General features: G+C 73.2%; 48 protein-coding genes (2 of these 48 cut by a window edge). 22 read left to right on the top strand and 26 right to left on the bottom strand.

Going from position 1 to position 57,375, the window contains the following annotated elements:
• A protein-coding gene (locus AB0H64_RS15930; protein WP_357624407.1) for an ADP-ribosylglycohydrolase family protein crosses the window boundary here: on the bottom strand, positions 1-256 show its start. Its footprint begins 653 nt before the window's first position; the window shows 256 of its 909 coding nt (coding positions 1-256); its start codon is at positions 254-256; its stop codon lies off the left edge, out of view.
• Between the two features lie 287 nt (positions 257-543).
• On the opposite strand from AB0H64_RS15930, the gene AB0H64_RS15925 reads away from it, so the two are divergent.
• Entirely contained in the window at positions 544-2,181 is a 1,638-nt protein-coding gene (locus tag AB0H64_RS15925) for an ABC-F family ATP-binding cassette domain-containing protein (protein WP_357624406.1), read from the top strand.
• A gap of 18 nt (positions 2,182-2,199) precedes the next feature.
• On the opposite strand, the gene AB0H64_RS15920 is transcribed toward AB0H64_RS15925, so the two are convergent.
• From AB0H64_RS15920 to AB0H64_RS15875, 10 genes are all read right to left on the bottom strand, one after another.
• Positions 2,200-2,973: a SigB/SigF/SigG family RNA polymerase sigma factor gene (locus AB0H64_RS15920; RefSeq protein WP_357624403.1), complete on the bottom strand. Its 774-nt coding sequence runs from the start codon at positions 2,971-2,973 to the stop codon at positions 2,200-2,202.
• 170 nt (positions 2,974-3,143) lie between these two features.
• Positions 3,144-3,698, bottom strand: coding sequence for a hypothetical protein (locus AB0H64_RS15915; RefSeq protein ID WP_357624401.1), 555 nt, complete (start codon positions 3,696-3,698; stop codon positions 3,144-3,146).
• Positions 3,691-4,215, bottom strand: a complete 525-nt coding sequence (locus tag AB0H64_RS15910; protein WP_357624399.1) for a hypothetical protein — start codon at positions 4,213-4,215, stop codon at positions 3,691-3,693. Before AB0H64_RS15910 ends, AB0H64_RS15915 begins: the two co-directional genes overlap by 8 nt.
• A 49-nt stretch (positions 4,216-4,264) precedes the next feature.
• Entirely contained in the window at positions 4,265-14,839 is a 10,575-nt protein-coding gene (locus AB0H64_RS15905; protein ID WP_357624396.1) for a hypothetical protein, read from the bottom strand.
• A 10-nt stretch (positions 14,840-14,849) separates the two neighbouring features.
• Positions 14,850-15,176, bottom strand: coding sequence for a hypothetical protein (locus AB0H64_RS15900; RefSeq protein ID WP_357624394.1), 327 nt, complete (start codon positions 15,174-15,176; stop codon positions 14,850-14,852).
• Between the two features lie 14 nt (positions 15,177-15,190).
• Complete coding sequence (locus AB0H64_RS15895) at positions 15,191-15,595, bottom strand: YbaB/EbfC family nucleoid-associated protein (protein WP_357624392.1); 405 nt, start codon at positions 15,593-15,595, stop codon at positions 15,191-15,193.
• Positions 15,596-15,695: 100 nt separating this feature from the next.
• Complete coding sequence (locus AB0H64_RS15890; protein ID WP_357624389.1) at positions 15,696-16,100, bottom strand: hypothetical protein; 405 nt, start codon at positions 16,098-16,100, stop codon at positions 15,696-15,698.
• Entirely contained in the window at positions 16,097-16,987 is an 891-nt protein-coding gene (locus AB0H64_RS15885; protein WP_357624386.1) for an SseB family protein, read from the bottom strand. The genes AB0H64_RS15890 and AB0H64_RS15885 overlap by 4 nt, the downstream gene beginning before the upstream one ends.
• Positions 16,988-17,041: 54 nt before the next feature.
• Positions 17,042-17,539, bottom strand: coding sequence for a hypothetical protein (locus AB0H64_RS15880; RefSeq protein ID WP_357624383.1), 498 nt, complete (start codon positions 17,537-17,539; stop codon positions 17,042-17,044).
• A gap of 59 nt (positions 17,540-17,598) precedes the next feature.
• Complete coding sequence (locus tag AB0H64_RS15875) at positions 17,599-18,489, bottom strand: diacylglycerol kinase family protein (RefSeq protein WP_357624380.1); 891 nt, start codon at positions 18,487-18,489, stop codon at positions 17,599-17,601.
• A 100-nt stretch (positions 18,490-18,589) separates the two neighbouring features.
• On the opposite strand from AB0H64_RS15875, the gene AB0H64_RS15870 reads away from it, so the two are divergent.
• Positions 18,590-19,339 carry a phosphatase PAP2 family protein gene (locus AB0H64_RS15870; protein WP_357624377.1) on the top strand — a complete coding sequence of 250 codons (750 nt, stop codon included), beginning with the start codon at positions 18,590-18,592 and terminating at the stop codon, positions 19,337-19,339.
• The gene (locus tag AB0H64_RS15865; protein ID WP_357624374.1) at positions 19,323-20,027 is read left to right on the top strand and encodes a phosphatase PAP2 family protein; all 705 of its coding nucleotides are present in this window, start codon (positions 19,323-19,325) and stop codon (positions 20,025-20,027) included. The genes AB0H64_RS15870 and AB0H64_RS15865 overlap by 17 nt, the downstream gene beginning before the upstream one ends.
• On the opposite strand, the gene AB0H64_RS15860 is transcribed toward AB0H64_RS15865, so the two are convergent.
• From AB0H64_RS15860 to AB0H64_RS15845, 4 genes are all read right to left on the bottom strand, one after another.
• Positions 20,006-20,887, bottom strand: a complete 882-nt coding sequence (locus tag AB0H64_RS15860; protein ID WP_357624371.1) for a hypothetical protein — start codon at positions 20,885-20,887, stop codon at positions 20,006-20,008. The genes AB0H64_RS15865 and AB0H64_RS15860 overlap by 22 nt on opposite strands.
• A gap of 66 nt (positions 20,888-20,953) precedes the next feature.
• Positions 20,954-21,388, bottom strand: coding sequence for an SRPBCC family protein (locus AB0H64_RS15855; RefSeq protein ID WP_357624368.1), 435 nt, complete (start codon positions 21,386-21,388; stop codon positions 20,954-20,956).
• A 46-nt stretch (positions 21,389-21,434) separates the two neighbouring features.
• Positions 21,435-22,322 (bottom strand): diacylglycerol kinase family protein, encoded by an 888-nt coding sequence (locus AB0H64_RS15850; RefSeq protein WP_357624365.1) that lies wholly within the window; start codon positions 22,320-22,322, stop codon positions 21,435-21,437.
• A 73-nt stretch (positions 22,323-22,395) separates the two neighbouring features.
• Complete coding sequence (locus AB0H64_RS15845) at positions 22,396-24,585, bottom strand: helicase-associated domain-containing protein (RefSeq protein WP_357624362.1); 2,190 nt, start codon at positions 24,583-24,585, stop codon at positions 22,396-22,398.
• A gap of 81 nt (positions 24,586-24,666) precedes the next feature.
• Between AB0H64_RS15845 and AB0H64_RS15840 the strand changes: the two genes are divergently transcribed.
• Both AB0H64_RS15840 and AB0H64_RS15835 read left to right on the top strand, forming a co-directional pair.
• Complete coding sequence (locus AB0H64_RS15840) at positions 24,667-24,930, top strand: CopG family transcriptional regulator (RefSeq protein WP_357624359.1); 264 nt, start codon at positions 24,667-24,669, stop codon at positions 24,928-24,930.
• Positions 24,927-25,340, top strand: coding sequence for a DNA-binding protein (locus tag AB0H64_RS15835; protein ID WP_357624357.1), 414 nt, complete (start codon positions 24,927-24,929; stop codon positions 25,338-25,340). The genes AB0H64_RS15840 and AB0H64_RS15835 overlap by 4 nt, the downstream gene beginning before the upstream one ends.
• Positions 25,341-25,358: 18 nt before the next feature.
• Here AB0H64_RS15835 and AB0H64_RS15830 read toward each other — a convergent pair whose 3' ends face one another.
• A complete protein-coding gene (locus AB0H64_RS15830; RefSeq protein ID WP_357624354.1) occupies positions 25,359-27,392 on the bottom strand; it encodes a serine/threonine-protein kinase in 2,034 nt (677 codons plus the stop codon).
• A gap of 146 nt (positions 27,393-27,538) precedes the next feature.
• On the opposite strand from AB0H64_RS15830, the gene AB0H64_RS15825 reads away from it, so the two are divergent.
• Complete coding sequence (locus AB0H64_RS15825) at positions 27,539-29,065, top strand: cobyric acid synthase (RefSeq protein WP_357624550.1); 1,527 nt, start codon at positions 27,539-27,541, stop codon at positions 29,063-29,065.
• A 52-nt stretch (positions 29,066-29,117) separates the two neighbouring features.
• On the opposite strand, the gene AB0H64_RS15820 is transcribed toward AB0H64_RS15825, so the two are convergent.
• Positions 29,118-29,741 carry a LysE family translocator gene (locus AB0H64_RS15820; RefSeq protein ID WP_357624352.1) on the bottom strand — a complete coding sequence of 208 codons (624 nt, stop codon included), beginning with the start codon at positions 29,739-29,741 and terminating at the stop codon, positions 29,118-29,120.
• 91 nt (positions 29,742-29,832) lie between these two features.
• Here AB0H64_RS15820 and AB0H64_RS15815 point away from each other — a divergent pair, with 91 nt between their 5' ends.
• The gene (locus AB0H64_RS15815) at positions 29,833-31,053 is read left to right on the top strand and encodes a low temperature requirement protein A (RefSeq protein ID WP_357624349.1); all 1,221 of its coding nucleotides are present in this window, start codon (positions 29,833-29,835) and stop codon (positions 31,051-31,053) included.
• Positions 31,054-31,056: 3 nt separating this feature from the next.
• On the opposite strand, the gene AB0H64_RS15810 is transcribed toward AB0H64_RS15815, so the two are convergent.
• Positions 31,057-32,004, bottom strand: a complete 948-nt coding sequence (locus AB0H64_RS15810; protein ID WP_357624346.1) for a quinone oxidoreductase — start codon at positions 32,002-32,004, stop codon at positions 31,057-31,059.
• A gap of 331 nt (positions 32,005-32,335) precedes the next feature.
• On the opposite strand from AB0H64_RS15810, the gene AB0H64_RS15805 reads away from it, so the two are divergent.
• The 6 genes from AB0H64_RS15805 to AB0H64_RS15780 are packed head-to-tail and all read left to right on the top strand — an operon-like array spanning position 32,336 to position 37,830.
• The gene (locus AB0H64_RS15805) at positions 32,336-33,994 is read left to right on the top strand and encodes a hypothetical protein (RefSeq protein ID WP_357624344.1); all 1,659 of its coding nucleotides are present in this window, start codon (positions 32,336-32,338) and stop codon (positions 33,992-33,994) included.
• A gap of 7 nt (positions 33,995-34,001) precedes the next feature.
• Positions 34,002-34,457 (top strand): roadblock/LC7 domain-containing protein, encoded by a 456-nt coding sequence (locus tag AB0H64_RS15800; RefSeq protein ID WP_357624341.1) that lies wholly within the window; start codon positions 34,002-34,004, stop codon positions 34,455-34,457.
• The gene (locus tag AB0H64_RS15795; RefSeq protein ID WP_357624338.1) at positions 34,454-34,804 is read left to right on the top strand and encodes a DUF742 domain-containing protein; all 351 of its coding nucleotides are present in this window, start codon (positions 34,454-34,456) and stop codon (positions 34,802-34,804) included. Before AB0H64_RS15800 ends, AB0H64_RS15795 begins: the two co-directional genes overlap by 4 nt.
• Complete coding sequence (locus AB0H64_RS15790) at positions 34,785-35,363, top strand: ATP/GTP-binding protein (RefSeq protein ID WP_357624336.1); 579 nt, start codon at positions 34,785-34,787, stop codon at positions 35,361-35,363. Before AB0H64_RS15795 ends, AB0H64_RS15790 begins: the two co-directional genes overlap by 20 nt.
• The gene (locus tag AB0H64_RS15785; protein WP_357624333.1) at positions 35,360-36,685 is read left to right on the top strand and encodes a cytochrome P450; all 1,326 of its coding nucleotides are present in this window, start codon (positions 35,360-35,362) and stop codon (positions 36,683-36,685) included. Before AB0H64_RS15790 ends, AB0H64_RS15785 begins: the two co-directional genes overlap by 4 nt.
• A complete protein-coding gene (locus AB0H64_RS15780) occupies positions 36,673-37,830 on the top strand; it encodes a cytochrome P450 (RefSeq protein WP_357624331.1) in 1,158 nt (385 codons plus the stop codon). Before AB0H64_RS15785 ends, AB0H64_RS15780 begins: the two co-directional genes overlap by 13 nt.
• Before the next feature lie 62 nt (positions 37,831-37,892).
• Here AB0H64_RS15780 and AB0H64_RS15775 read toward each other — a convergent pair whose 3' ends face one another.
• Both AB0H64_RS15775 and AB0H64_RS15770 read right to left on the bottom strand, forming a co-directional pair.
• Positions 37,893-38,771, bottom strand: a complete 879-nt coding sequence (locus tag AB0H64_RS15775; RefSeq protein ID WP_357624328.1) for a virginiamycin B lyase — start codon at positions 38,769-38,771, stop codon at positions 37,893-37,895.
• On the bottom strand, positions 38,762-40,303 hold the full coding sequence (locus AB0H64_RS15770; protein ID WP_357624326.1) for an ATP-binding cassette domain-containing protein: 1,542 nt from the start codon (positions 40,301-40,303) through the stop codon (positions 38,762-38,764). Before AB0H64_RS15770 ends, AB0H64_RS15775 begins: the two co-directional genes overlap by 10 nt.
• A gap of 139 nt (positions 40,304-40,442) precedes the next feature.
• Here AB0H64_RS15770 and AB0H64_RS15765 point away from each other — a divergent pair, with 139 nt between their 5' ends.
• Complete coding sequence (locus AB0H64_RS15765) at positions 40,443-41,024, top strand: TetR/AcrR family transcriptional regulator (RefSeq protein ID WP_357624324.1); 582 nt, start codon at positions 40,443-40,445, stop codon at positions 41,022-41,024.
• Positions 41,025-41,039: 15 nt separating this feature from the next.
• Here AB0H64_RS15765 and AB0H64_RS15760 read toward each other — a convergent pair whose 3' ends face one another.
• Positions 41,040-42,698, bottom strand: a complete 1,659-nt coding sequence (locus AB0H64_RS15760; protein ID WP_357624321.1) for a serine/threonine-protein kinase — start codon at positions 42,696-42,698, stop codon at positions 41,040-41,042.
• A gap of 182 nt (positions 42,699-42,880) precedes the next feature.
• Here AB0H64_RS15760 and AB0H64_RS15755 point away from each other — a divergent pair, with 182 nt between their 5' ends.
• Both AB0H64_RS15755 and dnaE read left to right on the top strand, forming a co-directional pair.
• A complete protein-coding gene (locus AB0H64_RS15755; RefSeq protein WP_357624318.1) occupies positions 42,881-43,147 on the top strand; it encodes a DUF6504 family protein in 267 nt (88 codons plus the stop codon).
• The gene (gene dnaE / locus AB0H64_RS15750) at positions 43,147-46,941 is read left to right on the top strand and encodes a DNA polymerase III subunit alpha (RefSeq protein ID WP_357624547.1); all 3,795 of its coding nucleotides are present in this window, start codon (positions 43,147-43,149) and stop codon (positions 46,939-46,941) included. The genes AB0H64_RS15755 and dnaE overlap by 1 nt, the downstream gene beginning before the upstream one ends.
• 23 nt (positions 46,942-46,964) lie before the next feature.
• On the opposite strand, the gene AB0H64_RS15745 is transcribed toward dnaE, so the two are convergent.
• Together AB0H64_RS15745 and AB0H64_RS15740 are read right to left on the bottom strand one after the other, a co-directional pair.
• Positions 46,965-47,657 carry a DUF4328 domain-containing protein gene (locus AB0H64_RS15745; RefSeq protein ID WP_357624315.1) on the bottom strand — a complete coding sequence of 231 codons (693 nt, stop codon included), beginning with the start codon at positions 47,655-47,657 and terminating at the stop codon, positions 46,965-46,967.
• A gap of 68 nt (positions 47,658-47,725) precedes the next feature.
• The gene (locus AB0H64_RS15740) at positions 47,726-48,373 is read right to left on the bottom strand and encodes a response regulator transcription factor (protein WP_357624312.1); all 648 of its coding nucleotides are present in this window, start codon (positions 48,371-48,373) and stop codon (positions 47,726-47,728) included.
• A gap of 91 nt (positions 48,374-48,464) precedes the next feature.
• On the opposite strand from AB0H64_RS15740, the gene AB0H64_RS15735 reads away from it, so the two are divergent.
• Positions 48,465-49,142 carry an ABC transporter ATP-binding protein gene (locus AB0H64_RS15735; RefSeq protein ID WP_357624309.1) on the top strand — a complete coding sequence of 226 codons (678 nt, stop codon included), beginning with the start codon at positions 48,465-48,467 and terminating at the stop codon, positions 49,140-49,142.
• The gene (locus AB0H64_RS15730; RefSeq protein ID WP_357624306.1) at positions 49,139-51,145 is read left to right on the top strand and encodes an FtsX-like permease family protein; all 2,007 of its coding nucleotides are present in this window, start codon (positions 49,139-49,141) and stop codon (positions 51,143-51,145) included. Before AB0H64_RS15735 ends, AB0H64_RS15730 begins: the two co-directional genes overlap by 4 nt.
• A gap of 86 nt (positions 51,146-51,231) precedes the next feature.
• On the opposite strand, the gene AB0H64_RS15725 is transcribed toward AB0H64_RS15730, so the two are convergent.
• Complete coding sequence (locus AB0H64_RS15725) at positions 51,232-52,233, bottom strand: LLM class F420-dependent oxidoreductase (RefSeq protein ID WP_357624303.1); 1,002 nt, start codon at positions 52,231-52,233, stop codon at positions 51,232-51,234.
• Positions 52,234-52,312: 79 nt separating this feature from the next.
• Between AB0H64_RS15725 and AB0H64_RS15720 the strand changes: the two genes are divergently transcribed.
• On the top strand, positions 52,313-53,755 hold the full coding sequence (locus AB0H64_RS15720) for a sulfatase (RefSeq protein ID WP_357624301.1): 1,443 nt from the start codon (positions 52,313-52,315) through the stop codon (positions 53,753-53,755).
• A gap of 3 nt (positions 53,756-53,758) precedes the next feature.
• Here the strand turns inward: AB0H64_RS15720 and AB0H64_RS15715 are convergent, their stop codons facing one another.
• The gene (locus tag AB0H64_RS15715; RefSeq protein WP_310712195.1) at positions 53,759-54,460 is read right to left on the bottom strand and encodes a FadR/GntR family transcriptional regulator; all 702 of its coding nucleotides are present in this window, start codon (positions 54,458-54,460) and stop codon (positions 53,759-53,761) included.
• Positions 54,461-54,553: 93 nt separating this feature from the next.
• On the opposite strand from AB0H64_RS15715, the gene AB0H64_RS15710 reads away from it, so the two are divergent.
• Genes AB0H64_RS15710 through AB0H64_RS15700 form a run of 3 tightly spaced genes read left to right on the top strand, consistent with a single transcriptional unit; the run spans position 54,554 to position 57,257 of the window.
• The gene (locus AB0H64_RS15710) at positions 54,554-55,291 is read left to right on the top strand and encodes a (Fe-S)-binding protein (protein WP_357624298.1); all 738 of its coding nucleotides are present in this window, start codon (positions 54,554-54,556) and stop codon (positions 55,289-55,291) included.
• Positions 55,288-56,673 carry a lactate utilization protein B gene (locus AB0H64_RS15705; RefSeq protein ID WP_357624296.1) on the top strand — a complete coding sequence of 462 codons (1,386 nt, stop codon included), beginning with the start codon at positions 55,288-55,290 and terminating at the stop codon, positions 56,671-56,673. Before AB0H64_RS15710 ends, AB0H64_RS15705 begins: the two co-directional genes overlap by 4 nt.
• Positions 56,670-57,257 (top strand): LUD domain-containing protein, encoded by a 588-nt coding sequence (locus AB0H64_RS15700; protein WP_357624294.1) that lies wholly within the window; start codon positions 56,670-56,672, stop codon positions 57,255-57,257. Before AB0H64_RS15705 ends, AB0H64_RS15700 begins: the two co-directional genes overlap by 4 nt.
• On the opposite strand, the gene AB0H64_RS15695 is transcribed toward AB0H64_RS15700, so the two are convergent.
• On the bottom strand, positions 57,247-57,375 hold the 3' end of the coding sequence (locus AB0H64_RS15695; protein ID WP_357624291.1) for a Vms1/Ankzf1 family peptidyl-tRNA hydrolase. 885 nt of this gene lie beyond the right edge of the window; the window shows 129 of its 1,014 coding nt (coding positions 886-1,014); its start codon lies off the right edge, out of view; its stop codon occupies positions 57,247-57,249. The genes AB0H64_RS15700 and AB0H64_RS15695 overlap by 11 nt on opposite strands.

Here is a 57,375-nt window from a genome sequence, read left to right as displayed (position 1 = left end):
ACCCGCGGTCGAAGTCATGGCGGGCGGCGAAGCTCGCGGCGAGTTCGTCCTGGTCGATGGCGCCGTGCTCGTCCAGGACGCGGAAGACGGAGCAGGCCATCTCGGTGTCGTCCGTCCACTGCCATGGGCCGGGTGGAAGGAGGCGGGCGGAAAGGGCGTGGCGATTGGCGGGGACGAAGAACTGGGAGCCGAAGGCGTCGCCGAGGGCCAGGCCATGGAGGGAGGCCGTGGCGCGCACGAGGGGAAGAGGTGACATCGCCTTCATTGTGCGGCACGTCAGGTGAGGCGGTGGAGACCGTACGGGAGCGAAAACTGCCTTGCCGTCGGGCCGTGGGCGGCTGCTAGGGTGTGGAACGGTTGGGATCGGAGTCGAGGAGAGCAGACATGGCAGGTGACGACGACATCTCCGGGTGATACCGGAGGTTGATCGGCCCCGGCAGGCGCGTATGCCCGCCGCCGGCGTGGCCTTGATCGTCGTTGCCCCTGTCCCTTCGCCGGGCTGCTCCGGCACGCCCGGACCACGTTATGCACGAGGTCTCCCGCATGTCCGACGCGTTCATCATCTGCTCCAACCTGTCCTTCTCCTGGCCTGACGACACGCCCGTCTTCAGCGGCCTCTCCTTCACCGTGGGCGCCGGCCGGACGGGCCTCGTCGCCCCGAACGGCGCGGGCAAGAGCACGCTGCTCAAGCTGATCGCCGGCGAGTACCGGCCGGGCGGCGGCAGCGTTTCCGTTGACGGCGTGCTCGGCTACCTGCCCCAGAGCCTGCCGCTGACGGGCGACCAGGCCGGCGACCTGACCGTGGCGGAAGTCCTCGGGATCGCCCCGGTGATCGCCGCGCTGGACGCCATCGAGTCAGGCGACGCGAGCGAGGAGCACTTCACCACGATCGGCAACGACTGGGACATCGAGGAGCGCACCCGGGCCCAGCTCGACCGGCTCGGGCTCGGCCACCTGGAGTTCGCGCGCACGCTGCGCACGCTGAGCGGCGGGCAGGTCGTGTCGCTGGGCCTGGCCGCGCAGCTCCTCAGGCGGCCCGACGTCCTGCTGCTCGACGAGCCCACGAACAACCTCGACATCGGCGCCCGACGCAGGCTGTATGACGTGCTCGGCGACTGGAACGGCTGCCTGCTCGTGGTCAGCCACGACCGGGCGCTGCTCGACCGCATGGACCGCATCGCCGAGCTCGACCGGGGCGAGGTCCGCTTCTACGGCGGCGACTTCACGGCGTACGAGGAGGCCGTACGCACCGAGCAGGAGGCCGCCGAGCGGAGCGTGCGCACCGCCGAGCAGGAGCTCAAGCGCGAGAAGCGGGAGATGCAGCAGGCCCGCGAGCGGGCCGAGCGGCGGGCGAGCAACGCGGCCCGCAACCTCAAGAGCGCCGGCCTGCCGCGCATCTTCGCCGGGAACATGAAAAGGGGCGCCCAGGAGTCGGCCGGGCGGGCGGGCCAGACGCACGCCGCGCGGGTCGGCGACGCCCGGGCCCGTCTCGACCAGGCGGAGCGCGACCTGCGCGACGACCAGAAGATCGTGCTGCGGCTGCCCGGCACCAACGTCCCCGCCGGCCGTACCGTCTTCCTCGGCGAGCACCTGCGGGCACGCGGCCTGTTCGCCGAGCCCGGCGTCGACCTGATGATCCGCGGACCCGAGCGCATCGCCCTGACCGGCCCCAACGGCGCCGGCAAGTCCACCCTGCTGCGCCTGATCAGCGGCGAGCTGGAGCCCGACGGCGGCACGACCAGGCGCGCCGACGGCCGGGTGGCCCATCTGTCGCAGCGGCTCGACCTGCTCGACGTCGGGCGCACCGTGGCGGAGAACCTGGCCGCGTCCGCCCCGGACATGCCGGAGGCGGAGCGGATGAACCTGCTGGCCCGCTTCCTGTTCCGGGGCGTCCGCGCGCACCTGCCGGTCGGGGTGCTGTCGGGCGGCGAACGGCTGCGCGCCACGCTGGCCTGCGTGCTGTTCGCGGAGCCGGCGCCTCAGCTCCTCCTGCTCGACGAGCCCACCAACAACCTCGACCTGCTCAGCGTGGGCCAGTTGGAGAGCGCGCTCGGCGCGTACGAGGGGGCGTTCGTGGTGGTCAGCCACGACGAGCGGTTCCTCGCGGAGATCGGGGTGGACCGCTGGCTGGAGCTGTCCGAGGGGCGGCTGCTGGAGACCGGAGGGCTCACCGGCACGTGACACAGCCGCCCCGGGCGGTCAGTCGGTCAGGGCGGTGCGGAGCTTGGTGAGCACAGCGCGGAGGATGCGCGAGACGTGCATCTGCGAGATGCCGAACTCCTTGGCGATCTCCGACTGGGTCATGTTGCCGTAGAAGCGCATCAGCAGGATGTTCTTCTCCCGGGCCGGCAGGGCGTCGATGAGCGGCTTGATCGAGTGCCGGTCGAGCAGGGTGTCGAGGGAGTCGTCCTGCGCGGGCAGGAAGTCGCTCAGCTCGGCGGCGTCGTCGTCGGCGCCGCCGACCGGGGCGTCCAGCGACAGCGCCGAGTAGGCGGTGGAGGCTTCCATGGCCAGCAGGACGTCCTCTTCGGAGATCCTCAGCTTGGCGGCCAGCTCGGACACGGTCGGCGAGTGACCGAGGACCTGGGTCAGCTCGGCCGTGGCCTTGTTGAGCTCGATGCGGCGTTCCTGGTAGACGCGCGGCACCCGGATGGCCCACGTGCGGTCACGGAAGTGCCGCTTGACCTCGCCCAGCACGGTGATCATGGCGTATCCCCTGAACTCGTGACCGAGCGTGGGGTCGTAGCCGTTGATGGCCTTCATCAGGCCGACGTAGGCGGCCTGGCGCAAGTCGTCCATGGGCTCGCCGCGGTAGCGGTAACGACGGGTGACCTCGGTCACCAGGCCCTCATGCATCTCCACCAGGCGCTCGCGAATGCGCGCGGCGTGCAGATCGGAAGTGTTCGGGTCGGCCAGGCCGGCCAGGAGTTCCTCGGCGGTGAGCTGCTCGAATGCGACGGTGAGGACGGACACTGCTGCTCCCAGAATGGGCGGGGCGGCCTCGTCCATGGAAAAAAGCCCATGCAGAGGCACGCCTTGGATCGCGTAGTCAAAGCCCTCTGCTGGACTTCGTGATCTACCATGCCCGCTCTGCGGACTTCTGTCACCCATTTTTCGGTCACGGAAGCGTAACGAAGATCTGGTCAGTCCGGCTCGGAGTGCAGACGGAGGAAGTCGTCCAGGCTGCGGCGGTAGAGGGCGAGGTCGCTCTCCAGCTTGTGCCGGGTCACCCGCTCGGGCTGGGACTCGCGTACCGACCTGCCCAGCTCGGTCCAGAACGCGTCGGGAGGCAGCTCGGCCGCGCCCGGCGGGAAGAACTTCAGCGCCTCCGCCACGGCGTCCGCGGCGAAGGTCCAGTCGGCCACGACGCCGTCGTAGCGCCGGTCGTCGGACGGATCGGCGGCGTGGAGAAGCGCGCCCTCCAGGGCCCTGTTCGCGTACGTCGTGGCGATGAGGACCCACTGCCCGGGGTCGATCAGCTCGGAGAGCCCGGTACCGAAGATCAGCTCCAGCTCCCGCGCCGCGGACTCGGCCTCGTAGGGGACGAGGATCTCCAGGCCGCCGAGGCTCACCACCAGCCCGTCGTCCTCGTGGGCGAGCGACGACCGCCTCGACGCGCCCGCCTCACCGTCGTGGGCGACCAGGTCGAGATAGACGTACGCCTCCACCAGCGAACGGGCCAGCTCGCGCTCAGGCATACTCGGCCGCCAGGTCCTGGTAGGTGTCACGGACGATCAGCAGCCGGTCGACCTGGAACCGGCCGCGCTCGGCCGCCCGCATCTCCTGCCCGCGCTCGGACCAGAACCCGTCGTCGGGCACCGCGTCCGCGCCGGGCGGCACGAACTTGACGACCTCCTCGACGGCCGCGGTCGCGACCCGCAACGCCCGGTGTGCCTCGGCCCGGTCGTCCACGGGCACGTTGCCCGCGCTCAGGTCGGCCACCCACAGCCACTCGCCCGCGTCGAGCAGCTCCGACGGCTCCGGCCCTCCGAACGTCGGATAACCCGTGGGCATCACCGGCCGCTCGGGCAGCCCGAACAGGTATTCCCGCGGGGTCCCGCACTCCTCGCACGCGCCCGCGTAGCGGTTGACCAGCTCACCCTCGACGCTGACCAGCCCGTTGCGCCAGGTCGTCTCCGCCGACCCGCACGAACACGGGTGCAGGTCGAGCCAGAGATGTGCCTCGTCCCTCGTCCGCGCCACCGCGAATGCCATAACCGTCCTCTCCTCGACAGCCCATCATGCCGGAACGCCGCCGTCCCCCTCACACCGCGAACACGCGCTTCCCGGACGGCGCCCGCTCCCGCTCGCGCTCCGGCTCCGGCACCGTCCGGGGGCGGCGGCCGCAGCGGCACGGCTCGCCCGCAGGGCACGAGCACTCCCCGGACCACCAGCCGGTCGCGTTGGCGAGCTGGCGCAGGCGGTCCAGGTGCGCGGGCACGTCCTCGGGGCGCACACCGGCGGCGAGGGCGGCGAGCTGGTCGGCCACCGGCCGCGGGACGAGCCGCCACACCTCCGGCCGGGTGTCGCCGAGCAGGTCGAACAGCACGCCGAGCCGGCCGAACCGCTGGGCCGTGGTGGCCGCCCGGACCTGCCGCACGGCCTCGTACAGCTCGGCCAGGTCGGCGTGGTCGGCGGGAGACCCGCCGAGCCGGTGAGCGACGGCGGCGGCGACGGCCGCGGCGGCGGCCCGCTCGTTCGCGCCGATCGTGCGGCGTTCGTCCACCTGGTACGTCAGCATGCCCGGCTCCGGGGTCCCGTGCCGGTCCGGCCGGATCTCGACGGGGATGGGCGGGCGGCCGGGCAGCACGATGTCCATCAGGCCCGGCCCGTACACCTGGGCCCGTCCCCCCATGAGCGCCGCGGTGCGCGCGATCGACGCGGCCGCGGCGCTCGCGGGCAGGGTCTCCCCGCCCCGGACGGCGGCGACGTCGGCCGGCAGCAGCTCGCCCGCCCGGGCGAGCGCCAGCAGTCTGGGCGTGGCCCCGGCCTGGTCGGGGGCGAGGCCCGCCCGGCGGATCTCGGCGCGCAGCGCGGACCGTTCGGCGGCGGCGCCGAGCGGGCCGGCCTCGGAGATCGCGCGGACCAGGCCGCGGAGCCTGGCGAGAGTCGCGGCGTCGGCCACGCCGAGCGCCGTGGGGGACACCACGGGTCCCGGCCCGAGCAGCCGCCCGGCCGGCCGCCCGGCGAGGGCCGCGGCCTGCGCCGCCACCTGCTCGGCCACCGCGGTCGTCACCCGGGCTCCGCCGTCAGCGGGCACCCGGAGCGTCAGCCGGTCCGGCGTGCTCGCCTCGACGGTCACCTCGGTGGCGTCCCGCGCGGCCTCGGCCAGCTCCAGCGTGAACCGGCCGTCGGCCGTGGTCACGATGAACTGCTTCACCTGGCCGGGCACGGGATCCACACCGGCGACGCCGGCGATCCGGGCCACCTTGGACAGGCCGGCGGGCGAGGTGTCCAGGCCCGTGGCGCTCCCGCCGTTGAGCAGCCGCGCGATCCGGCTCTGCGGCCCCGTGTCGGCCGGCTCGGTGACCGGCGCGCGTGGGCCCGTCCCCCACGGCGGCGGGGGCGGGGTGTGGCCGCGCCGCTCGACGTCGGCGGCGATGGTGTCGATCGCGTCCGCCAGGCGCGACCGGGTGGCGGAGTCGGTGGCGGCGCGCCAATCGTCCGACAGGCGGGCGTGCTCGTTGAGGCGCGGGATCAGGCAGAGGTCGCTGCCCTCGGCCTGCTGCTGGGCGAGCGACGGCCGCGCGACGCCCTGCGGCGCGCCCCACGCGGCGGCGTTCGCCGCCTGCGCGACGTGCGAAAGCTCGTGCACCAGGGTCGACGACACGACATCCGGGTGCACGCGCGGCCAGACCCGCATCACGTGCGGGTCGTCCGGCGTGCCCGCGCGCAGCTCGGTGGCGGCGTTCAGTCCCTCGCCCGGGTCCCCGACCAGCACGCGGACGTGCTGGTCGGGCGCGCCGGGGAACTGGACGGCCATCGTGTCGTCCCCGGTCCAGGAGACGTGCGCGGCGGCCCCGCCCAGATCGTCCGCGGTGACGACCTTGGCGCGCATCTCGGCCACGGTCAGGTCGGGTTCCCCGGCCGGACGGGCGTCCCTGGAGTAGATGGTGTTCTCGATCTCGGGCGAGGTCACGCTGGGGGGCGACACGCCCTGGGAGACGCTTCCGCCCACCGGCTCGTTCGGGAACGTCCGCTCGAAGGGCCACGGCACCTTCTCGGTGTCCACCGCCAGGATGCCGCGTGCCGACAGCGCGGACCAGACCTGCTGGCTGAAGGTGCCGGGCCTCTCGGAGTTCAGGAAGACGTCGCGCAGGTCGAGGTTGATGCCGGCGGCGGCGTCCAGCAACAGCGGGGACAGCGTGGCGAACGCCTCGGCGAAATGGCCGTCCGGGGTCAGGCTGTGCAGCCTCCCGTCGGGGTACGCGTGATAACGGTGGACGCCGTCCGCGTCCCTGACCGCCACGAGGGCCACCTCACCGCGTTCGCGGGCGGCCAGCCGCGCGTCCCGCAGGGCATTGATCAAACCGGCGCGACCGGGCTCGGGGACGAACCTGAACGTCGCCTCCCTCTTCTCCGCGGTGGCCGGGGGCGCGAGCTGCGCGTTCTCCTCCATCCGCGCCTGAATCTGCGCGATCTCGGCCCCGAAGAGCACCACGTCGATCTCGCCGTTGGCGGCGCCCACGATGCGGACGGGCTCGCCGACGGGATGCTCGTGGCCGTCCCTCAGCCGGGCCACGTTCTGGAACGCCACGTCGTAGTCGACCCTGAGGCGGACGAGATACGCCTTGTCCTTCTGGAACATGCTGCGCTCTCGGCGCGCCCCGTGGTGGTCGCTCACACTCTCGGAGCTCTGCCGACGGGCATTGGCGCCGCCGCTGAGCCCCGTTTGCTTCTCCGACGCGTTGACGCTCGCGCCGCCGGGGAGCACGCGGCTGCGGGACATGCTGGCGTTCTGGGCGTTGGCCGCCCGGTCGACCTCTCCCTTCTCCGCGTCGAACGGCCCGGCGACGATGGTGAGGTCCGACGTGCGGGCCGTGACGTTCACCTCGGTGCCCTGGTTCCTGAACTTCGGCCTGGCCGCCCGCACGACCACCTCGCCCTCGGGCGTGGCCATCCGCTCGAACGCGGTCAACATCGCCGACGGAAGCAGCCGCGTGACCAGCTCGGAGCGGATCTCCGCGACGGTCGTGCGGCCCAGCATCTTGGTGAGCTGCGAGGTGATGACCTCGTACAGGCTGGGCCCGTCCGGATCGTCCCGTATCGCCGCCGGGAAGTGGCCCGGGTCCAGCACGACCGGCCGCGGGTCGGGCACGGTCACCAGCGGTCCGGTGTCGTCGGACGCGGGCCGGATCATGCCGGTCGGGATGCGCCGCACCAGGGCGGCGGCGTAGACGACCGGCGGCGCGGTCCGCACCAGGCGCCGCACTCTGTCCGCCAGCCTGGTCAACGGGCCGGACACCTTGCCCTTGCGCAGCGACCTGCGCTCGACCTCGATGACGAGCAGCATGTCGTTCTCGACCAGGTCGACCTCGTTGAACAGGCCGATCCGCTGCAGCCGCGTGGTCTGCCGGTTGATCGAGCCGGTGTACGAGCGGCCCCGGTCCGAGGACACGCCCGCGCCGAAGCCGCCGCCCTGCTCGCCGGCGCCGTAGTCCAGGCCGCCCGCGTAGGAGCCGTTGTACGACTCGGAGTGCGAGCGGTCGCCGTAACGGTAGCGCTGGATGATGATCCCGAGCTGCGTCAGGTGCGCGAGGAACCTCGCCAGGCGGGGATGCCGGGGGTTGGCCGGCACCAGCCGTGCCCTGACCGTGACCTCCTCGGCATGCGCGGGGTTGGGGCCGGTCTGGACGTGGTAGCTCTTCTCGAAGCCGCGGCGCGACCACATGTCGACGACGCGGATCCGGGCCGCGTCGTCGGAGAAGTCGACGGCCAGCATCTCGTCCAGCGTGGGGCTGTTGGCCAGGGCCCCGGGGACCGCGGCGGTCACCGCGCCGGTCACCGCGTTCAGCATCGGCACGCTGTTGCCGTGCTCGTCGGTCAGGGTGAGCGAGTCCACCGTGCTCAGGCCCACCGAGTCGTCGAACGACGGGGCCGGCACGACCTCCCTGGAGCGTTCGATCAGGTCCGTCGCCTGGCTGAGGGTGCGGTCGAGGTCCTTCGCTGTGTCGCCGGGGGACCGCCCGGGCACCGGCCGGCCGTTCGCATCCGTCGCGGCCGGGTCGGGCGTGACCCCCATCGCCTCCCTGACCCTGCCGAGCAGGGCCTTCGGGGTGTGCCGTGCCGCGTAGCCGACGTCCGCGCCGGCCGCGCGCTCCTTGGCCACGTCCGCGATGTAGCGCTGGACCAGGGGTACGGCGAGGCTGGGGTGGAGGTTCAGGTTGCGGTTGATGAAGCGTTCGACGGCGTCGCTCACGAGAGCCGGCGGCAGCGCCAGCTCGCCTTCGGCGTACATGAGCAGCGCCTCTTCCTCGGCCAGCGAGAACAGCGCGGTGCCCTCCGCCGTCGCCGTCCGGGTGCGGCCGGCAGACGCCGTGCTCACGGCCGGCTGAGCGTCCGCCGTGCTCTGCGAGCCGGTGAAGGTGAGGTTCGTGGCTGCGCGGATGATGTAGTGGCGGCCGTACTTGATCGTGAGCTCTTCGTTGCCCCAGATGTCGAGGATCGAGGTGGAGTCGGAGGTGCCCCCCGTTCGTGAGGGCAGCGAGAGCTTGGCTCCGTCGTTCGTCTGCCCGCCGTCGTCGAGGTCTGAGCCCTGCACCGAGCTGCCGACGGACACGTTCGACGACCCGCCCCAGGACACGCCCGCGCTGCCGAGCCCGAACAGGATGTCGCCGCTCACGTGGTCGACGATGCCGATCACTTCCGCCGCGCCGAGCTCGCCCTTCACCGACAACGAGGACTGGATCGGAACGCCGTCGACCCTCGGGGTGAGGCCGACGGTCAGCGCCCGGGTGAACAGCTTGAAGTGGGAGACGAGGTTGCGCACGTTCAGCATCGCGGCGATCGTGGCGAAGGCTCCCGAGCCGGGCCTTACGCCCCTCTTCAGTACCTTCCCGGCGGCCTCCTGACGGCCTGGCACGTCCATGTGCAGGAGGTTCAGCTTGCTCTGCACCTTCTGGGAGAGCTTGCCGAGAGGCGCCGGTGGGGTGTCGTCCACGGCGGGGAGGAGGTCACCGGCGATGATCAGCGTCGCCCTGCCGGACTCGGAGGCCAGCGTTCGCGTGTCGCCGTTGTGCAGGAGCTCGCCGGTGAGGACATGGCCGAGGGAGGTGATCGCGACCGGGCCGCTGCTCTCCTGCAGCGTCACCACGTTCGCCGTGCTGCCGTCGCTGGAGCCGGCCGTCTGGGTGCGGCCGCCGCCCGCGTTGACGGCGGCCTCGTGCGACAGGCCGTCGTGACCCTGGTCGGGCCCGTCGCTCTCGCTGACGGACGCGTTGCCGGCGTACGTCCTGGATCTGCTCATGGCCCGCGCCGAGGTGTCGGAGCCGATGTCGAGGTTGACCACCGTATCCGCGTCGCTGTGGGACATGGGGCCCACGTCGTTGAAGTCCTGCTTCAGCGACAGCCGGAGCTGGTAGTTCTCCGGGGCGCCGTTCAGGCCGTGCAACGACAGGTCGATCAGGATGCCGTCCTGGGCGAGGGAGTCGTAGGCGGCGAGGAGCCGGTCCTCCCTCAGCTGCTCCTCGACCTCCTGGGCGTTGAGGATCTGGCTGGCGCGTTCGAGGTCGTTGGACGCGTACTGCGTCACACCGTCGACCGTCTTCGGGATGAGGCCGCTCTCCGCGAGCCCGGCCAGCACCTTCTGCCGGAACGCGCTCAGACCCTCGATCTCTTCGACGACGGCCGGGCCCGCGCCGCGCATCTGCCCGGGGCCGTCACCGAACCAGACCGGCAGCGCGGCCTTGCGGCCCGGCGGCGGGCCCGGGCGCGGGTCGCCGCGCAGCACCTGGCGGCCCTTCGCGTCGAGCACGGGCCGGCCCTTGTCGTCGTACACCAGCGCGGCCTTGTCGACGGGGAGCCCGAAGCGGTAGGCGGCCGACTCCCGCATGCTGACCACCGCCTCGCTCCGCACCGGGCGCAGCTCGACCGGGGGCTTGCCGAACACCTCCACCGTGTACGTGGTCTCCACCACGAGCTTGTAGCTCTGCTTGGGTCTGGTCTTGCGGTGCACGCTCGGGTGGATCGCCTGCTTGTTCGCGGTGGCGGAGTAGGACCGCGACCCTGACCTGGAGCCTTTGACATTGGGCCCGATGGTGGGGTGGTACGGGCCGAGGTGGCCGACCTCCTCCAGCGATCCATGCTTGAGGGCGGCTGAGACGCTGCCCTCCAGCGACCTGCCGGCCGACGTGCCGCCGGGCATCGCGACGAAGTCGGTGATGACCTTCTCTTCCCACTCCTCGGCGCTCGCGCCGCCGATCGGCTCGGACTCCACCAGGATGATCCTGCTGTCGGCGGTCACCTTCGCGTGCGGCCGGCCGTTCACGGTGAAGACGCGTGAGTAGCCGTTGTTGACGGCCTCGCCGAGCTGGTGGGGCACCTCGTCGGTGATGAACGTGCGCAACTCGTCGTGCGGGACGGCTCCGACCTTGGTGTACTCGCCGCCGAGGGCAGCGGCGACCATGTCGAGGGAGTCCTCTGTGCGGGTCATGCTGGTGAGGACGTGCGGGGGCATCTTCGGGTCGCGCTTGGCGTCGTCGATCCGGGCCAGCCTGCGCGGCGGCTGGTCGGCGAAGGACTGCGAGACCCACACTCGCTGCATCGCGGCGTCGCCCGGCTCTCCCGAGTCGACCGTGACGCTCTCGCCCCAGCCCTCCGACCCCGCGAAGCGTACCTGGACGCTGTAGCTCGCTGCGGCGTCGAACAGCAGCGGCTCGCTCCTGTCGTCGGCGACGAAGCCGCCCTGGGCGTACGCCCCGGCCCCGCGCGTCTCCGCGTGACTTCTCCCCCTGCTTGCCCCGACGCTGACGTCCACCATCTCGAGCACGTTCCTGGCCAGCTCTCCCTCGGCCAGCATCGGCTTCACGGCGGCGCTGCTGAGACCCGCGCCCTGTCCGGTACTGCCGGACTCGGTGGCGGTGACCGTGCGGCCCGACTGGTAGAACAGGCCCACCATCATCTCGGACGCCTTGACGGACGAGTCCAGCACCTCGACGAGGTCGGAGAGGGTGAGCTTGATCCGCACCTCCGCCGCCGACCGGCCGCGGCCCACCCGCAGCACGACGCCGTCAGGGGAGACGAGCTTGTGGAAGTCGGCCCTCAGGGCCTGCTCCAGCTCGATCGTCGTGAACCTGGGGCCGTCCCCGTTGGCCGCCAGCATCTTGTTCACGGTGGCGGTGAGCCTGGTCATGTGGGGGAGCCGGCCCGTCGGCATGGACATGGACAGGCTGAGCTCCTGCGGCAGCGCCGCCTTCAGCGCCTTCAGGTAGCTCTGGTGACGCCGCTGGGCCCGGCCCTCCAGCCGCCGGGCGCGCTTGCCGGACTTCTTCGGGGCGTTGCCGGCCTTGTTCATGACATTCAGGAGTCGCTCGTACGCCTCCCGCGCCAGCTTCGCCTCCGTGAGCGCGGCCTCGTACGCCGCGGCCATCCTGAGGTTCCGCTCCTGCGCGGCGCGGAACGTCCGGTTCTCCTGCCGGGCCTTGCGCGCCCGCTCGAAACGACCGCTGTCATGCTGGTTCATCGCCTTGCGTGCCGCGCGCGTGGCCTTGTTGGCCTTCTTCCGCGCCTCCTCGGCGGTGACGCGTTTGCGCTGGATCTGTTGCCGGAGCGTGTCCTCCGCCGTCATCAGCGCGTTGACGAGGTCCACCACCTGGTAGGGGTGCAGGTTGGTGCCGGGTAAGGCCGGGGCCTGCTGTGTCCGGGTGGCCTGCGTGGGCGCCCAGGGCGGCAGCGGCGGGGTGTGGCCGCGCTTCTCCAACTGGCGGGACACGCCGTCGAAGTCCACGGCGAGGCGGCGCTGCTCGGGCAGGTTCGGGGCCCGCCGCCACTTGTCGGCGAGGAACTCCAGTTCGTTGAGCTGTGCCGCCGCGCACATGTCGTGTGTCTTCTCCGCGCGGCCCCGTCCCTGCCGCAGGACTCCCTGCCGCCTGCCCTCGCCGGCGGCCTGCACATACTGGAGTGTGTCGGTGATCTCGTGCAGCCAGACCCTGGGGACCTGGTCGTCCGCGACGCGCGGGCCGAAGTGGACCACGTGCGGTTCGTCGGCGGAGCCCGCTTTGATCTCGGTCTGACCCATCAGCTCCGAACTCAGGTCGCCGATGACGGGGCGGAAGTAGACGGTGCGGGAGACGCCGTTCGACTTCGTGTGGACGGCGAGCAACCGGCCGCCGTCCGACCAGGTGAAGCCCTCCACCTCCACGTCCTGGTGGCGGAAGTGGCCCTTGCTCAGCTCGGCGAACCTGTGGTGCACCTCGTCCAGGTCCAGGTCCTCGGCGGTTTCACGGCCGTCGGTCACGTACCTGGTGCCGGCGACCGGCCGCGACGTGACGGTGCCCGGCCTGCTCGTCGGCGCCGCGGAGGCCGGGTCACCCCGGGAGGGGGCAGGGGCGGGGGCGCCATCGGCCTGGAGGACCTGCAGCATCGCGGACGCCTCGGCCTGCAGGTCCGCGACGTCGATGCCCTGCTGGGCGCGGGTGTCAAGGTCGGCGCGGAGGCGGCTCATGGCGGCGGAGGAGATCGAGCGCACGCCGGAGCCGGAGGTGACGAGCAGATCGCCGGTCGGGCCGATCACCGCGTCGGGGTAGTCCGTGGCGATCGCGCCGATCAGAGCCGTACGGGCCCGTTCGGAGGCGGAGGCGGTGACCGGGGCGGGGTGCGCGGCGGAGGTGGTCGTGCTCTGCGACCCCTGGTCCGCCGTGCCCGCCTGCTGGGTGGTGTGGGCGGCCGTCGTCTGGTCGCTGGTCACCGTCGAAACGCTCTGGTCGGCCGCTCCCGTCTGGTGGGGATGTCCGGTCTGGTCAGGTGCTGCCGTCTGGTCAGGTGCTGCCGTCTGGTCGGGCGCTGCCGTCTGGTCGGGTGCTGCCGTCTGGTGGGGATGTCCGGTCTGGTCGGGCGCTCCCGTGTGGTCGGCGGTGCCCGTGTGGTCGGCGGCTCCCGTCGGGGCGGCTGCGTTCGTCTGGTCGGCGTTCTGGTGGGAGGCGTTCTGGTGGTGGGCGGGCCCGCGGTCGCGCTGCGCGGCCTGGTTGTCCGGCTGTGCGGCCTGGCCGTCCGGCTGCGCGGCCTGGTTGTCCGGCTGCGCGCTCGGGTCGGTCGGCTGATGGGCGGTGTGCCCCTGCGCGGGCGACCCCGCGGCGGCGCGCCCGGCGGGGCGGTGCGCTCCGTCGGCCGGCTCCGGCGCGGCGCCGTCCTGCCGGCCCTGGTCCGGTCGGGGCCGGTCCGGCTGGGCCCGGTCGTCGCGGTCCTGGGAACCGGAGCCGCGCCTGGACGCCGACGCGTCCACGTCCGGGGCGGCCACACGCCCGGCGCCGCCGTCCTGGCCCGCGTGGGCCGGAGCGGTGCCGGCCGTCCTCGCCGTCGCGGGGGCGTGGGGAGCGGCATGCGTGCTCGGCGCGGCGCCGGCCCTCACGGCGCCGGGCGCCGCCCAGTCGGGTACGCGCACCGTCCCGGCGGTGCTCGGATGGCCACCGCCCGGGCCGCCACCCACCGGACTCCCGTTCGGCGTGCCCCCCGGCGGGTCGCCGGCCGCGTGGGCGGCGTCGGCGCGCGTCGCGGCGTCGTAGGCGGAGGACAGCGTGGTCAAAGGATGGGCCAGCGCCGTGTAGACCGACGGGTTGAACGGGCTGATCGACCCGGTGCGCCCGGCGCCGCCCATGAAGCCGCCCACCACGGCGTCGGCCGTGAACGGGTTCTCCCACTGGTTGTAGATCACGCCGTTGGCGATGTAGCTGCCGACCGGGGAGGCGATCACGTTGGTCGCGCCGGTGCTGATCGCCCGGCCCGCGAACCCCGGCACGTGCCGGGTGACCCGGGACACGGGCCCGGCGACCCTCGTGCCCACGATCGCGCCGCCGCCCGCGCCGATGACGGCGGCCCCGGACTTCTTCCAGTCGATCTCGTCGATGGTGCCTTTCTTGAGCTGCTGGTACTGGGCGACGAAGTCGATGAAGAACTCCTCGCCGATCTCCTCGATGAGCTCGTGGCCGAGCGAGGTGCTCAGCAGCCTGACGAGCAGGCCCCGCCCGGTGGCGCCGCTGAGCACGGCCACCCGGGCCAGCTGCGTCGCGCCCGCCCGCCTGGCGCCGGCCGCCGCGAGCCTGACGATGATGCGGCTCATGGCCGCGCGGGCGGCGGCCGCGTACGGGCCGAAGAACGTGGTGGAGACCCCGGCGGAGAAGAAGGCGGCGATGAGGCCGATGGCGATGGCGATGACGGTGACCCAGAACGCCACGTTGACGGAGAGCTTGGAGTACTGGGTCTCGACCGCGAAGTTGTGGGACTGCGCGGAGTAGGCCCGCGCGTTCCTGGCCACCCCCGCCATCCCGCCCTGCTCGCCGAACAGGACCTTGGCCCTGGAGACGAACTTGGCGGTGGCCGGCGCGCTCCAGCCGGTCACAATGGTGCGCGCGGCCATGCCCGCCCGCGGCGTGCTGCCGGTGACCCCGGAGACCAGGTTGTCGTACGCCTCCGACAGCTTCGACAGGCCGCTCTCGCTGGCCATCGGCCATTTCTGGCCGGCGGACAGCATCGGGATCAGCCAGTGGACGACCCAGTCGGGGAGCGCCTCGGTTTCCCACGCGGGACGGACGTCCCGATCGATGCGCACGAAGGCACGGCCGCCGGCCTCCGCGTCGCTGGAGTTGCCGGAGCCGCTGCCTTCGTCGGATCCGCCTTTTTGCGTCACGTCGCGGGCCTCAGATGTCCCGCGCCAGCCCGTTTGCTATGTCCTGATACGTAGCGGCATTTGTGCAGAAGGTATTGTCGACGTTCTTGCGTAGCCTGTCACCGGCGTCGGTGATCCCCTTCTTCAGGTCCCCGCATTGGATGAGCATCTGGTTCGGGCCGTCGCCTTCGAAGTGGGCGATCCTGAACTGGTCGCCCTCGAGCCCGCAGCCCCACGGTGCCGCGGCCAGCGCCTCGCTGATCGCGGCGACCAGCTGCGGCACCTCCCGCTCCCAGTCCTCGGCCATGGTGGACCACTCGGTGATGCCGCGGTCCACGACCGGCTTGACGACGTCCATGCCGTCCCAGGGCTTCAGCGTCGGCCTCCCATCCGCTCGGCGAAGAGGGTCATGGCGGTCTCGAGGTCACCCTCGAGGTGCGCCTTGAACTCCTCCGGGGGGATCACCGGCTCGAAGATCTCGGTGACGCGCTCCTGGGCCCTGGTCGCCGCCCGCCGGGTGGTCTCCGCGATGGTGTCGGCCAGGTGCCGCGCGTCGGGCCGCCGGTAGATGCGCGGGTCGAGGTCGAGCCGGACGAGCTCGCCGCGGGCGCCGACCGTCACCGACACGAGGCCGTCACGTGAGGTCTCGGTGACCTGGATCGCTCTGGCCTTGGCGTGCAGCTCCACCCCCGCGTCCTGGATCTCCTGGAACATGGTGCGCAGCTCGTCGGCGTAGGCCCTCATCCCCGCCACGTCGGGCTGGTCGTGCGACTCCATGACACCCCCAAGACCCATGCCTTCGCGTGAATCTCTCACGACACTGTCGCATTTCCCCATAGTTTCCGTCACATGAACATCAAGAGACAAGAGTGTTGCGTCATATGTGTTCATTTCCGGTATCCAGCGGCGTGGCCTCTTCGCGAAAGTCGATGACCTCCGCGCGGGGCACCCAGAGGCGGTAGACACCCCGCTCGACCCGCTCCAGCCCCAGCGCCCGCGCGGTGAGCACCGACCCGCCCAGGTATTCGAGCAGCACCAGCCCGTCCCGCTCGTCGTGCACGTGGAAACGCTCTCCGCGCCACCGGCACACGGTCGTCACGAACTCCAGGCCGTCACACTCCGTCACGGGCACAGTACGCACGTGACAGCCCGGCTCGACCTCCTCGAAGCCGTCCGCGGGCTCGGGGCTGCGCAGCCGTACCCACAGCTCCAGGGCGTGCGGCTCCGGGCTGGCCACGTAGTCCACCCCCTGCCAGCGGGCCCGGTAGAAGTGCCACGTCATGCCGCCCGCCTGCCCACCAGCAGCCATCGGCGCAGGTCGCCGTGGTACATCGCGCGCCGGTGCTCGGTCCCCTCGAAGGTGAGCTCCCAGATCTCCGAGCCGTGCGGCAGGCCCACGCCGTACACCTTGTACTCGCGGATGACGTGATCGACGCTGGGCACCAGACCCATCCCCACGAACGGCGGCTCCTCGACCACCCAGCCGGCCACCGCCGCCTTGCGCTCCTCGTCGGTCCCGCCGTAGGGGGTGCGGTAGAGGCCGAGACCGACGGGCCGCCAGCGCAGGATGTTCAGGGAGCCGTCCGAGGTCAGCATGCCGGGCTGGCCCAGTGCCTCGGCGAGCACGGCCGGGGTGGCGATGTGGGAGACGTCCAGCGCGTGATGGCAGTAGCCGGACACGCGGGGCTCGCCTGCGGTCAGCAGTCCGTGGACGTCGCCGGGGGACAGCAGCTTCTGGACCACCGGCACCCCTGCCTCGGGGTCGAGGAGCAGGTCCTGCGCCAGCGTCGGCACCGCGAGCCGGGCCACGGTGCCGGACTCCAGCAGGAAGGCGGTCGCCAGGCCGGGGTTGATCGCCAGGCCCCATCGCGGGTCCGGCCAGCCGGCCGCCAGGTCGGGCATCGAGGCGATCCGGCAGTGCGTGGCCACACCCCCGGTGGCCAGGCGCATGGCCTCGACGGAGGTGTAGGCCAGCAGCCAGGTGCGCTCGGGGCCCGTGGCCGTCGCCCAGGCGGGGGCCTCGGTCCCGGCCGCCGCGGCGGCGGTGATCGGCAGTGCCAGGTCGGCGTCGCGGAGCAGGCTGAGGCACAGGGCCTCCTGTCCGTCCTCGCGGGCCGTCAGAAGCCGCTCCTCGAACGGCGTGGCAGGGTGGAGATCACTTGGCGTCATCCGCCCAGTCTGCCCGTGGAGCCGCTGCGGTGGCCCTTCACGTCATGCGCAGGGTCAGTTGGCGCAGTCCTGCTTGTGGAGCGCCAGCGCCATCTCGTACACCTTGCCCTTCTGGAGGAGGAACGAGTAGTAGGCCCCGGGGACGCCGGGGACGTCCACGTACGGGTAGCCGCTCGCGGCCGTCTTCACCTTGGGATAGACCTTCTTGATCTGCTTGTACGTGGAGCCCAGGCCGATGCCCGCCGGCGTCTTGGCGCCCTTCGGAGCGAAGATCATCGCGACGCCGTGCTTCTTGGAGATGTAGAGCCCGACGCCGTCGCCACCGGTCGGATGCGCCTTGAGCTGCCAGCCGGTGCAGGTCTCGGAGTCGAGCCCCTTCTTGTGGGAGATCTTGCCGGTGGCCTGGGCGGCCTTGGCGCTCATCCCCAGCTTCACGCCCCCGTAGCCTGCGGGGCCGAACGTGGTCCCGGAGGTGGCGGCGTGGGCGGCGGGCGCGACGGCGCCCAGCGTCAGGCCGGCCGTCACCAGCGTCGCCAGTGCGGTACGGGTCATCGTGTTTCGGATCATGCACGGTCTGACGGCCGAAGGGGAGAAGAAGTTGTCACCTCGCCCTAGATCGTCGCCGTCTCCGGTAAACAGAGGGTGAGCGCTCCGGGGACGGCCTTGGCCTTGAGCCGGGTGGTGGCCTCGCGTTCTCCGCCGTCCAGCTCGTACGTCAGCGGCGCGCCGAACCGGGCGGACACCTTCCTGGCGCGCGTGATCCGGACGAACGGGGACTCGTCGGAGCGGCCCCCGGCCATCTTGCCGAGCACCCGGGCCCACTGGATCGGCCCCTTGGCGGTGGAGACGCCCACCTCCAGCCAGCCGTCGTCCGGCCGGGCGTCGTCGAACGCGTCGATGCCGCCGGCGATCCTGCTCACGTTGCCCAGCAGCAGGCAGCTCGCGTCGCCCTCGAACCAGGTCGTCCCGTCCACCTTGATCTTCATCGGCACCAGCGGCCCGCCGACGTGCCGGACGGCCGCCTTGACGTAGCTCAGCTTGCCGAGCCGTCTCTTGGCCTGCCCGTCGGCGTCGGAGATCATCTCGGCCTCGAACCCGGCGCCCGCCATGACCGCGAAGTGCTCCCCGTTCAGCAGCCCCAGGTCCAGCTTCTCCCGCCGGCCGTGGAAGCCGATCCGCACCGACTCCTCCAGGTCGACGGGGATGCCGAGATTGGTGGCGAACAGGTTCGCGGTCCCCGCCGGGAGGATCGCCATGGGCACGCCGGTGCCGGCCATCACGTCGGCGCAGCGCTGCACCATGCCGTCGCCGCCCCAGACGAACACCAGGTCGGCGCCCTGCTTGAGCGCCTGGCGGACCTTCTTCGGCGCCTTCCTGCTCTTGGGCACCTCGTACCAGAGGAGATCGCCCACGTTCTGTTCGGTGATGAGCACGCGGAGCCGGTCCAGGCCCGCGCCCAGGATCTTCTTGCGGTGCGCGACGACCGCCACGGTGGGGGACATGCCACCCCGACTACCCTCGCCGCTGTCGTTCAGGCAGGAATCATCTCCGGCCGCCGGGGTAGCCGACCGCGAACGTATCTCGCAGAAAGGGCCCGCAACCATGACGCTTCAACAGCGGAAGGCCCGCGCCGACGGCGACAGCCGCCTGGGGCTGCGCCTGACGCTCGCCAGCCTCGCGGTGGCGCTGGTCATGGTCCCGTTCGGCCTGCTGCTCGTCGTGGCCAAGATGCCGCTCAACGGGCTGGACGCGGGGGTCGCCGCGGATCTGCACGAGTACGCGCTGGCTCATCCGGGCGTGACCCGGCTGCTCATCGTGTGGACGGACCTGTTCGGGCCGTGGCCGTGGCGGATCGCGGTCATCGCGTTCGCCGCCTGGCTGCTGCGCAAGGGGGCGCCGCGGCTGGCCGTCTGGGCGGTCACCACCGTGACCGTGGGCGGGCTGCTCGGCCTCGCGCTGAAGATCGTCGTCGCCCGGGCCAGGCCGCGCCTTCCCGACCCCGTCGCGCTCGCGCCGGGCGACTCCTTCCCCTCGGGCCACGCGGTCAACGTGACGCTCGGCGCCGGAGTGGTCGTCCTTCTCCTGCTGCCGCACCTGCCCCGCTGGGGGCGGTGGGTGGCCTGGTGCGTCGCCTGGTTCCTCGTGCTGTCGGTCGGTTACACGAGGATCGCGCTCGGCGTGCACTGGGTGAGCGACGTGGTGGCGGGGATCGTGCTGGGCGTCGCGGTGGTCGCGGCCACCGCGGCGGGATTCGAGACGTGGCGGCGTGAGGAGGGCCGCAGGCCCGTCTCGCCGCTGGCCGAGGGAGTGGAACCCGAACAGGTGAAGGTGACCCATGACCACAGGAACTGAGCACGTGAAGCACTACGCGCTGACGCTCTTACTGCCGCTGCTCCTGCTGGCGGGCGTGACCTACGGCGTGGGCAAGCTGATCCTCGCCGTGCCGACCGGCGAGGCGGGTGTCAGCCGGGCCCTGGCCGCCGACCGCACCTCGCTGGGGAACACGCTCACCGACTTCGGCAGCAGCCTGTCGGACACCCCGTACATCGTGGCGCTCACCGCGATCGCCGTGATCCTCTTCCGGCTCGCGTACGGGCGATGGCGCGAGTCGGTCTTCCTCGTCGCGGCTGTCTGGAGCCAGTCGCTCGTCTTCCTGGCCGTGACCGAGGTCGTCGGGCGGCACCGGCCGCCGGTGGAGCACCTCGACCCGGCCCCGCCGACCTCCAGCTTCCCGTCGGGACACGTCAGCGCCGCCGTCGCGTTCTACTGCGGGGTCGCGCTCGTCCTGGCCACGCACGTCCGCAACCGGGCGCTCCAGGTGGTGATCTGGGTGGTCGGCATCGCCGCCCCGCTCGCCGTCGCCTTCTCCCGCCTGTACCGCGGCATGCACTTCCTCACCGACATCACCTGGGGGCTGCTGCTCGGCGTCGTCTGCGTCGTGGTGGCCGCCCGCGCGATCCTGTACCGGCGCTCGCGGACACGGGCGCGGGCCTCTGCGCCGCAGGCCGTGCGGGGCGCTCAGTCGTCCATGACGCCGTAGGTCGACGCCCGGAACGCGAAGGAGGCCCAGGAGCGGTAGGGCCGCCACGCCTCGGCCAGCCTCCGGTACGCGGCGGGCGGCGCGTCCTCCGGCAGGCCGTACGCCTCGCGCAGGATGGCGAACAGGCGCGGCTCGTCGCCCGGGAACGCGTCGGGCGCGCCCGCGCCGCGGATGAGGATCAGGCCCGCTGAGAACGGTCCCACGCCGGGCAGGGCGCGCAGCTCGGCCAGGGCCTCCTCCGGGGCGAGCGAGCGCAGGTGCTCGGTGGTGAGGACGCCGTCGAGGGCCGCGCGGGCCAGCCCGCGCAGCCATTCCTCCTTCTGCGCGGGAAGGCCGAGGCCGTCGGCGTCCACCAGCGTCATGGGCGGCGGGAACGCCGTGTACGTCCGATCGTCCGCGGTGACCCGCGCGCCGTACCGCTCGGCGATGCGCTGCTTGATCCGGGAGGCGATCAGCATCGACGAGCGCTGCACGATCACCGCCCAGCACGCCGCCTCCCACGGGCTCCAGAAGCACACCGGCCGCAGCCCGGGACGGCGCCGCTGCAGGTCGCCGAGCACCGGGTCGGCCTCGCCGACCTTGGCGAAGCCGGCGCCGTCCACGTCGAGGGACAGGATGCGGGCCACCTCACCCCGGATGCCCGGCCCCGCGGCCCGCGTCGTGGCCACGGCGACCCCGCCCGGCGCGGCGGTCACGCTCACGCCGATCGGCAGCCAGTCGGCCTCCGCGCAGTAGGCGAAGCGCAGCGCCCGCCCGTCGGAGGGCAGCGCGCTGGTGGCCGGCCAGTCCTCGACGAAACGCAACGAGGCCCCGAAGTCGAACGGCCCCTCGGCGGTGAGCGTGAATCGGTGCGTCGTCATGCGCGCATGCTATGAGGCGTCAGGCCAGGGGATGAGCGTTTCGCCGTCGCGACGGCTCGGACGGGGTCAGGAAGCGTAGAGGCCGGCCAAGCGGCGGACGTCGGCGCGGATCGTCCGCCGCAGCAACCACCTCAGCGCCGGCTCCAGCAACCTCTCGGAGGTCGCGCGTGGGGTGACGCGCACGTGGAAGGTGAAGCGGCAGCGGTTCTCGCCGAGCGGCTCGACGAGCCTGCCGCCCTCGGCGTCGATCCCCGAGGTGGTGCGCCAGGCGAACGAGCGGCCCGGCTCCACCTCGATGACCTCGCCGCCGTTGCGGTAGGTCCGGCCCGCGAACCGCATCACCTCGGCGGTGGTCGTGCCCACCCGGACGATGCCTTCGGGGCGCGGCGCCATCGTCTCCACGCCCTTGCGCCAGCGTGGGTCCTGGCCGTAGTCGGCGACGACCGCCCACACACGCGCGGCCGGGCAGGCGATCTCACCGTCCTCCTGAAGCTCGATCACCCGGCGATGATAGGGGGTTGGCCGAGATGCCGGTGAACGGGCGGTTTCACCCACGCGGGAGGGTCACGCGCCAGGCGTGGGGGGCCACGGTCCAGGTGCGGGCGGTGTACGGGCCGATCAGCTCGCCGTCCGCGTTGACGCGCACCGGGGGGCCGGACAGGCGGACGCGTGAGCCGCGGACCGTCACGACGTCCGTCCCGCTGGTGTGCCGCCCCAGTTTCAGCAACACGGCGTAGCACAGGCGGCGGAGCGGGCCCGTGGCGAAGGAGACCATCACGTCGGCGACCCGGTCGGCGGGGCCGGCGTCGGGGGTGATGGGCGTGCCGCCGCCGATGGTGCGGCCGTTGCCGATGCCGACCATGAGCACCCGGCGGCGCCCGTCCGCGATCACCTCGCCGTCCACCTCCACCCGCAGCGGCACGCCACGGGTCCGCACACCGGCGATCACGCTGCCGGCCGCGTACGCGAAGCGCCGTAGGTACGGCTTGAGCGGCTGGGCCGTGCGCGCGGCCTCGACCCCGACCCCGGCGTGCACGGCGTTGACCACGACGCCCCCCTCGTCGTCGCGCAGCAGGTCGAGCGCGCGTGGCTCCCCGGTGGCCGCCACCCGGGCCGCCCGCACCGGGTCGAGCGGCAGGCCCAGGGCGCGGGCCAGGTCGTTGCCGGTGCCCATGGGGACCAGCCCGACCGTCCGGGAGTCCAGCTCGCCCCGCTCGGCCAGCGCCGCCACCAGGCAGTGCAGCGAGCCGTCCCCGCCGAGCACCACCGGGTCGCGCCCGCGATGCTCCCCCAGCAGGCCGGGCAGCTCGGACGGGTCCTTGATCCGGGCCTCCACGGTGTCGGCGTGCCGGGTCAGCTCGGACAGGACCTCGGACAGCACGTCCTCATCCGTGCCTCCGGCCGAGGAGTTGACGATGGCCAGCAGTCGGCGCACGAGTGCTCCCTTCTCACCCGCCGCCGTCTACCCCGTTCCGCGCCCGAGAGTCCCCTCGAGGGCGAAGCGGCCGTCAGGTGCGCCGGGCCGGCCTCGGCGCCGCGCGCCTGCTCGGGGGCCGCTCGACCAGGGTGGCGCCCGTCTCGGCCTCCAGCGCGGGGGCGTACCCGGCGGCGCGCAGCGCGTCGAGTGTCTCGCGTTCCGGGCACGCGCTGATGAGCACGGTCGGCGCGATCAGGCGCAGACCGAGCTTCCGCAACGCCTTGGCGCGGACGAGCTCGGCGAGAAGAGCCTCGTCGTCGGAGCGGACGCAGCACCCGGATCTGACCACCCGCATCCGCCCGTGGGTCCGGCCGACATCCTTGACCAGGTACTCGAGCGGCTGGGGAAGGTCGTCCTGCGACACGGCGCGGAGTCGTTCGAGGAGCTCGCCGGCCTCGTGGCCCGCGTCGAGCGCGTGCCGCACCGAAGCGGTTCCGATACGCCACACGACCGCGTGTCCCTCCGATTCACGGACGCCGACCACGTCCAGCAGCGACGACAGCGCGGAGGTGGGCGTGCCCGCCACCACGGCCGTCAGGTCGCTCTGGAAGCGGGCCCTGGCCTGCGGCGGCGGCAGCATCCCGGTCAGAACGGGCTCCAGGGCCGTGGCCGGCTTCCTCCACGCCTGGCCGGTGCGCAGCAGGTCGAGCACGGCACGGCCGAGCCCGGTCAGCGCGCCCTGTCCGGTGACGCCGAGGAGCTCGGCCTCGCGGAGCGTGGCCTCGATCCGGTGAGGGGCGCTGACGCCGTCGCCCATCCTCAGGGGGCGGTGCCAGGTCGCGGCGGCCAGCACGTACGGCACCGCGTCGGCGGCGCGCCGTCCCGGGGCGGCGGCCAGCGCCTCCAGCGTCGCGTAACGCAGGCCGACGGCGTCGAGGTCGTCGGGCTCGGCCAGGGCGACGGGCGTCACCTCCGGGTCGGGCCACCACAGCGGGATGTCGCGGCAGGTGGCCCAGGCGATCACGATCGGCGCCAGCCGGCGGCCGGGAGGCCATGACAGCCACCGGTCGTACGCGCTGGTGGGCAGCACCACGTGGACGGGGTCAGGCGCTCTGCCGCGGCGGCGAGCGGGCGGCTCGACGGGCTCGGCCTGCACGCCCAGCAGCCCGGCCTGGACGCACAGGTCCAGCATCAGGCGGGTCACGTCCTCCGGCTGCCCGATGCTCTTGGCCAGCCGCCTGGTGTCGCGGACCGCGATGCCGCCGTTCTTGCGCACGGACAGCGGCTGCTCCGCGCACCTGGCGAGCAGCCGTTCGAGCCGCCAGGACAGCGCGCCGAGCGCGGCCTGCGCGGCGCCCTCGGCCCCGTCGGCCGCAGGCAGCTCGCCAGGGGCGGGAGGTTCCGGCGTGAACGTGGCCAGGGCCTCTCCGCGGACCACGATCGCCACCTCGGCCGGCAGCTCGGCCACGCCCGGCACACCGGACGGGAGCAGGAGCCCGCGGGCCGCCAGCCAGTCGGCGCCGTCGTGCCCGGATCCTCCCGGGTGGAAGACGTACTTGTCGCCGAAGGTGTAGCCGTGCGGTCCCGCGGGATGGAAGCAGCCGGCCTCGATCAGGGGGCCTTCGTGCGCCAGCCGGTCCAGAAGGGTCCTGGCGGAGCCGGGCGCCGCTTCCAGCAGGGCGTGCAGCCGGGCCGGGTCGGTCAGGCAGGCGACCACCTCCCGCTCGGCGGCCTGCCGGTTCGGCGCCTTGGCCAGCCCGAGCGCGGCGGCCGTCCGGTGAACCTCCTGCGCGCTGAAGTGGCGGGCGATGAGCTGCCCTGCCGGGCGGCCCAGACCCATGATCTCCGCCAGGTGCCGGTGCACGAAGGCCGGCGCGAGGACCAGGTCGCCGTGCGGCGGCAGCAGCAGGGCCTGGTCCGCCAGCCGCTCCAGGGCCGCCCGCGCCTGCTCGCGCAGGTCCGGGTCCTGGCCGGCCAGGAGGCCGACCACCTCGGTCCGCGGCACCGCGCGCTCAGCGGGATCGGGCGTCTGCCAGCGGTCGCCGGACAGGGGGCCGTGCGCCTGGGCGGCCAGCCACGCCACCGCTCCGAGCGCCTGGAGCTCCGGGAGGGTGCAGAACGTGGCGAGCTGCGCCGTCACCTGTTCGATCGTGAGGTGGTGGGCCAGCTGCTGTGGCGAAAGGTCGCGTCCACGCCGCAGTCCGGCCCGAGCCGCCAGGAGTTCGAGCTGGCCTTCCGTTCGGGTGGCCAGCCATTCGATCAGGGCGTTGTCTCGCGACATGGCCAAGAGCCTAACGCCGGAATGCGCCGCTCCCTGTGAACTTAGGCAAGTGCTAGGGGTATCGATGGTAGGATAAGCAGCATGAGTGAGGCTACTCGGAAGTACTCCATCACCATGCCTCGCGACATCGCGGAGGCGGCTCGCACGCGCAGCGGTCCGTCGGGTCTGTCGGCATACGTGGCGGCCGCCGTCGCCCGCCAGATCGAACGGGACGACCTCAACGAGCTCATATCCGTGGCTGAGGCCGAGCACGGTCCTGTCACGGAGGAAGAGATCCAGGAGAGACGCCAGCGGCTGCAGTACGCCCGCGAGCGGCAGGGCGGTTCGGGCACGAACGCCGCATGACGCGCGCCACGGCCGTGCCGGGAGGCACGCTCGTGCTCGACGGCGAAGGACTGGCGAAGGCCGTGCTGCGCGATCGCGATGTGACCGCGTGGCTGGCCCTGGCGAGGGCCGACGATCTCCGTGTGATCACGAGCGCGGCCACCCTGGTCGAGGTGGTCCACCCCCGGATCAGGCGAACGGCGCTCGAATGGACGCTGTCTCGCATCGTGGTCGAGCCTGTCACCGAGGCCATCGCCCGCCGGGCCGCGGCCCTGCTGTCGGAGCAAGGCCTGGACGGTCACAAGCACGCCATCGTCGCGATGCTCTGCGCCACCGCCCTCGCCGCTCCGGGACCGGTCACGGCCCTCACCTCGGACCCCGAAGACCTCGCGAACCTGTGTGGAGGGCACGTCACCCTCGTCAAAGTGTGATCAGTCCTCCGGACGGCGTCAGGCCGGGCCGATGTTCCAGGTGCGCAGCGTGCGGTCCTCGGTGACGCCCGTCACCACCGGGAGGCCGGTGGCCCGGGCCATGGTGGCCGTGAGGATCGGGCCGCCGGGGCCCGGCCCGAGGGCGCCGATGACCTCTCCGTCGGTGAGGTTCCAGACGCGGACGAGGACGTCGCCGCCGGACGGGGTGTGCACGGCGACCGCGATGGGGACGTCGCCGCTGCGGCCCGTGGCGAGCGCGGCCACGCCCCGGTCGTCGGGGCTCTGCTCGCTGAACCTCCACTTCTTGCGGCGCTTGCCGGTGGCCAGGTCGTACACGCGGAGGGTGGCGTCCAGGTGGGCGGAGACCAGGACGGCCTTGCCGTCGATCTCGTCGCAGGCCAGCCGCTGGACGCCGCCGATCTCGCCGGTGACGAACGTGCCTGTCACCTTGCCGTCCGACAGCCGCCGCACCCGGATCCGGTTGTTGCCGTCGCCGGTGACCAGCACGGGCTTCCCGCCGAGCGTGCCGAAGGCCAGGCAGTCGACGCCCTGGAAGTGGTCGGTGATCGTGGGCCCGATCTGCTTGCCGGTGGTGATGTCCCACAGCCGTACGACGCCGTAGAGGTCGGTCTGGCCGTCGTACTTCTGCGACACCGCGACAGGGCGGCCGGCGACGGTGACCCCGATGACGGGGTCGGTGGCGCGATGGTCGGCCAGGCTCTCGCCCGTCAGGCTCCACAGGCGCATCCGGCCGTCGTCGTGGCCGGAGGCGACGACGGGACTGCCGTCCCGCTCGCCGCACGCCACCGCGGTCACCGAGGCGCCGCCGTCGCCGAGGCGGGTGGCCGCCGCCTGGGCGGTGTCCCAGGCGAGCACGGTGCCCTTGTCGGTGCCGCAGGCCACCAGGGCGCCGGTGGCGGTGAGCACGGTGGCCGTGCCCCACTCCTCGGTGAGGGCGACGGGGCGCGTGAGGGCCGTACCGAACGGCTGCGACGTGGGCGTCGCGCTGGGGGAGGAGGAGGCACTGGGCGTGGGTGTCCCGGTCGGGGACGGCCGGACGGCCTGGTTGCGGCGCCCGAGCACGGCGAGCGCGGAGACGGCCGCGGCGGCGGTGACCGCGGCCCCGCCGATCAGGGCCCGCCGGCTGAACGTCCTTGGCCGGCTCGGCTCGGTCGCCGCCTCCCGGATGTCCGAGGCCACCCCGATGCCTGGGGGCGGGGGGACGGGGACGGGGTCCGCCGTTCCCGGCCCGGTACCGATCAGCCGTTGCAGCAGCTCGGGAGCCGTCGGCCGGGCCGCCGGGTCCTTGGACAGGCACTCCTGGATCGGTCCCGCGAGGCGGGGCGGAACGCCGGTCAGGTCGGGGTCCCTGCTGAGGATGCCGTTCAGGAGAGCCGGCACCGTCTCACCCGGAAAGGGTGGATGCCCGGTCGCGGCGAACACCATCGTGCCCGCCCAGCTGAACAGGTCCGACGGCGCCCCGACCCGCTCGCCCCTGAACTGCTCGGGCGACATGTACGCGGGAGTGCCGACCGGGCCGGAGGCGAGGGTGGTGGCGTCCAGCGCCTTGGCGATGCCGAAGTCGATGACGATCGGCCCCTCGGGCCCCATCAGCACGTTGCCCGGCTTGAAGTCGCGGTGCGCGATCCCGGCGTCGTGGATCGCGGCCAGCGCGGTGAGCGTCGAGATCGCCAGCCGGTCGAGCGCCCCTCCGCTCCGCGGGCCCTCGGCGCGGACGACAGCCTGGAGGGTGTCGCCGGGGACGTACTCGCTCACGATGTACGGCCGGTCGCCCAGCATCCCCATGTCGAGCACGGTGGCGGTGCAGAACGCGGCCACCCGGCGCGCCGCCTCCACCTCCCGCAGGAAGCCCTTGGCGGCGGCGTCGTCCTGGCTCAGATGGCTGTGCACGACCTTGACCGCGACGTCGCCGCCGCCGTCGCCCACGCCCCGGTAGACGACGCCCTGGCCGCCGGAGCCGAGCACGCCGACGAGCCGGTACGCGCCGATCCGCTCGGGGTCGCCTGGCCGGAGCGGGCGTGAACCCGGCATCCCGCTCCCTTCCCGGACGTGCTGTGATCTGTGGGGCGATCCACACCCTAGGGCCGCACGGCCTTCCCCCGGAAGCGGGGTCAGCCGGCGTGCTGGAGATCCCGCCTGAGCCGGACGCGCTGTCCCCCGGCCTGCCGAATAGGGAGATGTGGGAGGATCCGGGCGTGGGAAGCGTGCGGGCGGTCAAGGGCGCGCTGCTCGTCGCGGGGACGTCCTCCGACGCGGGCAAGAGCGTGGTGACCGCCGGAATCTGCAGGTGGCTGGCCCGTCAGGGAGTCCGCGTGGCGCCGTTCAAGGCGCAGAACATGTCGCTGAACTCCTACGTCACGGTCGACGGCGCCGAGATCGGGCGGGCCCAGGCGGTGCAGGCGCAGGCGGCCGGCGTCGAGCCGGACGCCGACATGAACCCCGTCCTGCTCAAGCCGGGCAGCGACCGCCGCAGCCAGGTCGTGCTGCTCGGCCGGCCCGTCGCCGACGTCGACGCGATGGAGTACGGCCGGGTGCGCGACATGCTGCGCGCCACCGCGCTGCGCTCCCTGGACCGCCTCAGGAGCCGGTACGACGTCGTGGTCTGCGAGGGCGCCGGCAGCCCCGCCGAGATCAACCTGCGGCGCGGCGACCTGGCCAACATGGGGCTGGCCCGGGCCGCCGGCCTGCCCGTGATCGTGGTGGGCGACATCGACAGGGGAGGGGTGTTCGCCTCCTTCTACGGCACGGTCGGGCTCCTGGAGGCGGCCGACCAGGCGCTGGTGGCCGGGTTCGTGGTGAACAAGTTCCGCGGGGCGCCCGAGCTGCTGCGGCCCGGCCTCGACCAGATCCGGGCGCTGACGGGCCGCGAGGTGTACGGCGTGCTGCCGTGGGCCGACGGCATGTGGCTGGACGTCGAGGACTCCCTTGCGCTGGACTCGCGCCCGGCGGTCGGGCGGGAGCCGTACGGGCGGCAGACGCTGCGCGTGGCCGTGGTCCGCCTGCCGCGGATGTCGAACTTCACCGACGTGGACGCGCTGGCGGCCGAGCCGGGGGTGGTGGTGCGGTTCGTCACGGCCGCGGCCGACCTCGACGACGCCGACCTGGTGATCCTGCCCGGCTCGCGGGCCACGGTCGACGACCTGGACTGGCTGCGCCGCACCGGACTGGCCGCCGCGCTGCTGGCGCGCAAGGGGCCGATCCTCGGCGTCTGCGGCGGCTTCCAGATGCTCGGCCGGGAGATCGTGGACGAGGTCGAGTCGGGCGCGGGCCGGGTGGACGGGCTCGGGATGCTGCCGGTGCGGTTCGCGTTCGTCCCGGACAAGGTGCTCGGCCGGCCCTCCGGGCACGCCTACGGCCGGCCGGTCACCGCGTACGAGATCCACCACGGCGTCCCGTCGGTGGAGGGCGGCGAGCCGTTCCTGGACGGCTGCCGCGTCGCGAACGTCTGGGGCACCACCTGGCACGGCGCGCTGGAGAACGACGGCTTCCGGCGCGCCTTCCTCGCGGACGTGGCCCGGGAGGCGGGGCGCGACTTCACGCCCGCGCCGGGCACGGACTTCGCCCGGCTGCGCGAGGAGCGCCTGGACGCGCTGGGCGACCTCGTGGAGCGGCACGTCGACACGACGGCCCTGCTGCGCCTCATCGAGCACGGCCCGCCGGAGCTGCCGTTCCTCCCGCCGGGCGCTCCCGACCCCGTCCCGTAGGCGCGCGGCGGTTGTGCGCCGCGCTCACCCGTCGACGCTCACCTGTCTACGCTCACCTGTCGACGGCGAGCCGCAGGCCGAAGCCCACGATGACCACGCCCGTGACCCGGTCCAGCAGCCGCCGGACCCGGGGCGTGCGCAGCACTCCGGCCATCAGCGTCGCGAACCCGATGAGCACGGTGCTCCACACCAGCCCCTCGGTCACGTGCACGCCCGCCAGCAGCAGCCCCATGGCGGCGTGCGGGGCGCCGTCCGGGATGAACTGCGGCAGCATCGCCACGTAGAAGGCGCCCACCTTGGGGTTCAGCAGGTTCGTCACCAGCCCGCGACGGAACCCGGTCCGGAACCGCGTCCCCTGACGCCCCTCCGCCTCCTCCGGCGCGGCCGTACCCCGGGTGAGCAGCATCCGCACGCCCATCCACACCAGGTACGCCGCCCCCGCCCAGCGCAGCACGTCGTAGGCGAGCTGGGAGGCCGCGAGCAGCGCGGACAGCCCGGCGGCGGTGAGCACGCCCCAGACCAGCGTGCCGAGCTGGATGCCCAGCACGACGCCCCACGCCGTCCGCCGCCCGGCGACGACGGAGGTCCGCAGGATGAGCGCCGTGTCCAGCCCCGGCGTCAGCGTCAGGAACGCGACGACCACGGCGAACGACGCGACAGAGGCACCGATCTCCATAGCGCCGAACCCTATCCAAACCGAGTCGAACCGGGCGGATCACCATCCCCGCGGCAGGTGACGCGATCCCGGCGATCTATTCTCGTGAGCCGTGAAAGAAGCGGGAGAGCGCCACGCGAGCTGGCTTGAACTGTTCTTCGACCTGGTCGTGGTGGTGGCGGTGGCCCAGCTCGCCCACCGCCTCGCACACCCGACGTGGGCGAACGTCGCCCTGTTCGCGGTGCTCTACTACGCGGTGTGGAGCGTGTGGACGTCGCTGACGCTCTACTCCAACGTCCGCGCCGAGCAGACCCACACGCGCAGCATGCTGATCGGCATGTTCGGCATCGCCGTCATGGCCGCCGCCGCGCCCGACGTCGCCCACGAGATCGCCGGCGTCGGCACGCACGACGGCTGGTTCATCGCCGCCTACATCGCCTGCCGCATCAGCGCCTCCCAGTCCCTGCAGGCTTCGGGCACCATCATGACGGCCTGGCCGGCGGCGCAGCTCGGCGCGGGGCTGGCGCCGTGGTTCGCCTCCATCTGGGTGGATCCGCCGCTCGCGTACGCCCTGTGGGGGCTCGGCGTCCTGCTCGACGTGGTCTTCTCGGTGGCGCAGAGCCGCCGGCCCGAGCGTTTCGTCGAGGAGATGCGGCGCCAGGCCGAGCGCGTGGAGCGGCGGCAGCGGCACAGGGAAGCGGCCGGCCGGCGGGCGCACCCGCCCCGCACCGTCACCGCCGCCGTCCTCGACCCCGCCCACCTGGGGGAGCGCCTCGGCCTGTTCGTGATCATCGTGCTGGGGGAGGCGGTCATGCAGGTCGTCCTCGCCGCGTCGGGCCATGACTGGCAGCCGTCGCTCGGGCTCGCCGCCGTGGCCGGGTTCGGGCTGATCGTCTCGCTGTGGTGGCTCACGCTCCAGTACGGCCTGAGCGCCGTCCCGGGCGTCGGCGAGCGGGGGCTCAAGCCGTACGTCGCGCTGCCCGCGCACTTCGCCATGACGGCCGGCATCACCGCGACGGCGGCCGGTCTGGGCGTGGTCGCCGCCGCCCCGGAGGAGCACCTGCACGGCGGCACCGGCTGGGTCATGGGCGGCGGGCTGGCCGTCTACTTCGCGGCCTCCGCCGTCCTGGGCTTCGCGGCGCGGGCCGGACGCCTGTGGCTCTGGTGCTGGGCGCTGCCCGCCGTCGTGGCGCCGCTGGTGGTGGCGGCGGTGTCGGGTCTCCTGCCGGGGTGGGGCGTGGTGGCCCTGCTGCTGCTCGTGGCTTTGTGGCGGGTCGCCTACCGCCCCCGCGGCGGCAGTGCCGTGGAGGCGGCTTCGCCCTCGGCCGCCTGAGCGTCAGGGGATCAGCAGCAGCTTGCCCGTGGTGCGGCGCGAGGTCAGGTCCTCGTGGGCCCGCGCCGCCTCCGCCAGCGGGTAGCGCGCGGAGACGTTGATCCGCAGCCGTCCCTCCCTGATCCACCCGAACAGGTCCGAGGCCCGCTGGAGCAGCTCCTCCCGCTCGGCGATGTAGTGGACCAGGGTCGGGCGGGTGAGGAAGAGGGAGCCGTTCTTGTTGAGCGTCTGCGGGTCCACGGGCGGGACCGGGCCGCTGGCCGCGCCGTACAGGGCCATGAGGCCGCGCGGGCGCAGCGCCTTCAGCCCGCCGTCGAACGTCGCGGCGCCCACCCCGTCGTAGACCACGTCCATCCGCCCGCTCAGCGCCTCGGCGAAGTCGTCGTAGCGCAGCACCTCGTCGGCCCCCGCCTCGCGGGCCAGCTTCTCCTTCTCGGCGGTGGACACCGTGGCGTGGACCTTGGCGCCCCTGAGCTTGGCGAGCTGGATGAGGAGCTGCCCCATGCCGCCGGCGCCGGCGTGCACGAGCACGTGGTCGCCCTCGCGCACGGCGTGGGTCGAGTGGGTGAGGTAGTGGGCCGTCATGCCCTGCAGCATCGTGGCGGCGGCCAGCTCGGCGTCCACGCCGTCCGGCACCGGCACCAGCCGGTCGGCCGGCACCACGGCCTTCTCGGCGTAGCTCCCGAGCACGCTCGCCCACGCCACGATGTCGCCCACGGCCACGTCCCGCACGCCGGGGCCGACGGCCGACACGGCGCCCGCCCCCTCGGAGCCGATCGCGGCCGGCAGCGCCAGCGGGTACGCCCCGGAGCGGTGGTAGGTGTCGATGTAGTTCACTCCGGCGGCCGCGACGTCCACCACCACCTCGCCCTGGCCCGGCTCGGGGTCGGGACGTTCGACGTACTCGAGGACCTCTGGGCCGCCGTGGGCGGCGATCACTATGGCTCGCATGCCCCTAGTCAACCCCTGCTCGGGTCATCCGATTCCACCGCCCCTCAACGGAAAGCGCTCACTCACAGTTGACTAATGTGACTAAAACGGAATACTGGGACAACTGATTGGCCGCTGCTCACTGATTCAGAGGACGCTCATGCCGGATGGCCACACCCTGCCCGCGACGCGGTCGCGCCGGGCATGGAGCCGGCCCGGCCGCTTACGGCGGCGGGCGGCGCGTGGACGCGGCCCGAGCCGGCCGTCCCGGGACGGCGACGCGGCTCGCTGACGCCTCCCACCGGCGGCCTTCTCCCGCCCGGCTCGTCCTCCCCCCGACCTCAGGATTCTCATGCCGCAAGACTCCCTCATCGTCGCGACAGTGATCGGCGTCGCCGTTCTCGCCGTCGCGGGCGTCCTGCTCGTCCACCTCCGCGCACGTCGGGAGCTGGCCCTGACCCGCGGCCAACTGGCCCAGGCCCGGCAGGCGCAGGAGCACCTGTCACGCGAGACCAGCGCCCGGGACCAGCGGCTGAGGGAGGCCGAGCGCCGGCTCCAGGAGGCCGCGGAGCGCAAGGCCCTGGAGGCGGCCGAGGCCGTCCGCGACGCCCGCGGCCAGTACGAGCTGGTGTGCGCCGAGACGGAGTACCTGCTCGACAAGCGGATCCCGGCGCTGGTCTCGCACCTGCGGTCCCCGCACGTGATCGTGCCCGGCACGCAGAACCCGGCCCTGGCCGGCACCGAGATCGACCGGCTGCACCGCGGCATCCTCGACGCGGTCGCCCGCGCCGTCCGCGACGAGGGGGAGCGCGTCGACGAGGCGGCCCAGGCGGTCGTCAGGGGCGCGATGTCCCGCGTCCAGACCCAGGCGCTGCGCGCCCAGGACCTGCTCGCGGACGTGCAGCGGCGCTACAGCGGCGACGAGCACACGGCGCTGATGCGCGAGGTGCTGGGGCTCGACATGTTCAACGAGCTCGTCATCCGGCGCGTCCAGGCCACCGGCATCGCCTGCGGGGCCACGCCCGGCCTGTCGCGCGACGACACCTACCTCGTGGACCTGATGGTGGGCGCCATCTCCCGCGTCGAGAACTTCGAGCAGCGCGTCGAGGGGCCGGCCAACCACCTGCGCCGCCGGGTCGGCGTGGCCGCCCGCGCCGCGGAGCCGATCCTGTTCATCACCTCCGAGCTGCTGGCCAACGCGGTCCACCACTCCCACGGCACGCTCAAGGTGTCCATCGCCGTGCACGAGACCAACACCGGCGCCGCCATCGTCATCGACGACGCCGGGGTGGGGCTGAACGAGGAGCAGTACGCCCGCGCCACCCGCCTGCTCAGCGGCGCCCAGCCCGTGCGGCTGATCGACCTCGGCAACCCGCCGCACACCGGCTGGGCGGCGATCGGCCGCCAGGTGGCGCACTACGGCATGCAGGTCACGGTCAAGAAGAGCGCCTTCGGAGGGGTCCAGGCCGTGGTCGGCATCCCGAACGAGCTGCTGGTGGAGATGCCGGAGCACATCCGGCCCTCGGTGCTGGCGCCCGAGCCGGTCAGGGCCGTCCCGGCCGCGACGCTCCGCCGGGAGCCCGCCATGACGGCGCCCAGGATCGGCGGCCCGGCCGCTGTGCCTGCTGCCGTGCCTGCCGCTCCGCAGATCCCGTCGCCGGCCCCTTCGCCGGCGACCGTGCCGATCAGCGAGCCGGCCACGGGGCCGATCGGCGCCCCGTTGTCCGCCTCCGCGTCCGGCCCCGTGCCCCCGCAGGTGACCGGCGAGCCGGGACGGACCGAGTCCGGGGAGCCCTTCCCGGGGCTGCCCCAGCGCCGCCGCCGCCAGACGCCCGGCGCCACCCCCGGACGCTCCGGCGGCCCGGCCGGACGCTCCGGCGGCTCCGCGGACAAGGCGCTCACCACTCCGGAGGAGGCCCAGAGGAGGTGGGGAGACTTCCAGACCGGGGCCGAAGCGGGCCGCCGCGAAGCGCTCCCGTCCCAGCCGCACGACTTCACCGAAGGGAACTGACCACCCCATGGACGCCCACTCCGCAGCCCCCACCGCGCAGACCAAGGGCCGCCCGCTCTCGCTAGACGTGTCCTGGGTCCTGGCGCCGCTGCTGGCGCTGCCCGGCGTCAGCCGGGGCGTGGTGCTGAGCCGTGACGGGCTCATCCTCGGCGGCTCCGCCGGCACGTCGGTCGAGTCGGGGGAGCGCGCCGCCGCCATGACCAGCTCGGTGCTGGGCGCCGCGCGCGCCCTGTGCGACGGCCTCAGCAACGGCGCCGACGGCGAGGTGGTGGACATCGTCATCTCGGCGGGCACCGGGTACTACTACATCGCCCCCGCGGGCGAGCGGGCCGCCATCGTGGTGGCGGCCACCGGAGCGGTCAACATCGGCTCCCTGGCCTACGAGGTCCAGCTCCAGGTGCAGAAGCTGATCAAGGCGCTCGACGAGGCCAGCGCGGCCAGGACGCCGGGCGTCCGGGCATGAGCTCCGGGCGGCAACGGCGGCGTGTCGTACCGGACTACATGGCCGCCGCCAGGGTGGCCGTGCCCGAGCACATCAGCATCGAGCGGACCACCCTCGTCTACGTCGCTCCGGACGTGGTCGCCAACGGGCTGGACCCGCCGGCGTCGCACCTGCTGACCCTGCTGGGGGAGGGGCCGCTGTCGGTGTACGAATGCGCCGCGCACCTCGGCCTGCCGTACTGCGTGGTGCGTCTGCTGGTGGCCGGGCTGGTGGCCGGAGGGACGCTGCTGACCCGCGACCCGCCTCCCGCCGACCTGCCCGACCTGGAGATCTTGGAGTTGGTGCTCAGTGGCCTTCGCGCCCTCTGACGGCCGGATCAGTGCCGATCACATACCGGTCAAGCTGGTCATCGCCGGGCCGTTCGGCGTGGGCAAGACCACCATCGTCAACGCCCTCTCGGAGATCGCGCCGCTCAACACCGAGGAGGTGCTGACGCAGGCCGGCACGCTGGTCGACGACCTGACCGGCGTCAACGAGAAGACCACGACCACGACGGCGATCGACTTCGGCCGCCTCACCCTGCCCGGTGTGGTGCTCTATCTGTTCGGGGCGCCGGGGCAGACCCGGTTCCAGGTCCTGTGGGACGAGCTGGTCCGGGGGGCGCTGGGGGTGCTGGTGCTGGCCGACACCCGCCGCATCGACGACAGCTTCGCCGTCCTGGACCTGGTGGAGGGCGCCGGCATCCGCTACGCGGTGGCCGTCAACCACTTCCCCGACTCGCCCCACTACCCGGCCGACGTCCTGCGCAAGGCGCTGGACCTGGACCCGCGCACGCCGCTGCTGGTGTGCGACGCACGTGACCCCGTGTCCGCCCGCGCCTCGCTGATCGCGCTGGTGGAGCACATCAGAGAGCTGGTTCTTTCATGACGCTGCGCTACATCCCCGACGCCGGCCGCCTGTACGGGCCGGAGTTCGCCCGAGACCCGCAGGCGGTGTACGCGTCGCTGCGCGCGCGGCACGGCGCGGTGGCGCCCGTCGAGATCTCGCCCGGGATCGGGGCGCACCTAGTGATCGGCTACCAGGCCGCCGTGGACGTGCTCACCAACGTGGGGGGCGCGTGGAGCAAGGACTCCCGCGACTGGATGGCCACCCTGCCCGAGACCCCGGAGGCGGCCGGCGCGGTCGGCATGCTCGGCTACCGGCCCAACGCATTGTTCTCCGACGGGGCGGAGCACACCCGCTACCGCACGGCGATCATGGACTGCTTCGGCATGGTCCAGCCGCACAAGCTGCGCCAGCTCGTGATCGAGGTGTCCGACTCGCTCATCGCCCGCTTCGCCGCGACCGGAGAGGCCGACCTGGCCGGCGACTTCGCCAAGCCCATCCCGCTGAAGATCTTCAACCGGCTCTTCGGCCGCCCCGACTCCGACAGCGACGCCCTGATCAGCGCACTGTCGGACCTGATGGAGGCCGACGGCGAGGCCGGCGCCCGCGGACTGGACGCCTTCAGCCGCTACCTCGGCGAGCTGGTCACGGCCAAGTACGCCGAGCGGGGCGACGACCTCACCTCCTGGTTGATCGACCATCCCGCCGGGCTGAGCCAGGACGAGCTCATCTGGCAGCTCGTCCTGGTGGTGGCCGCCAGCTACGAGCCCACGGCCAGCCTCATCTCCAACGCCATCTCCCGCATGGTCAGCGACGACCGCTACTACAGCTCGCTGAGCAACGGAGCGCTGAGCACGTACGACGCGCTCCTGGAGGCGCTGCGCGCCGAGCCCGCCATGGCCAACTACGGCCCCTACTTCGTGCGGCAGCCCCTGCACTTCCACGGCACCTGGATCCGGCCGGCCGAGCTGGTCCTGGTCTCCTACGCCGGGGCCAACACCGAGCCCGCCAACGTGCCCGGCGGGCTGCGCTCGGACGGGGGCGCCTACCTGGGCTTCGGCGCCGGGCCGCACCGCTGCCCCGTCAGCGACCCGGCCATGCTCATCGCGATGACCGCGATCGAGCGCCTGACCTCCCACCTGTGCGACCTGGAGCTGACCGTGCCCCGCGAGGAGCTGTCCTGGCGGCCCGGGCCGTTCCACCGGTCGCTCGCCCACCTTCCGGTCCGTTTCACCCCTATCCGTCCCGATCAGCCTGGAGAATCCCCTTGGGCAGTGCAGCCCCCGTCGTCCTCGATCCCTTCGGCCGAGACCTTCCCGGAGAGGTCCGCAGGTTACGTGACCTCGGCCCCGTGGTCCTCGTAGAGCTGGCCGGAGGAATCCCCGCCTGGGCCGTCACACGCCACGACCTGCTCAAGGAGCTGGTCCTCAACCCCCTGGTCAGCAAGGACAAGCGGCACTGGCGGCTGCTGCCGCGGGCCCTCTCGGAGCCCGGCTGGACCTGGATCATGACCTGGATCGGCGTGTCCAACATGCTGAGCGCGTACGGCGAGGAGCACCGGCGGCTGCGCAAGCTCGTGGCCCCCAGTTTCACGGCGCGCCGTTCCCGGGCGATGCAGCCGATCGTCGAGGGCATCGTCGCGGAGCTGCTGGACGCCATGGCCGCCGTGCCGCCGGGCCAGGTCGTGGACCTGCGCGCCGCCTACGCCCACCCGCTGCCGATGCGGGTGATCTGCGAGCTGTTCGGCGTCCCCGCGCACATGCGGGAGGAGATGGCCCAGATGATGGAGGCCATCATGGACACCTCCGCCACCCCCGAGCAGGCGGCGGCCACGGCGGCCCAGATCGGCACGGTGCTGCCCGCGCTGGTGGCCTACAAGCGCGAGCACCCGGGCGACGACCTCACCACGGAGCTGATCAACGTCCGCGACAACAGCGCCGCCGGCGTGGGCGGGGGCGCGTCGCTGAGCGACGACGAGCTGCGCGACACCCTGCTGCTGCTCATCGCCGCCGGGCACGAGACCACGGTCAATCTGATCGGCAACGCCGTGCACGCCCTGCTCACCCACCCCGACCAGCTCCGGCGCACGCTAGCGGGAGAGATCTCGTGGGAGGCCGTGGTCGAGGAGACGCTGCGCTGGGCGCCGTCCATCGCCCACCTGCCGCTGCGCTTCGCCGTCGAGGCGATCGACGTGGGCGGCGTGCGGATCGAGGCGGGGGACGCGATCATCACCTCCTACCTCGCCGCCGGGCACGACCCGGACCAGCACGGGCCGGACGCGGCGGCCTTCGACGCCAGCCAGGAGCGGGACGAGCACCTCGCGTTCGGGATCGGCGTGCACCGCTGCATCGGCGCCCCGCTGGCCCGCCAGGAGGCGCTCACGGCGCTGCCGGCGCTGTTCGCCCGCTTCCCCGACCTGCGCCTGGCGGTGGAGGCGGACCGGCTCACGCACGTGCCGTCGTTCATCGCGCACGGCTGGAGCGAGCTCCCCCTGCTCCTGCACCGCTGACCACCGGGCCGCGGCCCGGAGTCCGCCTCCGGGCCGCGCGGCCGGCGCGGCGCGCAAGGGTGTCAGGGGATCTCCACCCGGGCGAGCGCGCCCGCTTCGAGGGCCACCCAGATGGCCCCGTCGGGCCCGACCGTGAGGCCGTGCGGCTCCGCGCGCACGTCACCGGCTCCCAGGCCCGTCGCGGTCAGGTCGTGCTCGTCCACCTTGCCGTCCACGGTGATGCGGCCGAGGCGGTCGGCGGCCCACTCCGTGAACCACAGCGCCCCGTCCGGTCCCGTGATGACGGCGTGCGGGCGGCAGGCGCGGTCCGGCAGCGGGAACTCGGTGATCTCGCCGGTCACGGTGACGCGCCCGATCTGCCCGGCGCCGATCTCCACGAACCACAGCGCGCCGTCGGGTCCGGCCGTGATGCCCACCGGGGCGGCCCCGGGCGTGGGCAGCCGGTGGATCGTCATCTCGCCGTCGAGCGTGACCCGGCCGACGGCGTCGCCCTGGTTGAGCGTGAACCACAAGGCGTCGTCCGGCCCGGCGGTGATGGTCGAGGGCATGCCGCCCTTCACCGGCACCTCGAACTCGGTCACCGTGCCGTCGCCGGCGATCCGCCCGACGCGGTCGGCCTGCAGCCGGGTGAACCACATCGCCCCGTCCGGCCCGGTCGCGATGCCGTACGGCGCGCCGACCGCGAAGGACGTCACCTCGCCCGTCTCCGTGACGCGACCGACGCGGCCGCCCTGGAACTCGGTGAACCACATGGCCCCGTCGGCGCCCGGTGTGATCACGGTCGGTCCGCCGTCGGCCGGGTCGAGCCGGTGGACGACCGGCTCCTCGCCGGGCACGAGCCTGCCCACCATCCCCTGATGGACCAGCGTGAACCACAGCGCCCCGTCGGGGCCGGTCGCGACGCCGTAGGGGGCGCCCTGCGGGATCATGGTCAGTGACATACGCGTCCTCCTGAGACTTCCAGCCGCGTCCCCCGGAATCGCTTCCGCAGCGCGCGGTCGTGCGTGACCACCACGAGGGTGCCCGTGTAGTGGTCGAGTGCCTGCTCCAGCTCCTCGGCGAGCTCCGGGGACAGGTGGTTGGTCGGCTCGTCCAGCAGTAGCACGTCGTGCTCCTCGGCGAGCAGCCGGGCCAGCGCCAGCCTGCGCCGCTGACCCACGGACAGCGCGCCCACCCTGAGGTCGAGCGTCTCCGCCCGGAACAGCCCGGTGGCGAGCAGCGCGGCCCGGCGCTCGTCGGGATGGCCGTGGCCGTACGCCTCCAGCACCGGAAGGGACGGGTCGAAGACCGTCTCCTGGGCGAGGTGACCCACCCGGCCACGGGCCCGCTCGGCGACGGCCCGCAGCAGCGTGGACTTGCCCGCGCCGTTGTGCCCGTGCACGAGCAGCCGGTCACCGGCCCCCCCCACCAGCGACTCGACGTGCAGCCGATCGCCCACGCGAACATCGCGCAACTCGGCCGCCGGGCCGGGGATGCCGCCGGCCACGTCGGCGAAGGCGCCGTGGAAGCGGAGGGGAGCCGGCGGCCGGGGGACCGGGTTCTCCTCCAGGCGGCGCAGACGCTGCTGCGCGTTGCGGACGCGGCCGGCGATCGAGCTCTGGACGCGGCCGGCGTTGCGGTCGTAGGCCATCTTGTTGTTGTCGCGCATGCCGCGGCCGACGGCGACGCGGTGGGCGGTCGTCGCGGCGTGCTCGCGCACCTGGCGGACCTCCTCGCGCCAGGCGGTGTACGCCTGCTCCCAGCGCGCCCTGGCCGCCGCCTTGGCGGCCAGGAAGCCGGTGTAGCCCCCGCCGAAGCGGGTGACGCCGCCGCCCTCGACCTCGATCACGGCGGTGACCACCCGGTCAAGGAAGATCCGGTCGTGGGACACGACCACGACCGTGCCCGGGTAGCCGCGCAGCCGCTCCTCCAGCCAGCCGAGCGCGGACTCGTCGAGATGGTTGGTGGGCTCGTCCAGCAGCAGCGTCGCGGGGGCGGCGGCCAGCACGCACGCCAGCCCGAGCCGGGCCTGCTCGCCCCCGGACAGGCTTCCCAGGGTGCGGTGCTCCTGCTCGAGGAGCGAAGGGGTGGGGCCTGTGGCGAGGTGGGGCAGGCCGAGGGCGTGCAGGGCCTTGTCGACCTGGGCGTCGGCCTCGTAGCCGCCCCGCGCCTCGAAGGCCGTGAGCAGTTCGCCGTACTCCTCCAGCAGGGCGTCGCAGCCCTCGGCGGGGGCGGCGGCGAGGGCGGCCTCGATGTCGCGCAGGCGGCGCTCCATCGCTCTGAGCCCCGCCAGCGCGGCGTCGATCGCCTGCCGGACCGTGAGGTGCGGCGGCAGGCCGAGCGTCTGGCCGAGGTGGCCGATCTCGCCCGTCACGACGACCTCGCCGGAGTCGGGCCGCTCCACGCCGGCCAGGAGCCGCAGCAGCGTGGACTTGCCCGAGCCGTTCTCGCCCACGATGCCCAGGCGCTCGCCCGGCTGGACGGACACGGACACGCCGGACAGGACCCTGCGGTGGCCGTAGGACTTGGTGATGTCTCGAAGCAGGATGGTCAGGATGGAGCTCCAATCGCAACTAAGGTAGCTTTAGTGTGACAGAGGTGAGGGCTTAAAGCAACTGGAGTAGTCTTTGGAAGTGATCAAGCGGCCTGGTGGACGCAGCGCGCGCGTGCGTGACGCCGTGCGGCGGGCGACGCTCGCCGAGCTGGGCGAGCACGGGTTCCGCGGCCTGACCGTGGACAACGTGGCCGAGCGCTCGGGAGTCCACAAGACGACCGTCTACCGGCGGTGGGGCACCGTCGAAGGGCTCGTCGCCGACGCCCTTGAGCTGGCCGCCGGCGAGCCGTGGCCGATCCCCGACACCGGCACGGTCCAGGGCGACCTGCGGGGCGTCGTCGAGCTGGTGCGGAGCGGGTTCGAGGATCCCGAGCTGGGGCCCGTGTCGTCGGCGTTCGTGGCGGCGGCCATGCAGAGCCCCGAGGCGGCGCGGGCCCTGCGCGCCTTCTTCGAGGCCCGCCACGACCAGTCGGCCCAGGTCGTGCGGCGGGGCGTGGAGCGGGGCGAGCTGCCCGTCACGGTCGACGCCCGGGAGGTGATCCGGGTCGCGGTGGCGCCCGTCTACTACCGGCTGTTCGTCGCCCACGAGCCGGTGAGCCGGGACGACGCCGACCGCGCCGCGGACGCCGCCCTGGCCGCCGCCCGCGCGGGCGTCCTCTGAGCTCCTCCGAAGAGGTCAGGTCTGCTGCTGACCCCGCAGGTCGAAGTCGTCGAACGTGGTGCGCAGCACCGACTCGCTGTCCTTGGGCGTGCGGGCGAACAGCCCCACGTACCCGTTGCCGAGCCCGTTCGGGTCGTCCACCTGCTGGACCCGATCGCCGTTGACCCACATCGTCAGCCGCACCGCGCTCCCGCGCTGCTCGCACGACGCCTCGATGCGGGCCTTGCCCGGCAGGCCGTCCACCTTGACCGGCTGCGCCAGCGTGCCGCCCGAACCGTCCACGATGCGCCGGATGCGGGCCTGCCCCGAGGTGTCCAGGCCGAACTCGTAGGAGGTGCGGTCGTCGGCCGAGCGGCAGTACACGCCGTACTCGCCGCTGCCGACGACCTGCCGCACCTGCGCGGTGACGCCGACGACCACGCTCTGCGGCATCATCGGCGTCGGGGTGCTCGACGGCAGCGGCGTCCCCGTCGGCGTGGCGATGAGGTACGACGTGGGCGCCTTGATCCGGCGCTCCTCGTAGTCCTCCTCCACGTCGAGGCCGAACGTGCCGTCGGTGCGGTAGCCGTAGGAGGCGGTCTCGTCGGGGTCGTAGGTGCCGCCCCAGCCGCCGGAGGTCTGGGTGAAGTCCTCCTGGAGGAGCGTCGGCCCCTCGGGCGGCCCGCCGGGCGACAGGAACGTCCACGCCGCCAGGACCGCGCCGGCGAGCGCCACCGTGCCGACGGCCAGCCCGGCGGCCAGGAGCCCCCGCCTGCGGCCGCGTGCGGAGGACGCCGGCCCGCCGCCCGGGACCGGGTGCGGGAGGCCCGGCTCGGTGAACGGCGTCGTCCCCTGCTGCTGCCAGCTCAGCCGCACCGTCCGCGCCGCGTGCTCCGGCGCCGCCGAGCGGCCCACCAGGTGGTCGAGGAGCTGCTGCGCCGTCGGCCGGGCCGCCGGGTCCTTGCGCAGGGCGGCGGCGACCAGCTCGCGCAGCGACGGATCGACCTGGCTGAGGTCGGGCTCGGTGTTGAGCACCTGGTAGACGATCGCGGGCAGCGTCTCGCCGCCGAACGGCGCCCTGCCGCTCGCCGCGTACGCCACCAGGCAGCCCCACGAGAACACGTCGCACGCCGGCGACACCGGGTCGCCCCGCAGCACTTCGGGCGCCATGTAGCGGGGCGTGCCGACGATCTCGCCGGTGCCCGTGACCCCGCTGAGCGTGTCGAGCGCCCGCGCGATGCCGAAGTCGATCACCCGGGGGCCGACGGGCGACAGCAGCACGTTGGACGGCTTGAGGTCGCGGTGGACCACCCCGGCCCCGTGGATGGCGGTCAGGGCGGTGGCCACGCTGACGGCCAGCGCGTCGAGGCTGGACCCGCGCAGCGGCCCGGACTGCTCGACGGCCTGCTCCAGGTTGGGGCCGGGCACGTACTCGGTGACGACGTAGAGGATCCGGCCGTCGAGGGCCGCCTCCAGGACCGCGGCGGTACAGAACCTGCGCACCCGCCGGGCGGCGTCGGCCTCCCTGCGAAAACGCATGCGGAACTGCTCGTGCTGGCTGAACTCCGCGTTGATCACCTTGATGGCGACGCGCTGACCCGCGGTGTCCTCGGCGAGGTGCACCGTGCCCATCCCGCCCCTGCCCAGCACGCTCAGCAACCTGTAGCGCCCGATGTGGGAGGTTTCACCGCTCACGGCGGGTTAGCTTACCGATATCGGCCTCGTCCGGGTGTGCCGACACGGGCTCGCCGCCGACCGGGCTCACCTGCGTGAGCGACTTGCGCTCCGAGCCGCGAAGAACATATGTTCGATATGTAAGAACACCCGCCTTCCCCCGGGTGGCTGAACACAGTCGAAAAGCCGCGGGGAGAGGCGTCTTGAGCAGACTCTATGGCGATCCGATCGAGGTGTGGACCCGGGAGGGCGAGCCCAGCCAGTTCGTCTGGCGTGACCGGCTCTATCTCGTGCGCCGCGTCCTCGACCACTGGGTGGTGGCGCGCGAGTGGTGGAAGGTGCGGGAGGGCGATCCCGGCGAGCGCCAGTTCTGGCGGGTCGAGGCCAGTCCGGGGCGTGAGGCGGGCTCCTACGAGCTGAGGTTCGACACCGCCAGCGGCGGCTGGCTGCTCCTGAGGGCGTGGGACTGATGGGCGCGCCGTTCCCGCACCTCAACGTGGCCTCCGCCTACTCGATGCGGTACGGCACCGCGTTCCCGCGCGAGCTGGCGCGGCGGGCCGCCGACGACGGCATGGACATCCTCGCGCTGACCGACCGCGACGGTCTGTACGGGGCGGTCAAGCACGCGCAGGCGTGCGCGGACGCCGGGATCGGGCCGGTCTTCGGCGTCAGCCTCGTCCTCGCCGCCGCGGGCGGCCCCGACGGTGCGCTCGACGGTGCGCTCGACGGCCTCACCCTCGACTCCGGCGGCGCGCTCGACGACCTGAGCCCCCTCATCCGGAGCCGTAAGCCGCAGCGCCCCCGCACCGGGGCGGACGCCGAGGACCGGATCACCGTGCTGGCCCGTTCGGGCGGCTGGTCCCGCCTGGCCCGGCTGGTCACCGACGCCCACCACGCGGGCGGGCGCGGCGAGCCCCGGGTGACCCGGGAGATGGTGGCCGCGTGGGCCGGCCCCGGCGTCACTCCCGACGACGGGCTGACGGTGCTGCTCGGCCCGCGCTCCGACGTGGGCCGCGCGATGGCCGCGCGCCACGACGAGCGGGCCGCGGCGCTGCTCGCCCTGTGGCGCTCCATGGTGCCCGGGGTGGTGGTCGAGCTGGTCGACCAGTACGGCTTCCGCGACGCCATCACCGCCGTCCGCATGCTCGCCCTGGCCGAGTCCGCCGGGGTGCCCGCCGTGCTCAGCAACGCCGTCAGGTACCTCGACCCGGACGACCACCAGGTGGGCGACGTGCTCGACGCGGCCCGCCAGCTCGTCCCGCTGCACCCGCGCCACCTGGAACGCACCACCTCCCACGCCTATCTCAAGGGCTCCAAGGACATGGCGCTGGTGGCCGCGAAGATCTGCGGCTCCGACGCGCGCCGGGTCGCCGACCTGCTGCGCGCCACCCGCAGGGTCGCGGAGGAGTGCGTGATGGACCCGCGTGAGCTGCTCGCGCTGCGCGGCGACCCGCCCGCCCTGCACCTGCCCGAGATCGGCGCCGACCCGGTGCCGCTGCTGCGCCGCCGGGTGGAGGACGGGATGGCGGCGCGCGGCCTGGCCCGCTCCCGGGAGGCCGGCGAACGGCTCCGGGACGAGATGGCGATCATCGAGCGCAAGCGCCTGTCCGGCTACTTCATCGCCGTGTCCGACATCACCGACATGATCCGGCGGATGGGCATCCGGTGCGCCATCCGCGGCTCCGGCGCGGGCAGCCTGGTCAACTACCTCATCGGCATCGGCGAGGTGAACCCCCTCCACCACGGCCTGCTCATGGAGCGCTTCCTGTCGGAGGGCCGCGTCGGACTGCCCGACATCGACGTGGACGTGGAGTCCGCGCGCCGGCTCGACTGCTACAAGGCCATCTTCGACAGGTACGGCGAGGAGCGCGTGGCCTGCGTGTCCATGATGGAGACCTACCGGGCCCGCAGCGCGATCCGTGACGTGGCGGGCGCCATGGGCCTGCCCCCGTACGAGATCGACGCGATCGCCAAGGCGTTCCCGCACATCAGGGCCAAGCAGATCACCGCGTCGCTGAGCGACCTGCCCGAGCTGCGCGACAGCAGGCTGGGGGAGGCGGGGCTGGACCGGGTGTTCAGGCTGGCCGAGAAGCTCGACGGGCTGCCCCGGCACATCGCGCTGCACCCGTGCGGGGTGCTGATCGGCAACTCCGGGCTGCGCGACCGCACGCCGGTGGAGCGCAGCCTGCTGGAGTTCCCGATGTCGCAGTTCGACAAGGACGACGTGGAGGAGGCGGGGCTGCTCAAGCTGGACGTGCTGGGCGTGCGCATGCAGTCGGCGATGGCGTACGCGCTGGGCGAGATCGAGCGCGTGGACGGCGTCGTGGTCCGGCTGGACGAGCAGAGCCCGCCCGACCCGCAGGCCCGCGACCCGGAGCCGCCGATCCCGGAGACACCGGCCCCGGAGACACCGGCCCCGGAGCCGCGGCCGGAGATTCATTACGTGCCGCACGACGACCAGGACACCTACGACATGATCTGCGCCGCCCGCACCCTGGGCTGCTTCCAGATCGAGTCGCCCGGCCAGCGCGAGCTCGTCGCCAAGCTGGAGCCGCGCGCGATGCACGACCTGATCGTGGACATCTCGCTGTTCCGGCCGGGACCGGTGAACTCCGACATGGTCACCCCCTACCTGGAGGCCAGGCACGGGTGGCGCGCGCCGTACTACCCGCACGAGCGGCTGCACGAGGCGCTGAAGGAGACGCACGGCGTCGTGGTCTTCCACGAGCAGGTGCTCAGGGTCATCGCGGTGATGACGGGCCGCGACCTGTCGTTCGCCGAGATGCTGCGGCGCTCGCTGTCCACGCCCGAGGGCCGGGAGCTGGTCCGCAAGACGTTCGTGCCGCTGGCCAAGGCGAACGGGTTCGACGACGCGACCGTGGAGCGGGCCTGGGAGGTGCTCGACGCGTTCGGCGGGTTCGGGTTCTGCAAGGCGCACGCGGCGGCGTTCGCGCTGCCCACCTACCAGTCGGCCTGGCTCAAGCGGCACCACGCGGCGGCGTTCTTCGCCGGGGTGCTCACGCACGAGCCCGGCATGTACCCGCAGCGGGTCATCATCGACGAGGCCCGGCAGTGCGGGGTCACGATCCTGCCGCTCGACGTGAACCGGTCGGGCCGTGACTGGCAGGTGGAGCGCCTCGGGCCGCGCCCCTCGCTGCGGCTCCGGGTCCGGGCGGACGAGCTGGGGGAGCGCGAGACGCCCCGGCGGGTCCCCTTCAAGGCCGGGGAGCTGGGCAAGGGATACGCGCTGCGGGTGCCGTTCTCGGCGGTCAAGGGGGTGAGCGAGGCGGAGGTGGACCGCATGGTCGCGGGCCGGCCGTACACGTCGCTCGCGGACTTCTGGGACCGCGCCCGCCCATCGCGGCCGATCATGGAGCGGATCGTGCAGGTGGGCGGCCTGGACGCGCTGCACGGCCTGAGCCCGGGCGGCGGCGGTGACCGCTGGCGGCCCGGCCGCCTGACCCGCCGCGACCTGGTCGCCCAGGTGGGCGCCCTGGAACGCGCCTCCGCCTCGCGCGTGGGGCACGCCACCGCCGGCCGCTCCAAGCGCTACGCCCCCGCCCGCCCCGTGCCGCCGGCCAGGCAGAGGGAGGGAGAGGCGGCGGCCGTGCAGCTCCCGCTGGGGTTCGGCGAGCACATGCCGCCGGGCGAGCTGCCCGAGATGACCGACGCCGAGATGGTGGAGGCCGAGCTGGAGATCCTCGGCATCGACGTCTCGCGCCACGTGATCAGCTTCTACGACGAGCTGCTCGACGCGCTCGGCGTGGTGCGCTCCAAGGACCTGCTGCGGCAGCGCAACGGCGCGGAGGTGCTGGTCGCCGGCGTCAAGGTGGCCACGCAGACGCCGGCCGTCCGCTCGGGGCAGCGGGTCATCTTCACCACGCTCGACGACTCGACGGGGCCGGTGGACCTGACGTTCTTCGAGTCGGTGCAGGGCAGGTGCGCGGCGACGGTGTTCGGGGCGTGGCTCATGGTGGCCCGCGGGGTGGTCCGGCGCACGGGCACGCGGGCGGTCTCGCTGCGCGCGGTGGACTGCTGGAACCTCGCCGACCTCGAACGGGTGTGGCGGTCGCAGGGCGTCGAGGCGGTCCGGGCGCTGATGGCCCGCGACCCGGAGTCCCGTGGCGGCGTCGGCGGGCGGCCCATCGAGTACGCCAACGGCTTCCTGCTCTCGCCGTACTCCGACCTCGGCCCGGCGGTCGCGTCACCGCCGCGCAAGCTGTGGCACGCCAGCCCGGGCAGCTCCGGCCCCACGGCCGCCTGAGCGGGCCCGGCAGGGCCCGCGGATCAGCTCGCCTGGCCGAGCGACGCCGACTCCGGCGGCGTGGCCGGCCGGCGCGTCCCGGACAGCACGGTGGGCATGGCCACGCCGCGCGCCGAGCACTGGACGGCCGTGATCTGCCGGACGGTCGCCGCGCACAGCAGCGCGGCCGCCGCCAGCGCCACCAGCTCCGGCACGCCGACCCCGGTCAGCCCGTCGGCCGACGTCTCCCGCGGCAGCCGTACGAGCACCAGCGTCAGCGTGGTCAGCCAGCTCGCCCACCACGCCGCCAGCAGCACGAGCCAGCGGCGGCGGCTGCCGGCCGGCGGCAGGGCGCCACGCCACAGCTCGTCGACCAGCAGGACGGGCGCCACGAGGTTGACGCCGGGGATCAGCCAGGCGGCGGCGACCGGCCCGGCGGTGGCGGAGCGGCGGTCGGCCTGCCGGGCATGCACCAGCCAGGTGGTGTACGCGGCGGCGCTGGCGATCGTGGTGACGCCGAGCAGCAGGATGAGGACGGCGAAGAGCGTCACCGGACCGACGACCGCCTCGGCCTCCGCGCCCCGGGGACGGCCGTCGAACGCGGCGAGCTGGGCGGCGAGGCTGCGCCCCCGGACCAGCTCGAAGGTCACGAGGGCGCCCAGGCAGAGGACCTGCGCGGCGAGCGTCACATATACGGCGGAGGCGGCTCTCGTAGGCGGTGCCTGGGCGTAGCGCACGTTGGTTCTCCCCCCGTGCCATGCGCTGGGTTCTCCCTCACCTTGTATCCAGCCGAGCTCATTGTTAATCAGCCCACCACGCCGGATTCCCACGCCCAAGCTGCGATTTCCACCCGATTGCGGACACCGAGTTTCGCCTGGATACTGCCGAGATGCGTCTTGACCGTCGACAGTGAGACGAACAGCTCGCCGGCCACCTCCTGGTTGGTGCGGCCGCGGGCCACCAGCCGCACCACGTCGAGCTCCCGCTCGGTCAGCGGCTCGTCCGGGGCGGGGGCGCCGCGTTCGGGCCTGGCCAGGTGGCGCAGCAGCCGCACGGTCACCGACGGCGACACCAGCGCCTCCCCGTCCGCCGCGGCCCGAACCGCCTCGATGAGCAGCGTCGGCCCGCTGTCCTTGAGCAGGAAGCCGGTGGCGCCGGCCCGCAGCGCGCCGTAGACGTACTCGTCCAGGTCGAAGGTGGTGACGATGACCACCCGCATCGGGCTCTCCACGCCAGGCCCGGCCAGGGCGCGGGTCACCTCCAGCCCGTCCAGTTTCGGCATCCGGATGTCGAGCAGGCACACGTCCGGCCGCAGCCGCCTGGCCTCGGACACGGCCTCGGCGCCGTCGGCGACGGCCGCCACGACCTCCATGTCAGGCTGGGCGTCCAGGATCATCTGGAAGCCGGTACGAACCAGTTGCTGGTCGTCTGCGATGAGCACCCGAATAGTCACGCCGAACACTCTAGGATCGGCCGTTCGGCTGAGGGACAACCGGACGCACGGCCGATCCGCCGCAGGGGGCCGCGCCGGAAGACTTTCCGGCATGAACGACGTGCTCGCTGGACGTGAGCTGACCAAGAGATTCGGGCAGACGGTGGCCCTGGCCGGCGTGGACATGACGGTGCGGGCGGGGGAGGCCGTGGCGATCATGGGGCCGAGCGGCTCTGGCAAGTCCACGCTGCTCCACTGCCTGGCCGGCATCATGCGGCCCGACTCGGGGGAGGTGCGCCTGGAGGGCACCCGCATCGACGACATGGGCGAGCGGAAGCGCAGCTCCCTGCGCCGCACGCGCTTCGGCTTCGTCTTCCAGTTCGGCCAGCTCCTGCCGGAGCTGCCCGCCGACGAGAACGTGGCGCTCCCGCTCATGCTGGGCGGCGTGACCCGGACGGACGCCGTACGCCGGGCCAGGGAGTGGTTCGGCCCGCTCGGTCTGGGCGGCATGGAGACGCGGCGGCCCGGGGAGCTGTCCGGCGGCCAGGCGCAGCGGGTGGCCATCGCCCGCGCCCTGGTGACGCGGCCCGCGGTCGTCTTCGCCGACGAGCCGACCGGCGCCCTCGACCAGACGACCGGCCACGACACGATGCGGCTGCTGGTGGACGCCACCAAGCACAACGGCGCCTCGCTCATCGTGGTCACCCACGACCCGGGCGTCGCCGGCTGGTGCGACCGCACGGTCGAGGTACGGGACGGCGTGCTGCTCGCCGCGGGGGCGCGGGCATGAGCGCGGTCATGAATCCTGGCCTGACCTGGCGGCTGCTCAAGGGCGGCGGGCGCAGGGGCATGCTCGGCACCTGGCTCACCCTGGGGGCCGTCGCGGTGTCCACGGCGCTGCTGCTGTTCGCGGTCACGGTGGACTTCGCCTTCGCCGACCGCGCCGACCGGGGCGCCTGGCGCAACCCGGTCGCGGCGGCCGGTCGCCCGGCCGTGGCCGTCGAGGCGAGCCGGCACGACTACGTACGCGGCCAGGAGATCACGGTGGTCGATCTGGCCGCCCTGCCGGGCAGGAAGCCCGAGCCGCCGCCCGGCCTGCCCCGTTTCCCGGCGCCCGGCGAGGTGTGGCTCTCACCCGCACTGGCGGAGCTGGCGGAGCGGCTGCCCGCCGCCGAGCTGGCCGGCCGCTACCCGAAGCGGGCCGGCGTGCTCGGCGACGAGGCGCTGGTCCACCCGGACGAGCTGATCGCGGTCGCCGGCCACGCGCCGGACGCGCCCGAGCTCACCGCCCAGCGCACCGACGACTGGATCGCCGGCTCGCCGCCGGTCAAGGTGGCCTCCCTGGCCGGGCAGCCGACGGAGGACGCCGAGGCGTACCAGGCGCTCGCCCTCATCGCGAGCGTGCTCATGGTGGTGCCGCTGCTGGTGTTCGGCGGGGCCGCCGCCCGGCTCACGGTGGCGCGGCGGGACCAGCGGCTGGCCGCGCTGCGGCTGGTCGGCGCGACGCCGGGCCAGGTCGTGGGCATGACCGTGACGGAGGCGGTGATCGTCGCGTTCGCGGGCGCCCTGGCCGGCGCCGCCGCGTACGGGCTGGCCGTGCCGCTGCTGTCCCGCGTGGAGATCGACGGCGGCCCGTGGTTCGTCTCCGACCTGTGGCCGAGCCCGCTGGTCATGCTCGGGGCCGTGGTCGCGGTGCCCCTGCTGACCGGCCTGTCGGCCGTGGTGGGGCTGCGGCGGGTCGTGGTCAGCCCGCTGGGCGTGGCCAAGCGGGAGACGCCTCCCGGGATGCGGTTCGTGCGGGTGCTCGCCCTGCTCGCGGCGCTCGCCGCCGTCCCGGCGGTGTCCCGCGACACCAGCACCGCGGTGATCGCGGTGGCGATCGGGCTCGCGTTCCTCTCCCTGAACCTGGCCGGTCCGTGGGTGGTGGGCCTCATCGGCCGGATCACCGCCGCCTCGGCCCGCCGCCCGGCCCGGCTGCTGGCCGGCCGCCGGCTGGTGGACGACCCGCGCGCGGCCTGGCGCACGGTGAGCGGCGTGGCCCTGACCGGCTTCGTCGCCGGCTTCCTCGGGCTGCTCAGCCCCGGAACGCTGATCGGCGCGCAGGACACCGGGCATCTGCGGGTGACCGCGCCCGCCGGTCAGGCCGCGGCCGTGGCGGAGCGGGCCCGCGGCCGGCTGGAGGAGGCCCGGGTGGCGGCCACGGTCACCACGCGCAAGCAGGTCGTCGTGGTCGCCCTGAAGGACGTGACGCCGATCTCGCCCGGGAAGGCGGCCAAGGGCACGGACGCGTCGGGCACGCGGGCCGAGCCGGCGCTGCTCGACCGGGCCCGGACCGCGCTCACGGGCCTCGTGCCCGGCCGCACGCCCACGACCGAGGCCGACGACGAGTACTTCGGCGGGGAGATCCTGGCCGACGTCGCCACCGGCACGATCGTGGTGCTGTCGGTGTCGTTCCTCGTGGCGATCGCGAGTGCGGGCATCACGGCCACCTCCTCCGTGCTGGACCGGCGCCAGGCGTACGCGCTGCTGCGCCTGGCCGGCACGCCGCTGGAGGTGCTGGACCGGGCCCGCCGCGCCGAGACGCTGATCCCGCTGGCGGTCATGGGCGGCGGGGCGATCCTGGCGGGGGCGCTCTGCGGGGTGCCGTTCATGATCACCGGCGTCAATCTCACGGGCGTGGTCACGCTGCTGGTGTGCGTCGTGGCCGGGTCCGCCGGCGTCGTCGGGGCGGGCGCGCTCAGCAGGCCGCTGCTGCGCTCGGTGACCGCGGACCCGGCCCCCCGCCCCGACTGACTCCGGACGGCGGGGGACTCCGGACGGCGGCTGACTCCGGACTGACGGCTCACTCCCGGACTGACGGCTGGCTCCGGGGGACGGCGTCAGCCCAGGACCAGGTCCCGGACCGTGGCCAGCGACTCCTCGTCACGCGGCCCCATGACCAGCAGGGACGTGACAGGGGAGGCCCGCCACGGTTCGAGGCGCTCCTTGATGCGCCCCGGCGGTCCCACGAGTGCGATGCCGTCGGCCAGCTCGTCCGGGATCGCCTGGAACGCCTCGTCCTTCCGGCCCGCCAGGTACAGCGCCTGGATCCGCTCGGCCGCCTCGGCGAAGCCCATCCGGCCCATGATGTCGGCGTGAAAGTTGCGGTGCCGGGCGCCCATGCCGCCGATGTAGAGCGTGAGCATCAGCTTCACTCCGTCGAGCGCGGCCCGCACGTCGTCGGAGATCACCACCATGACCATGGCCGCGATGTCGAAGTCCGGGTCGCGCCGCGCGAGCGCGTCGCCGTACATCTCCTCGATCTTGGAGGGGAACGTGAACAGCGGGAGCCAGCCCTGTGCCACCTCGGTGGCCAGGGCGACGTTCTTGGGGCCCTCCGCGCCGAGGTAGACGGGGATGTCCGGGCGCAGCGGGTGCGTGATGAGCTTGAGCGGCTTGCCCAGCCCGCCGGGCAGGGGGAGGGGATAGTGCGGGCCGTCGCCGGTCACGGGCTCCTCACGCCGCCACACCTTGCGCATGATGTCGACGTACTCGCGGGTGCGGGCCAGCGGGCGGGCGAACGGCTGGCCGTACCAGCCCTCGACGACCTGCGGGCCCGAGGCGCCCACGCCGAGCAGCAGCCGCCCGCCCGTGAGATGGTCGAGCGTCATGGCGGTCATGGCGGTCGTGACCGGGGGGCGGGCCGAGAGCTGGGCCACCGACGTGCCAAGCTTGATACGAGACGTGTGGGCCCCGTACCAGGCCAGCGGCGTGAAGGCGTCGCTGCCGTACGCCTCGGCGGTCCACACCGAGTCGTAGCCGAGCCGTTCGGCGGCCCGGACGAGCTCGGTCGCGTCGCTGGGATGGCGCTGCCAGTATCCGAGGTTGAGGCCGAGTTTCATGACACCTCCAGAATTTAGTTTTATTACGGTGCCGTCGGCCTCGTGTGTCAATGCATGATCTACCGGGGAGGTCTGACCTGTGCTCAAGGGTCTGTGCCGCATAACCTCAGTCCTGCTTTTCCTCGCCGCGGCGCCCGCGGCCCTTCCCCCGGCGGCTTCGGCGCAGGCGCGGGCCTCGAAGCCGAACATCGTCATGGTGCTCGCCGACGACCTGGAGACGGGGACTCTGCCGTACTTCCCGAACATCACCCGGCTGGTGCGCGAGGGCGCCTCCTTCGACCGGCACTTCGTGACGAACTCCTGGTGCTGCCCGTCCCGCTCGTCGATCCTGCGTTCCCAGTACGTCCACAGCCACGGCGTGTGGACGAATACTCCGCCCGAGGGCGGTTTCGATAAGTTCCATACGACTGATCTGGAACGTTCCACCGTGGGCGTCTGGATGCAGCAGGCCGGATACCGCACCGGGCTCATGGGCAAGTACCTCAACCACTATCCCGGCGGCAGCGCCGAGGAGACGTTCGTGCCGCCCGGCTGGAACGAGTGGGACGTGCCCGTCCGCCGCCTCTACGAGGAGTACGGCTACCGCCTCAACGAGAACGGCAGCACCGTCGACTACGGCTGGGCCGAGGACGACTACCTGTCCGACGTGCTCGCCCGCAAGGCGAGCTCCTTCGTCACCGCCTCCGCCGAGCCGTTCTTCCTCTACCTCGCGCCGGTCGGGCCGCACAACCCCAACAACCCGGCCGTCCGCCACGCCGACGCCTTCGTGGGTGCCAAGGCGCCCCGCACGCCCTCGTTCGACCAGGAGGACGTCAGTCGCGAGCCGGCCTGGCTGCGCGAGCGCCCGCGACTCTCGGAGAGCGCCATCGCCCGCGTCGACGAGCGCTTCCAGGCCCGGATGCGCTCCATGCTCGGCGTGGACGACCTCGTCGGCTCCGTCGTCGAGGCGCTGCGCGCCTCCGGCAAGCTCGACAACACCTACATCGTCTTCACCTCCGACAACGGCTTCCATCTCGGCACTCACCGCCTCAAGCAGGGCAAGACCACGCCCTTCGAGGAGTCCATCCGGGTGCCCCTCGTGATCCGGGGGCCGGGAGTCGCGGCCGGCTCGACGGTCAAGGAGATGACGCAGACCGTGGACCTGGCGCCCACGTTCGCCGAGCTGGGCGGGGCGACGGCGCCGGCGTTCGCCGAGGGGCGCTCGCTGGTGCCGCTGCTGCGCGGGCAGCATCCGTCGCCGTGGCGCAGGAACGCGCTGATCGAGTTCGCCAGGCCGGCCGACAAGTCCTCGGCCGCCCAGACGCCCGTTCCCGGCTACCAGGCGGTGCGCACCGACACCCACGCCTACGTCAAGTACGTGACGGGGGAGACCCAGCTCTACGACCTCACCAAGGACCCGTACGAGCTGCACAACCTCGCCGCCGACGCTGACCCCGAACTGGTGCGCAACCTCCAGGAGCGGCTCCAGGCGATGGTCGCCTGCTCCGGCGCGAACTGCCGGGAGGCCGACCTCAAGGGGTGAGCGTCACTCCCCGGCCGGCGCGGGGTAGGCGCGCGCGAGGTGGTCCGTCACCGCCTCGGCCGCCTCGTCCGGATCGCCGTCCAGCACCGCCCGGAGGATGCGCCGGTGGTCGGCCTGGAGCCCCGAGGTGTCGCCGAGCCGGACGACGGCCTCGACCGCGTACCTGCGCAGCGAGTCGCGCAGCGAGCGCATGAACGCGGCCGTCAGCCGGTTGCCCGACGCCTCGGCGAGCGCGCAGTGGAAGGCCGTGTCGTGCTCCACGAACTCCTCGGCCGAGGCCGCCGCGTCCATCCCGGCGATCGCCTCGGCGAGCACCGAGGTGTCCGGGCCGGTGAGGGCGGCCCGCGCCGCCGCCCAGCGCTCGATCATCAGCCGGGTGTCGATCACCTCGCGCGGTTCGAGCGAGGCCAGCCCGAGGTGCAGGCGCAGCAGGTCGGTGAGCGCCGCGCCGGGCTTGGAGACGAGCACGGCGCCCGCGTCCGGCCCCCGGCCCACCTGCGACGACACCACGCCGAGCGTCTCCAGCACGCGCATGGCCTCACGCACCGACGACCGGCTCACGCCGAGCTGCTCGGCGAGGTGCCGCTCGGCGGGCAGCCGGTCGCCCGCCGTCAGCCCGTCCTCGGCGATGCGGCGCTCCACCTGCGCGAGGACGTCCTCGAACGCGCGGGTCTTCCTGACGGGCTGCCAGCCGGTGCCGGTCAACGGGTCTCCCTTGATGCTGGGATGCTATGGTCTGACCATACTGTGGTCTGACCATACTCCGGACATGTCCCGGACGTCCTCGGAAGGAGAGCGGTGCGAGTCGCCCTGTTCATCACGTGCGTGAACGACACGCTCTTCCCCGGCACCGGCAAGGCCGTCGTGTCCCTGCTGCGCAGGCTGGGCTGCGACGTCGACTTCCCCGCCGCCCAGACGTGCTGCGGCCAGATGCACGTCAACACCGGTTACCGCGAGGAGGGCGTGCGGCTCGCCCGCCACTTCACCGAGGTCTTCGCCGGGTACGACGCGATCGTCGCGCCATCGGGCTCCTGCGCCGCGATGGTGCGGGAGCAGTACCCCAAGCTCGTACGGCCCGGCAGCAGGGGAGCGGCGGCCATCGCCGAGGTGGCGCCCCGGGTGTACGAGCTGACCGAGTTCCTGATGGACGTGCTGAAGGTCGAGGACGTGGGGGCGTACTTCCCGCACCGGGTCACCTACCACCCGACGTGTCACTCGCTGCGCGGCCTGCACCTCGGCGACCGCCCGGCCCGGCTGCTCCGCAACGTCCGCGGCCTCGACCTCGTCCCGCTGGCCGGGGCCGAGGAGTGCTGCGGGTTCGGCGGGACGTTCGCGGTCAAGAACCCGGCCGTCTCCGCTGCGATGGGCGCCGACAAGGTGCGCAGCGTCCTGGACACGGGCGCCGAGGTGCTCTGCGCGGCCGACAACTCGTGCCTCATGCACATCGGCGGCATGCTCGGCCGCCAGCGGACCGGCGTCCGGGTCATGCATCTGGCCGAGATCCTCGCCTCCACCGAAGAGGGCAAAGCATCATGAGCGCCACTTTCCTCGGCATGCCCGGAAATTTCCCGAAAAACGCCGCGCAGGCCGTGCAGAACTCGCAGCTCCGGTACAACCTCCGCAAGGCCACGCACACCATCCGCGGCAAGCGCGCGAGCGTCGTCGGTGAGCTGCCCGACTGGCAGGAGCTGCGCGCCGCCGGCAAGGCGATCAAGGACGAGACCCTGCGCCACCTCGACCGCTACCTGGTCCAGCTGGAGGAGGCCGTCACCGCCGCCGGCGGCCACGTCCACTGGGCGAGGGACGCCGCCGAGGCCAACCGCATCGTCGCCGGCCTGGTCAAGGCCACCGGCGAGACCGAGGTGGTCAAGGTCAAGTCCATGGCCACGCAGGAGATCGGGCTCAACGAGGCGCTGGCCGCCGAGGGCGTCACCGCGTACGAGACCGACCTGGCCGAGCTGATCGTCCAGCTCGGCGACGACTTCCCCAGCCACATCCTGGTGCCCGCCATCCACCGCAACCGGGCGGAGATCCGCGAGATCTTCCTCGACAAGATGGACGACGCGCCGCCCGGCCTGACCGACGAGCCCGCGGCGCTGGCCGAGGCCGCCCGCGTCCACCTGCGCGAGCGCTTCCTGCGCAGCAAGGTGGCGATCTCGGGGGCCAACTTCATGGTCGCCGAGACCGGCACGCTCGTCGTCCTGGAGTCCGAGGGCAACGGCCGCATGTGCCTGACCCTGCCGGAGACGCTGATCAGCGTGGTCGGCATCGAGAAGGTGCTGCCCACCTGGCGCGACCTGGAGGTCTTCCTCCAGCTCCTGCCGCGCAGCTCCACCGGCGAGCGGATGAACCCGTACACGAGCACGTGGACCGGCTCCGCCGAGGGGCAGGACTTCCACCTCGTGCTCCTCGACAACGGCCGCACGGACGTCCTCGCCGACGAGGTCGGCCGCCAGGCCCTGCGCTGCATCCGCTGCTCGGCCTGCCTCAACGTCTGCCCGGTCTACGAGCGCGCCGGCGGCCACGCGTACGGGTCGGTCTACCCCGGCCCCATCGGCGCCATCCTCACCCCGCAGCTGCGCGGCATGACCTCGGATCTCGACGCGTCGCTGCCCTACGCCTCCAGCCTGTGCGGCGCCTGCTACGAGGTGTGCCCGGTCGCCATCGACATCCCCGAGGTCCTCGTCGACCTGCGGGCCAAGGCGCCGCACGGCCTGGCCGAGCGGGCCGGCATGCGCGTCGCCGGGTGGGTGCTCAACGACCAGGCCCGGCTGGCCACGGTGCAGCGGGCCGCCGGCCGGCTGCGCAAGCTGGTGCCCAGGCGGCTGCCGGGTCCGCTGTCGGCGTGGACCGACACCCGGGACCTGCCGGACATCCCGGAGGAATCCTTCAGAGACTGGTGGGAGCGAGAAGGGTGAGCAGGAGCGCGCGCGAGGAGATCCTCGCCCGGATCAGGCGGGCCGTCGACGGGGCCCCGGAGGTGGAGATCCCCCGGGACTACCGCGCGACGGCGCCGGTGGACGACCTGGTGGCGCTGTTCGCCGAGCGGGTGGGCGACTACCGGGCGATCGTCCATGTCGTGCCCGAGGCCGAGGTCCCGGCCACGATCGCCGGGATCGTCGCGGGGCGGCGCATGGTCGTCCCCGACGGGCTCCCGGAGGCGTGGACGCCCGCGCGGGAGGCGGGCGCGCCCCCGGCCGACCCGTACACGGCGGACGGCGTCATCACCGGATGCGCCGTAGCCGTCGCCGAGACCGGCACCATCGTGCTCGACACGGGGCCGGGCCAGGGGAGCAGGGCGCAGACGCTCGTCCCCGACTACCACCTGTGCGTGGTCCGGGCGGACCAGATCGTGGCCGGGGTGCCCGAGGCCGTCGCCCGGCTCGATCCGGCCCGCCCGCTCACCTGGATCAGCGGCCCCTCGGCGACGAGCGACATCGAGCTCAACCGCGTCGAGGGCGTCCACGGCCCCAGGACGCTGGAGGTCCTGATCAGTACCTGATGACGGCCGCGACGTCGGACACCTTGTCGGTGAACCACAGCTCCGCGTCCGTCATGGCCGCCGCCCTGGCCAGCGCCGAGTCGGCGCGCTCGCGCACCGGCTCCTCGACGCCCCACCC

The organism is Nonomuraea sp. NPDC050733 (assembly GCF_040654215.1).
In the GTDB taxonomy this organism is placed as follows: domain Bacteria; phylum Actinomycetota; class Actinomycetes; order Streptosporangiales; family Streptosporangiaceae; genus Nonomuraea.
This window is presented reverse-complemented; position numbering and strand designations above follow the sequence as displayed.

Coding starts and splice junctions, on each gene's coding strand:
- AB0H64_RS15925 (WP_357624406.1), top strand. CDS start 544: ATGTCCGACGCGTTCATCATCTGCTCCAACCTGTCCTTCTCCTGGCCT.
- AB0H64_RS15915 (WP_357624401.1), bottom strand. CDS start 3,698: ATGCCTGAGCGCGAGCTGGCCCGTTCGCTGGTGGAGGCGTACGTCTAT.
- AB0H64_RS15910 (WP_357624399.1), bottom strand. CDS start 4,215: ATGGCATTCGCGGTGGCGCGGACGAGGGACGAGGCACATCTCTGGCTC.
- AB0H64_RS15900 (WP_357624394.1), bottom strand. CDS start 15,176: ATGGACGTCGTCAAGCCGGTCGTGGACCGCGGCATCACCGAGTGGTCC.
- AB0H64_RS15895 (WP_357624392.1), bottom strand. CDS start 15,595: ATGGAGTCGCACGACCAGCCCGACGTGGCGGGGATGAGGGCCTACGCC.
- AB0H64_RS15890 (WP_357624389.1), bottom strand. CDS start 16,100: ATGACGTGGCACTTCTACCGGGCCCGCTGGCAGGGGGTGGACTACGTG.
- AB0H64_RS15885 (WP_357624386.1), bottom strand. CDS start 16,987: ATGACGCCAAGTGATCTCCACCCTGCCACGCCGTTCGAGGAGCGGCTT.
- AB0H64_RS15880 (WP_357624383.1), bottom strand. CDS start 17,539: ATGACCCGTACCGCACTGGCGACGCTGGTGACGGCCGGCCTGACGCTG.
- AB0H64_RS15875 (WP_357624380.1), bottom strand. CDS start 18,489: ATGTCCCCCACCGTGGCGGTCGTCGCGCACCGCAAGAAGATCCTGGGC.
- AB0H64_RS15870 (WP_357624377.1), top strand. CDS start 18,590: ATGACGCTTCAACAGCGGAAGGCCCGCGCCGACGGCGACAGCCGCCTG.
- AB0H64_RS15865 (WP_357624374.1), top strand. CDS start 19,323: ATGACCACAGGAACTGAGCACGTGAAGCACTACGCGCTGACGCTCTTA.
- AB0H64_RS15860 (WP_357624371.1), bottom strand. CDS start 20,887: ATGACGACGCACCGATTCACGCTCACCGCCGAGGGGCCGTTCGACTTC.
- AB0H64_RS15845 (WP_357624362.1), bottom strand. CDS start 24,585: ATGTCGCGAGACAACGCCCTGATCGAATGGCTGGCCACCCGAACGGAA.
- AB0H64_RS15840 (WP_357624359.1), top strand. CDS start 24,667: ATGAGTGAGGCTACTCGGAAGTACTCCATCACCATGCCTCGCGACATC.
- AB0H64_RS15835 (WP_357624357.1), top strand. CDS start 24,927: ATGACGCGCGCCACGGCCGTGCCGGGAGGCACGCTCGTGCTCGACGGC.
- AB0H64_RS15830 (WP_357624354.1), bottom strand. CDS start 27,392: ATGCCGGGTTCACGCCCGCTCCGGCCAGGCGACCCCGAGCGGATCGGC.
- AB0H64_RS15825 (WP_357624550.1), top strand. CDS start 27,539: ATGTGGGAGGATCCGGGCGTGGGAAGCGTGCGGGCGGTCAAGGGCGCG.
- AB0H64_RS15820 (WP_357624352.1), bottom strand. CDS start 29,741: ATGGAGATCGGTGCCTCTGTCGCGTCGTTCGCCGTGGTCGTCGCGTTC.
- AB0H64_RS15810 (WP_357624346.1), bottom strand. CDS start 32,004: ATGCGAGCCATAGTGATCGCCGCCCACGGCGGCCCAGAGGTCCTCGAG.
- AB0H64_RS15805 (WP_357624344.1), top strand. CDS start 32,336: ATGCCGCAAGACTCCCTCATCGTCGCGACAGTGATCGGCGTCGCCGTT.
- AB0H64_RS15800 (WP_357624341.1), top strand. CDS start 34,002: ATGGACGCCCACTCCGCAGCCCCCACCGCGCAGACCAAGGGCCGCCCG.
- AB0H64_RS15795 (WP_357624338.1), top strand. CDS start 34,454: ATGAGCTCCGGGCGGCAACGGCGGCGTGTCGTACCGGACTACATGGCC.
- AB0H64_RS15785 (WP_357624333.1), top strand. CDS start 35,360: ATGACGCTGCGCTACATCCCCGACGCCGGCCGCCTGTACGGGCCGGAG.
- AB0H64_RS15775 (WP_357624328.1), bottom strand. CDS start 38,771: ATGTCACTGACCATGATCCCGCAGGGCGCCCCCTACGGCGTCGCGACC.
- dnaE (WP_357624547.1), top strand. CDS start 43,147: ATGGGCGCGCCGTTCCCGCACCTCAACGTGGCCTCCGCCTACTCGATG.
- AB0H64_RS15735 (WP_357624309.1), top strand. CDS start 48,465: ATGAACGACGTGCTCGCTGGACGTGAGCTGACCAAGAGATTCGGGCAG.
- AB0H64_RS15730 (WP_357624306.1), top strand. CDS start 49,139: ATGAGCGCGGTCATGAATCCTGGCCTGACCTGGCGGCTGCTCAAGGGC.
- AB0H64_RS15725 (WP_357624303.1), bottom strand. CDS start 52,233: ATGAAACTCGGCCTCAACCTCGGATACTGGCAGCGCCATCCCAGCGAC.
- AB0H64_RS15705 (WP_357624296.1), top strand. CDS start 55,288: ATGAGCGCCACTTTCCTCGGCATGCCCGGAAATTTCCCGAAAAACGCC.